General features: G+C 70.1%; 47 protein-coding genes and 1 tRNA gene (2 of these 48 only partly in view). 25 read left to right on the top strand and 23 right to left on the bottom strand.

Features of this window, described 5'->3' with window-relative positions; all coding sequences use genetic code 11:
* Nucleotides 1-629 carry the 5' portion of a rhomboid family intramembrane serine protease gene (locus AC1G9L_RS09485; RefSeq protein WP_010343836.1) on the bottom strand. Its footprint begins 7 nt before the window's first position, so 629 of the gene's 636 nt are visible here — the first part of the coding sequence; the start codon lies at nt 627-629; its stop codon lies off the left edge, out of view.
* An 8-nt stretch (nt 630-637) separates the two neighbouring features.
* Complete coding sequence (locus tag AC1G9L_RS09480; protein ID WP_019802553.1) at nt 638-2,194, bottom strand: POT-type proton-dependent oligopeptide transporter; 1,557 nt, start codon at nt 2,192-2,194, stop codon at nt 638-640.
* Nucleotides 2,195-2,362: 168 nt separating this feature from the next.
* Here AC1G9L_RS09480 and AC1G9L_RS09475 point away from each other — a divergent pair, with 168 nt between their 5' ends.
* From AC1G9L_RS09475 to AC1G9L_RS09465, 3 genes are all read left to right on the top strand, one after another.
* On the top strand, nt 2,363-4,135 hold the full coding sequence (locus AC1G9L_RS09475) for a M14 family metallopeptidase (RefSeq protein ID WP_481070840.1): 1,773 nt from the start codon (nt 2,363-2,365) through the stop codon (nt 4,133-4,135).
* A gap of 76 nt (nt 4,136-4,211) precedes the next feature.
* Complete coding sequence (locus tag AC1G9L_RS09470) at nt 4,212-6,464, top strand: beta-glucosidase family protein (RefSeq protein WP_481070838.1); 2,253 nt, start codon at nt 4,212-4,214, stop codon at nt 6,462-6,464.
* 172 nt (nt 6,465-6,636) lie between these two features.
* Nucleotides 6,637-7,524 carry an endonuclease/exonuclease/phosphatase family protein gene (locus AC1G9L_RS09465; RefSeq protein ID WP_481070836.1) on the top strand — a complete coding sequence of 296 codons (888 nt, stop codon included), beginning with the start codon at nt 6,637-6,639 and terminating at the stop codon, nt 7,522-7,524.
* A gap of 399 nt (nt 7,525-7,923) precedes the next feature.
* Here AC1G9L_RS09465 and AC1G9L_RS09460 read toward each other — a convergent pair whose 3' ends face one another.
* Nucleotides 7,924-8,535: a superoxide dismutase gene (locus tag AC1G9L_RS09460; protein WP_019801885.1), complete on the bottom strand. Its 612-nt coding sequence runs from the start codon at nt 8,533-8,535 to the stop codon at nt 7,924-7,926.
* 294 nt (nt 8,536-8,829) lie between these two features.
* Here AC1G9L_RS09460 and AC1G9L_RS09455 point away from each other — a divergent pair, with 294 nt between their 5' ends.
* The gene (locus AC1G9L_RS09455; protein WP_481070834.1) at nt 8,830-9,300 is read left to right on the top strand and encodes a guanyl-specific ribonuclease; all 471 of its coding nucleotides are present in this window, start codon (nt 8,830-8,832) and stop codon (nt 9,298-9,300) included.
* Complete coding sequence (locus AC1G9L_RS09450; RefSeq protein ID WP_481070832.1) at nt 9,297-9,740, top strand: barstar family protein; 444 nt, start codon at nt 9,297-9,299, stop codon at nt 9,738-9,740. Before AC1G9L_RS09455 ends, AC1G9L_RS09450 begins: the two co-directional genes overlap by 4 nt.
* 183 nt (nt 9,741-9,923) lie before the next feature.
* On the opposite strand, the gene AC1G9L_RS09445 is transcribed toward AC1G9L_RS09450, so the two are convergent.
* A complete protein-coding gene (locus AC1G9L_RS09445) occupies nt 9,924-11,822 on the bottom strand; it encodes an ATP-binding cassette domain-containing protein (protein ID WP_019802426.1) in 1,899 nt (632 codons plus the stop codon).
* Between the two features lie 314 nt (nt 11,823-12,136).
* On the opposite strand from AC1G9L_RS09445, the gene dbpA reads away from it, so the two are divergent.
* Both dbpA and AC1G9L_RS09435 read left to right on the top strand, forming a co-directional pair.
* Entirely contained in the window at nt 12,137-13,513 is a 1,377-nt protein-coding gene (dbpA, locus tag AC1G9L_RS09440; RefSeq protein WP_481070830.1) for an ATP-dependent RNA helicase DbpA, read from the top strand.
* Nucleotides 13,510-14,028: a DUF6985 domain-containing protein gene (locus AC1G9L_RS09435; protein WP_019801833.1), complete on the top strand. Its 519-nt coding sequence runs from the start codon at nt 13,510-13,512 to the stop codon at nt 14,026-14,028. The genes dbpA and AC1G9L_RS09435 overlap by 4 nt, the downstream gene beginning before the upstream one ends.
* 48 nt (nt 14,029-14,076) lie before the next feature.
* Here AC1G9L_RS09435 and AC1G9L_RS09430 read toward each other — a convergent pair whose 3' ends face one another.
* The 3 genes from AC1G9L_RS09430 to AC1G9L_RS09420 all read right to left on the bottom strand — a co-directional run bounded on the left by AC1G9L_RS09430 (nt 14,077) and on the right by AC1G9L_RS09420 (nt 19,007).
* Nucleotides 14,077-14,634: an adenine phosphoribosyltransferase gene (locus AC1G9L_RS09430; RefSeq protein ID WP_481070828.1), complete on the bottom strand. Its 558-nt coding sequence runs from the start codon at nt 14,632-14,634 to the stop codon at nt 14,077-14,079.
* A gap of 83 nt (nt 14,635-14,717) precedes the next feature.
* Nucleotides 14,718-17,840: an efflux RND transporter permease subunit gene (locus AC1G9L_RS09425; protein ID WP_019800072.1), complete on the bottom strand. Its 3,123-nt coding sequence runs from the start codon at nt 17,838-17,840 to the stop codon at nt 14,718-14,720.
* A 6-nt stretch (nt 17,841-17,846) separates the two neighbouring features.
* Entirely contained in the window at nt 17,847-19,007 is a 1,161-nt protein-coding gene (locus AC1G9L_RS09420) for an efflux RND transporter periplasmic adaptor subunit (protein ID WP_481070826.1), read from the bottom strand.
* A gap of 62 nt (nt 19,008-19,069) precedes the next feature.
* On the opposite strand from AC1G9L_RS09420, the gene AC1G9L_RS09415 reads away from it, so the two are divergent.
* Entirely contained in the window at nt 19,070-19,774 is a 705-nt protein-coding gene (locus tag AC1G9L_RS09415) for a TetR/AcrR family transcriptional regulator (RefSeq protein ID WP_481070824.1), read from the top strand.
* Between the two features lie 19 nt (nt 19,775-19,793).
* Here the strand turns inward: AC1G9L_RS09415 and AC1G9L_RS09410 are convergent, their stop codons facing one another.
* Complete coding sequence (locus AC1G9L_RS09410) at nt 19,794-21,365, bottom strand: protein adenylyltransferase SelO family protein (RefSeq protein WP_019801699.1); 1,572 nt, start codon at nt 21,363-21,365, stop codon at nt 19,794-19,796.
* Nucleotides 21,366-21,630: 265 nt separating this feature from the next.
* Between AC1G9L_RS09410 and AC1G9L_RS09405 the strand changes: the two genes are divergently transcribed.
* Complete coding sequence (locus AC1G9L_RS09405) at nt 21,631-22,524, top strand: alpha/beta hydrolase (protein WP_481070822.1); 894 nt, start codon at nt 21,631-21,633, stop codon at nt 22,522-22,524.
* 33 nt (nt 22,525-22,557) lie between these two features.
* Here the strand turns inward: AC1G9L_RS09405 and AC1G9L_RS09400 are convergent, their stop codons facing one another.
* Both AC1G9L_RS09400 and AC1G9L_RS09395 read right to left on the bottom strand, forming a co-directional pair.
* The gene (locus tag AC1G9L_RS09400) at nt 22,558-23,250 is read right to left on the bottom strand and encodes a glutathione S-transferase N-terminal domain-containing protein (protein WP_019801701.1); all 693 of its coding nucleotides are present in this window, start codon (nt 23,248-23,250) and stop codon (nt 22,558-22,560) included.
* Between the two features lie 206 nt (nt 23,251-23,456).
* Complete coding sequence (locus tag AC1G9L_RS09395; RefSeq protein ID WP_006451993.1) at nt 23,457-23,666, bottom strand: cold-shock protein; 210 nt, start codon at nt 23,664-23,666, stop codon at nt 23,457-23,459.
* A gap of 482 nt (nt 23,667-24,148) precedes the next feature.
* Between AC1G9L_RS09395 and AC1G9L_RS09390 the strand changes: the two genes are divergently transcribed.
* The 3 genes from AC1G9L_RS09390 (at nt 24,149) to AC1G9L_RS09380 (ending at nt 28,148) form a co-directional block, all read left to right on the top strand.
* Entirely contained in the window at nt 24,149-24,694 is a 546-nt protein-coding gene (locus AC1G9L_RS09390; RefSeq protein WP_019801702.1) for a YaeQ family protein, read from the top strand.
* The gene (locus AC1G9L_RS09385) at nt 24,691-25,887 is read left to right on the top strand and encodes an aminoacetone oxidase family FAD-binding enzyme (RefSeq protein WP_019801703.1); all 1,197 of its coding nucleotides are present in this window, start codon (nt 24,691-24,693) and stop codon (nt 25,885-25,887) included. The genes AC1G9L_RS09390 and AC1G9L_RS09385 overlap by 4 nt, the downstream gene beginning before the upstream one ends.
* A 188-nt stretch (nt 25,888-26,075) precedes the next feature.
* On the top strand, nt 26,076-28,148 hold the full coding sequence (locus AC1G9L_RS09380) for an EAL domain-containing protein (RefSeq protein WP_019801704.1): 2,073 nt from the start codon (nt 26,076-26,078) through the stop codon (nt 28,146-28,148).
* A gap of 84 nt (nt 28,149-28,232) precedes the next feature.
* Here AC1G9L_RS09380 and htpX read toward each other — a convergent pair whose 3' ends face one another.
* Nucleotides 28,233-29,117 (bottom strand): protease HtpX, encoded by an 885-nt coding sequence (gene htpX / locus AC1G9L_RS09375; RefSeq protein ID WP_010342979.1) that lies wholly within the window; start codon nt 29,115-29,117, stop codon nt 28,233-28,235.
* A gap of 104 nt (nt 29,118-29,221) precedes the next feature.
* Here htpX and gluQRS point away from each other — a divergent pair, with 104 nt between their 5' ends.
* The 3 genes from gluQRS (at nt 29,222) to phaR (ending at nt 31,669) form a co-directional block, all read left to right on the top strand.
* Complete coding sequence (gene gluQRS, locus AC1G9L_RS09370; RefSeq protein ID WP_481070815.1) at nt 29,222-30,148, top strand: tRNA glutamyl-Q(34) synthetase GluQRS; 927 nt, start codon at nt 29,222-29,224, stop codon at nt 30,146-30,148.
* 60 nt (nt 30,149-30,208) lie between these two features.
* Complete coding sequence (gene phbB, locus AC1G9L_RS09365; protein WP_019800309.1) at nt 30,209-30,949, top strand: acetoacetyl-CoA reductase; 741 nt, start codon at nt 30,209-30,211, stop codon at nt 30,947-30,949.
* A gap of 207 nt (nt 30,950-31,156) precedes the next feature.
* Nucleotides 31,157-31,669, top strand: coding sequence for a polyhydroxyalkanoate synthesis repressor PhaR (gene phaR, locus AC1G9L_RS09360; protein ID WP_019800308.1), 513 nt, complete (start codon nt 31,157-31,159; stop codon nt 31,667-31,669).
* Between the two features lie 161 nt (nt 31,670-31,830).
* Here phaR and AC1G9L_RS09355 read toward each other — a convergent pair whose 3' ends face one another.
* The 6 genes from AC1G9L_RS09355 to AC1G9L_RS09330 form a co-directional block, all read right to left on the bottom strand.
* On the bottom strand, nt 31,831-32,796 hold the full coding sequence (locus tag AC1G9L_RS09355) for a TraB/GumN family protein (RefSeq protein WP_481070813.1): 966 nt from the start codon (nt 32,794-32,796) through the stop codon (nt 31,831-31,833).
* A 13-nt stretch (nt 32,797-32,809) separates the two neighbouring features.
* Entirely contained in the window at nt 32,810-33,739 is a 930-nt protein-coding gene (locus AC1G9L_RS09350) for a DUF1684 domain-containing protein (protein ID WP_019802281.1), read from the bottom strand.
* Nucleotides 33,739-35,619 carry a DNA mismatch repair endonuclease MutL gene (gene mutL / locus AC1G9L_RS09345; RefSeq protein WP_481070811.1) on the bottom strand — a complete coding sequence of 627 codons (1,881 nt, stop codon included), beginning with the start codon at nt 35,617-35,619 and terminating at the stop codon, nt 33,739-33,741. The genes AC1G9L_RS09350 and mutL overlap by 1 nt, the downstream gene beginning before the upstream one ends.
* A 134-nt stretch (nt 35,620-35,753) precedes the next feature.
* Complete coding sequence (locus AC1G9L_RS09340; protein ID WP_481070809.1) at nt 35,754-37,325, bottom strand: N-acetylmuramoyl-L-alanine amidase; 1,572 nt, start codon at nt 37,323-37,325, stop codon at nt 35,754-35,756.
* A gap of 80 nt (nt 37,326-37,405) precedes the next feature.
* Entirely contained in the window at nt 37,406-37,891 is a 486-nt protein-coding gene (gene tsaE / locus AC1G9L_RS09335; protein ID WP_481071082.1) for a tRNA (adenosine(37)-N6)-threonylcarbamoyltransferase complex ATPase subunit type 1 TsaE, read from the bottom strand.
* On the bottom strand, nt 37,885-39,372 hold the full coding sequence (locus AC1G9L_RS09330) for an NAD(P)H-hydrate dehydratase (protein WP_481070808.1): 1,488 nt from the start codon (nt 39,370-39,372) through the stop codon (nt 37,885-37,887). The genes tsaE and AC1G9L_RS09330 overlap by 7 nt, the downstream gene beginning before the upstream one ends.
* Nucleotides 39,373-39,395: 23 nt before the next feature.
* Between AC1G9L_RS09330 and queG the strand changes: the two genes are divergently transcribed.
* Genes queG through AC1G9L_RS09315 form a run of 3 tightly spaced genes read left to right on the top strand, consistent with a single transcriptional unit; the run spans nt 39,396 to nt 42,284 of the window.
* A complete protein-coding gene (queG, locus tag AC1G9L_RS09325; protein ID WP_019801634.1) occupies nt 39,396-40,502 on the top strand; it encodes a tRNA epoxyqueuosine(34) reductase QueG in 1,107 nt (368 codons plus the stop codon).
* 26 nt (nt 40,503-40,528) lie between these two features.
* Nucleotides 40,529-41,869, top strand: a complete 1,341-nt coding sequence (xseA, locus tag AC1G9L_RS09320; RefSeq protein ID WP_481070807.1) for an exodeoxyribonuclease VII large subunit — start codon at nt 40,529-40,531, stop codon at nt 41,867-41,869.
* A 28-nt stretch (nt 41,870-41,897) separates the two neighbouring features.
* Nucleotides 41,898-42,284 carry a hypothetical protein gene (locus tag AC1G9L_RS09315; protein ID WP_019799683.1) on the top strand — a complete coding sequence of 129 codons (387 nt, stop codon included), beginning with the start codon at nt 41,898-41,900 and terminating at the stop codon, nt 42,282-42,284.
* Between the two features lie 82 nt (nt 42,285-42,366).
* Here AC1G9L_RS09315 and AC1G9L_RS09310 read toward each other — a convergent pair whose 3' ends face one another.
* The 3 genes from AC1G9L_RS09310 to AC1G9L_RS09300 all read right to left on the bottom strand — a co-directional run bounded on the left by AC1G9L_RS09310 (nt 42,367) and on the right by AC1G9L_RS09300 (nt 43,677).
* Entirely contained in the window at nt 42,367-42,912 is a 546-nt protein-coding gene (locus AC1G9L_RS09310) for a lipocalin family protein (protein ID WP_019799682.1), read from the bottom strand.
* Between the two features lie 96 nt (nt 42,913-43,008).
* Nucleotides 43,009-43,221, bottom strand: coding sequence for a hypothetical protein (locus tag AC1G9L_RS09305; protein ID WP_244667186.1), 213 nt, complete (start codon nt 43,219-43,221; stop codon nt 43,009-43,011).
* Nucleotides 43,222-43,601: 380 nt separating this feature from the next.
* Nucleotides 43,602-43,677, bottom strand: a tRNA-Phe gene (locus AC1G9L_RS09300).
* Nucleotides 43,678-44,004: 327 nt separating this feature from the next.
* On the opposite strand from AC1G9L_RS09300, the gene AC1G9L_RS09295 reads away from it, so the two are divergent.
* The 5 genes from AC1G9L_RS09295 (at nt 44,005) to AC1G9L_RS09275 (ending at nt 48,627) form a co-directional block, all read left to right on the top strand.
* Nucleotides 44,005-44,481, top strand: coding sequence for an LEA/WHy family protein (locus AC1G9L_RS09295; protein ID WP_481070805.1), 477 nt, complete (start codon nt 44,005-44,007; stop codon nt 44,479-44,481).
* Between the two features lie 280 nt (nt 44,482-44,761).
* Complete coding sequence (locus AC1G9L_RS09290) at nt 44,762-45,259, top strand: MarR family winged helix-turn-helix transcriptional regulator (RefSeq protein ID WP_019799679.1); 498 nt, start codon at nt 44,762-44,764, stop codon at nt 45,257-45,259.
* Nucleotides 45,256-47,430: an FUSC family protein gene (locus tag AC1G9L_RS09285; RefSeq protein ID WP_481070803.1), complete on the top strand. Its 2,175-nt coding sequence runs from the start codon at nt 45,256-45,258 to the stop codon at nt 47,428-47,430. The genes AC1G9L_RS09290 and AC1G9L_RS09285 overlap by 4 nt, the downstream gene beginning before the upstream one ends.
* The gene (locus AC1G9L_RS09280; protein ID WP_017916033.1) at nt 47,414-47,620 is read left to right on the top strand and encodes a DUF1656 domain-containing protein; all 207 of its coding nucleotides are present in this window, start codon (nt 47,414-47,416) and stop codon (nt 47,618-47,620) included. Before AC1G9L_RS09285 ends, AC1G9L_RS09280 begins: the two co-directional genes overlap by 17 nt.
* Before the next feature lie 8 nt (nt 47,621-47,628).
* On the top strand, nt 47,629-48,627 hold the full coding sequence (locus tag AC1G9L_RS09275; RefSeq protein WP_420009568.1) for an HlyD family secretion protein: 999 nt from the start codon (nt 47,629-47,631) through the stop codon (nt 48,625-48,627).
* A 214-nt stretch (nt 48,628-48,841) separates the two neighbouring features.
* On the opposite strand, the gene AC1G9L_RS09270 is transcribed toward AC1G9L_RS09275, so the two are convergent.
* The 3 genes from AC1G9L_RS09270 to AC1G9L_RS09260 all read right to left on the bottom strand — a co-directional run bounded on the left by AC1G9L_RS09270 (nt 48,842) and on the right by AC1G9L_RS09260 (nt 54,555).
* Nucleotides 48,842-51,322, bottom strand: a complete 2,481-nt coding sequence (locus AC1G9L_RS09270; protein ID WP_019799622.1) for a S8 family serine peptidase — start codon at nt 51,320-51,322, stop codon at nt 48,842-48,844.
* 615 nt (nt 51,323-51,937) lie between these two features.
* Nucleotides 51,938-52,960: an IS5 family transposase gene (locus AC1G9L_RS09265; RefSeq protein ID WP_019798968.1), complete on the bottom strand. Its 1,023-nt coding sequence runs from the start codon at nt 52,958-52,960 to the stop codon at nt 51,938-51,940.
* A 191-nt stretch (nt 52,961-53,151) separates the two neighbouring features.
* Nucleotides 53,152-54,555, bottom strand: a complete 1,404-nt coding sequence (locus AC1G9L_RS09260; protein WP_019802223.1) for a S8 family serine peptidase — start codon at nt 54,553-54,555, stop codon at nt 53,152-53,154.
* A 241-nt stretch (nt 54,556-54,796) separates the two neighbouring features.
* On the opposite strand from AC1G9L_RS09260, the gene AC1G9L_RS09255 reads away from it, so the two are divergent.
* Together AC1G9L_RS09255 and AC1G9L_RS09250 are read left to right on the top strand one after the other, a co-directional pair.
* Nucleotides 54,797-55,624 carry a DUF6689 family protein gene (locus AC1G9L_RS09255; protein WP_481070801.1) on the top strand — a complete coding sequence of 276 codons (828 nt, stop codon included), beginning with the start codon at nt 54,797-54,799 and terminating at the stop codon, nt 55,622-55,624.
* Nucleotides 55,625-55,670: 46 nt separating this feature from the next.
* Nucleotides 55,671-56,128: the 5' portion of an FHA domain-containing protein gene (locus AC1G9L_RS09250; RefSeq protein ID WP_481070800.1), read on the top strand. Its footprint extends 388 nt past the window's final position; 458 of the gene's 846 nt are visible here — the first part of the coding sequence; its start codon is at nt 55,671-55,673; its stop codon lies beyond the right edge, outside the window.

Below are 56,128 nucleotides of genomic sequence, written 5' to 3'. Positions count from 1 at the left end.
CGGCCGAAGCGTGGGTTGGCCAGCTCGTCGAGGAAGTGCTGCAGCACCGACGGCTCCATGATCAGCAGGAACATCACGCCGAACGCCGCGCCGGCCAGGTGCGCGCTGTGGTTGACGTTGTCGCCGCCGCGGCGGTCCATCCAGATGCTGTAGCCGACATAGAACACGGCATACAGGATGGCCGGGATCGGAATCGGGATGAAGAAGAAGAAGATCCCGGTCCACGGCGCCATCAGGATGAAGGCGAACAGCACCGCCGACACCGCGCCGGACGCGCCCAGGCTCATGTAGTTGGGGTTCTTCTGGTTCTTCAGGTAGCTGGGCAGGATCGAGACCACCAGCGCCGACAGGTAGAACAGCGGATACACCAGCATGTTGCCGGTGTGCCGCTCCATCAGCACCTCGATCGGGCCGCCGAAGAAATACAGCGTGACCATGTTGAACAGCAGGTGCGGGAAATCGGCGTGGATGAAGCCGTAGGTCACCAGCCGGTCGTACTGCTTGTGGCGGTCGATCGCCGGTGGCCACAGGATCAGCCGGTCGAGCAGCCGGCGGTTGTTGAACGCCGCCCACGACACCAGCACGGTGAGGACGATCAGGATCAGGTTGACGGGGGTGACGGAGGGCATGCGGGGTCTCAGGCGGGGCGGTAGTGGTCGACCATGCGGTAGCGGCGCGCGTACAGCCCGAACAGCAGTGCGGCGATGCAGGCGAAGGCGGCGAAGAAGAACATCAGGAAGGCGGTCTCGCTGAGTCCGGTGCTGCCGATGTGCGCAGTGACGCGGTCATTGCGCACCGCGGCGTTGGACAGCAGCACCCACAGGTTGCCGACGGTGGTGGTGAGATTCCAGAAACTCATCACCACGCCCTTCATCGACTGCGGCGCCTGGCTGTAGGCGAACTCCAGGCCGGTCGCCGAGACCAGCACTTCGCCGAAGGTCAGCAGCGCGTACGGCAGGATCTGCCAGGCGATGGACAGCGCGTCGCCGCCATCCATCATCACCTGCAGCGTCCCGACCACGATCCAGGCCAGGCCGCTGAAGGCGATGCCGGCGGTCATCCGCCGCAACGCGGTCGGCTCGTAGCCGCGCCGGCGCAGCAGCGGGTACAGCACCAGGTTGTTGAACGGGATCAGCAGCATCACCAGCGCCGGATTCAGCGCCTGCATCTGCGAGGCGCTGAACCAGTCCGGCATCTGCATCTGCTGGCCCTGCAGCACCCAGGTCGAGGCCTTCTGATCGAACAGCGAGAAGAACGGGGTGACCAGTGCGAACACCACCAGCACCCGCAGCACCGCGCGCACGCCGTCCACCGCCGCATCCGGATGTACCGCGCGGGCGCGTTCCAGTTGCCACCAGGTGCCGCCGCCGATGCCGGCCAGCAGCAGCACCAGCGCCAGGCACAGGCAGATCACCAGGCCCAGCGTCGGCACCAGCGCGAAGGTGGCCAGCGCCAGCAGCACCGCCACGCCGGCCAGGGCCAGCCCGGGGCGCCCCTGCCCCGGCGCCTGCCGCAGCAATGCGGTGCGCACCACCTGGCCGAAACCGTGCGGATCCTTGGGCGGCAGCGGCACGCGCACGTAGCGGTGGCGCCCGGCCCAGAACACCAGGGTGGCCACCAGCATCAGGATGCCGGGAATACCGAACGCCCACGCCGGGCCCAGGTTCTTCAACGCCAGCGGGATCAGCAGCGAGGCGAACAGCGAGCCGAAGTTGATGATCCAGTAGAAGGCGTCGAACACCACCTTGGCCAGGTGCTTGTTGCCCTGGTCGAACTGGTCGCCCATGAACGAGGCCACCAGCGGCTTGATCCCGCCCGCGCCCAGCGCGATCAGGCCCAGGCCGAGGAAGAAGCCGGTGCGATGGCCCTCGAACAGCGCCAGGCACAGGTGCCCGGCGCAATAGACCAGGCTGAACCAGAGGATGGTGCTGTACTTGCCGAAGAAGCGGTCGGCCAGCCAGCCGCCGAGCAGCGGGAAGAAGTACACGCCGATCATGAAGCTGTGCATGATGTGCTTGGCCTCGGCCTCGCGGCCGGGCGCGGTCACTTCCTGCAGCAGCAACGAGGTGATCAGGAACTGCACCAGGATGTTGCGCATCCCGTAGAAGCTGAAGCGCTCGCAGGCCTCGTTGCCGATGATGTACGGAATCTGCCGCGGCATCCGCGCTGCGGCGCGCTGCTGCGCCGCGCTCATGCGGCGTGTCTCGTGGTGGCTTGGCTGCTCACGGGCCCTCGTCCAGGCAAAATTTTCAGAAGGTTACCCGATCGTTCCGGCGAATCGAACCGCTAGGGCACGCCCTAGGTGCTTTCGCAATCGGCGCGCTGCCCGCATCATGGTGGCCTGTCCCGAGACGGTGCCGAGATGATCCGACCCTGGCTGGCCACCCTGCTGTTGCCGATGCTGCTGTGCAGCATGCCGTCGCTGGCCAGCGAGACGGGCCTGTCCACCGAAGCCGAGCGCAGCGGGTTCGCGCGCACCGGCCGCTACGCCGAAACCATCGCCCTGTGCGATGCGTTCGCGCAGCGCTATCCGCAGGCGGTGCGCTGCTTCGACTTCGGCATCACGCCGGAAGGCCGGCCGATGAAGGCGCTGGCGGTGTCCACCTCGGGCGCGCTGGATCCAGCGGCCGCGCAGGCGCGCAGGCTGCCGGTGGTGCTGATCCAGGGTGGCATCCACGCCGGCGAGATCGACGGCAAGGACGCCGGTTTCCTGGCGCTGCGCCAGTTGCTCGACGGCCAGGCCGCGCGCGGCGCGCTGGACAGGCAGGTGTGGCTGTTCGTGCCGGTGTTCAACGTCGATGGGCACGAGCGCTTCGGCGCCTGGAACCGGCCCAACCAGCGCGGCCCGGAGCAGATGGGCTGGCGCACCACCGCGCAGAACCTCAACCTCAACCGCGACTACGTCAAGGCCGATGCGCCGGAGATGCAGGCGATGCTGCGCCTGGTCGAGCAGTGGGATCCGCTGCTGTACGTGGACCTGCACGTGACCGATGGCGCGCAGTTCGAGCACGACGTGTCGATCCAGGTGGAACCGCTGCACGCCGGCGACACCGCGCTGCGCGGCGACGGCCTGCGCCTGCGCGACGCCGTGCTGGCCGACCTGAAGCGGCAGGGCTCGCTGCCGCTGCCCTACTACCCCTCGTTCGTGGTCAACGACGACCCGGCCTCCGGCTTCGAGGACGGCGTGCCGACGCCGCGCTTCTCGCACGGCTATTTCCAGCTGCGCAACCGCTTCGGCATGCTGGTGGAAACGCACTCGTGGAAGCGCTACCCAGAGCGCGTGCGCATCACCCGCAACACCATCGTCTCGGTGCTGCAGCAGGTGGCGCGCCATGGTGCGCAGTGGCGCGCCGACGCGCTGGCCGCCGACGCCCGCGCGCAAGCGCTGGGCGGCAAGACCGTGGCGCTGGACTACCGCACCACCGACGCCTCGCACCTGGTGGATTTCCGCGGCTATGCCTACACCCGCACGCCCTCGCCGGTGTCCGGCGCGCTGATGACCCGCTACGACGAGCGCACCCCGCAACTCTGGCGGGTGCCGCTGCGCGACCAGGTCGTGCCCAGCGTGGAAGTCGCCGCGCCGCGCGCCGGCTACCTGGTGCCGGCGGCGCAGGCCGCCCTGGTCGGTGCCAAGCTGCGCCAGCACGGCATCGCCTTCCGCATTCTGGACCACGACGCCACCCTGCCGGTGCAGACCTTCCGCGCCGACACCGCCAGCTTCGCCGCCCGCTCGTCCGAAGGCCACCAGCGGCTCAGCGTCACCGGCGCCTGGAAAGCGGAGACCCGCGCGGTCGGCGCCGGCGCGCTGTTCGTGCCCATCGCCCAGCCCAAGGCACGCCTGCTGATGACGCTGCTGGAACCGCAGGCGCCGGACTCGCTGCTGCAATGGGGCGAGTTCAACAGCGCGTTCGAGCGCGCCGAATACATGGAAGACTACGTCGCCGAGGACGTGGCGCGGCAGATGCTGGCCAGCGACCCGGCGCTCAAGGCCGAGTTCGAGGACAAGCTCGAACACGACGCGGACTTCGCCAAGGATCCGCAGGCGCGGCTGGAGTTCTTCTACCGCCGCCACAGTTCCTGGGACGAGCGCTACCGCCTGTACCCGGTCATGCGCAGCGACGAAGCCCCGTCCTGACGCGCAGTTCCGCCCTCCCCCCGACTCCCCCCGATGCGCCTTCCCTTTATCTGCTGAAGAGGCTGTACGCCCCGATATGAAAACGTTTACAGGATCCCTTTGCCTGACCCTGGCGCTGGCCGCGCCCGCCACTGCCGCACCGCCGGCGACGGCCGGGAGCGCAGCCTCCGTGCCGAATGCCAGCGCCGCCGCGCAGCGCCCCTGGAACGACCGTAGCCTGTCGCCGGACCGGCGCGCCGCGCTGCTGGTACAGGCGATGACCCCGGACGAGAAGTTCCAGATGCTGCACAGCTACTTCGGCCTGGGCAAGGACGGCGGCCCGCGGCCGGCTGGCGCGCTCGGCTCGGCCGGCTACGTGCCGGCGATCGAACGCCTGGGCATCCCATCGCAGCAACTGGCCGATGCCGGTCTCGGCGTGACCAATCCCGGCAACATCCGCCCCGGCGACCACGCCACCGCGATGCCCTCCGGCCCGGCCACCGCCGCCACCTGGAACCGCGCACTGGCCTTCGCTGGCGGCGCGACCATGGGCCGCGAGTCCTGGCAGCAGGGCTTCAACGTGCTGCTGGCCGGCAGCGTCAACCTGCAGCGCGACCCGCGCAACGGCCGCAACTTCGAGTACGCCGGCGAGGATCCGCTGCTGGCCGGCACGATGGTCGGCGAATCGATCCGCGGCGTGCAGAGCCAGCACGTGGTCTCGACCATGAAGCACTTCGCGATGAACGACCTGGAGACCGGGCGCAACACCCACAGCGCCGACATCGGCGAGCAGGCCATGCACGAGTCGGACCTGCTGGCCTTCGAGCTGGCGCTGAAGATCGGCCAGCCCGGCTCGGTGATGTGCTCCTACAACCGCATCAACGGCGTGTACGGCTGCGAGAACGACTACCTGCTCAACCAGGTGCTGAAGCAGGAATGGAAGTTCCCCGGCTACGTGATGTCCGACTGGGGCGGCGTGCACAGCGGCTCCAAGGCCGCGCTGGCCGGCCTGGACCAGCAGTCGGCCGGCGAAGTGTTCGACAAGGCGGTGTACTTCGACCAGCCGCTGCGCATGGCGGTGGCCGCCGGCACCGTGCCGCAGGCGCGCCTGGACGACATGGTCAAGCGCATCCTGCGCGCGTTCTTCGCCACCGGCAGCTTCGACAACCCGCCGCAGCACCAGCCGATCGACGACGCGGCCGGCGGCCTGGCCGCGCAGCGCGTGGTCGAGGAAGGCACGGTGCTGTTGCGCAACGAGGGCAAGCTGCTGCCGCTGTCGCACACCGTGCGCCGCATCGCGGTGATTGGCGGCCATGCCGACAAGGGCGTGATCGGCGGCGGTGGTTCGTCGATGGTCGGCGTCACCGTCAACGGCGGCAACGCCGTGCCCGGCATTGCCCCGACCACCTGGCCCGGCCCGGTGATGTTCCATCCGTCCTCGCCGCTGCAGGCGCTGCGCAAGGCCCTGCCCGACGCGCAGATCGACTACGCCAGCGGCGACGACCCGGCGGCGGCGGCCAAGCTCGCGCGCGAGGCCGACGTGGCCATCGTGTTCGCCACGCAGTGGTCGGCCGAGTCGGTGGACCTGCCGGACATCGCCCTGCCAGACAGGCAGGACGCGCTGATCGCCGGCGTGGCCAAGGCCAATCCGAAGACGGTGGTGGTGCTGGAGACCAACGGTCCGGTCGCCATGCCGTGGCTGCAGCAGGTGCCGGCGGTGCTGGAAGCCTGGTACCCGGGCATCCGCGGTGGCGAAGGCCTGGCGCGGCTGCTGCTGGGCGAGGTCAACCCGTCCGGCCGCCTGCCGGTGACCTGGCTGCGCGACGTGTCGCAACTGCCGCGGCCGTCGATTCCCGGCCTGGGCTTCAAGCCGGCGCAACCGGCCGGCAGCAACGTCGACTACAGCATCGAAGGCGCCAACGTCGGCTATCGCTGGTTCGCCGCGCGCGGCCTGGAGCCGGTGTATCCGTTCGGCTACGGCCTGTCCTACACCACGTTCGCCTACAGCAACTTCAAGGTGCAGGCCGACGGTCGCCATGTCGTCGCCAGCTTCGACGTGCGCAACACCGGCGACAGCGAAGGCGCCGACGTGCCGCAGCTGTACCTGCGCCTGCCGCAGGGCCACCACACCCCGATCCGCCTGGTCGGCTGGGACAAGCTGATGCTCAAGCCGGGCGAGAGCCGCCACGTCAGCATCGTCGCCGAGCCCAAGACCCTGGCCGATTACGATCCGAAGAAGCGCCACTGGCACATCGCCGCCGGCGACTACGAGCTGCTGCTGGGCCGTTCGGCGACGCAGGTGGAGGCGCGCGCGCCGTTGCACCTGAAGGACGGCGTGCTGCAGCCCTGAGCGAGGGCCGCGGCGTGCGCGCCGCGGCCCAGCCCCGCCTCCGCGCCCGTATGCGTTGGAGGCGGGGCGATGGTCGCCGTTGTCACCTGCGCAACATCGATTGTGTGGCGGACGCCGCAGCGCCGCCGACTGTATACGCCCCTCTGAGGCCCCGCGCCGTAGCATCGTCCGCATGAACATGCGCGTCTTCCGATGGCATCGCACCGGCTGGCTGTTGCTGGCCGTGACGGCATTGGCACATGCGCAGGCGATGCCGGACGCGATGCCGACGATCGCGGCGCCCGCGGACAGCCCGCTCACCATGGTCACCCTCACGCTGGCCGGCGATCCGCACGCGTCGCAGGACGGCGACGACTGGAGCGCGCGCCGCGAGCGTATCGTCGCAGCCCTGCAACGCCTGCATCCCGATGCCATCGCGCTGCAGGAGGTGCTGCAGACGCCGGAGATCCCGAACCAGGCGCAATGGCTGGCCGCGCGCCTGGGCTACCACTGCCATTTCATCAGCCCCGATCCGCCGAGCCGGCCGCAACGCCGCGGCAACGCGCTGCTGACCCGCCTGCCGGTGCTGGAGGAAGCCGAGACCCTGCTGCATCCGCTGGAGGACTACAGCGTGGCCGGCCTGGTGCGGGTGGATCTGCACGGGCAGCCGGTGAACCTGTACTTCACCCGCCTGCACGCCGCGCGCGACGGTGGCGCCAGCCGCCGCGAACAGGCCGAGGACCTGATGGCATGGATCGACGCCACCGCCGAGGGCGTGCCTTCGCTGCTGGCGGGTGGCTTCTTCGCCGCGGCGCGTGCGCCCGAGTTGGCGCCGTTGGCGACGCGCTTCGAGGACGGCAGCGTGCGCGGCGAATCGGCGCGCAACCGGATCGACGTGCGCGCGACCGGCACCGCGGCCGCGGCCGACCACGTGTTCTTCGAACGCGGCCACTTCCGCCCGCTGCACGGCGCACGCCTGTTCGCACCGGCGCGGGAACTGCCCGCGGCGGGCGCACGCGGCCTGCTGATGGCGCTGCAGCCGCTCGACCCGACGCCGGATCCGCTTCCGCCGGTGCAGTAGGACACGACGGCGTGCGCGTGCGTGCGTGCGTGAACCGTGCAATCGATGCCGCCTGGGGATGGGGCGGCATCGGCCCGGGACGACCGGGCAGCGCTCCTTCCCCGATTCGTCACGCATCACCCATCTCGTAAGAGCGGCTTCAGCCGCGACCGGCGTTCCCGGGAATGCCGTCGCGGCTGAAGCCGCTCCTACGCATGCACCGCCGGGCTGTAACGCAGCGGCGCAAGTGGTGGCTCATGCGGCACAGGCCGGCATCGCCGCGCAGCACGCGACTCACGCGGCTCACGCGCACGAACATACGTTGGCCCCACCACCTGCACCAACAGCGCTTTCGTATGGCACGCCCACAAAAAAAGGCCGGGCGAACCCGGCCTTCTCTGCTGCGGCGCTGGCGCGCGATCAGCCGATCGCGGCGTGGTAGCGGCGCTCCACTTCCTTCCAGTCGACCACGTTGAAGAACGCGCCGATGTAGTCCGGACGGCGGTTCTGATACTTCAGGTAGTAGGCGTGCTCCCACACGTCCAGGCCCAGGATCGGGGTGTTGCCCTCGAACAGCGGGCTGTCCTGGTTGGCGGTGCTCTCGACCACCAGCTTCTTGTCCGGGGTGACGCTCAGCCAGGCCCAGCCGCTGCCGAAACGGGTCAGCGCGGCCTTGGTGAACGCGTCCTTGAACTTGTCGAAGCCGCCCAGTTCGGCGTCGATCGCCTTGCCGACGTCGCCACCGGGGGTGCCGCCGGCATTGGGCGCCATCACCGTCCAGAACAGCGAGTGGTTGGCATGGCCACCACCGTTGTTGCGCACCGGACCCTGCAGGTTCTCCGGCAGCGACTTCAGCTTGGACACCAGCGCCTCGATCGGCAGGTCGGCGTACTCGGTGCCTTCCAGCGCGGCGTTGACGTTGTTGATGTAGGTCTGGTGATGCTTGGTGTGATGGATCTCCATCGTCTGCGCATCGATGTGCGGTTCCAGCGCGTCGTAGGCGTAGGGCAACTTGGGGAGGGTGTAGGCCATGCGGTTCTCCTGGACTTTCGCCGTCGAAAGGACGAGCGTTGCGTGAGCAATGGTAGGGACGGTCGGCGACCTTACCAAGGGCGCGGCTGGGGAAACATCGTCCCATCCCGCGGCGGCGGTGCCGGCCGGCCTGCGAATCGGCGCCTACCATGCCCCACGCCCCGGTTAGTCGCGTGTGAATCGCCTGGGTCACCGGCGTGACCGGCGACGTTTAGAGCGGGAACAGGCAGGCAGGCCCATACTGTGCGCGAGGGCGCCTCGCCGCGCGCCGCCGCCGTTCCTGCAGGAGAGTCCATGCGCAAGCCCGTGCTGTTGATCGCCGCCATCGTGTTGCTGGTGGGCGGGCTGTGGGGCATCCGCGGGCTGCAGCATCCGCCGCACCAGCAGTTCGCGCCCTCGCTCGACGCGGCCGCGCAGGCGCCTTACACCGCGCCCGGCAAGGCAACGCCCGCCGCCGACGCGGCAACGCCGGACCTTCCCGCGTTCCTGCCGCCCGAAGCGCGCGCCACGGTGGCGCTGATCCTGCGCGGCGGCCCGTTCCCGCACCGCCAGGACGGCAGCGTGTTCGGCAACCGCGAGAACCGGCTGCCGGCACAGCCGCGCGGCTACTACCGCGAATACACCGTCGATACCCCAGGCCTGTCGCATCGCGGCGCGCGCCGCATCATCACCGGCGGCACGCCGCCGCAGGTCTGGTATTACAGCGACGACCACTACGACAGTTTCCGCAGCTTCCAGGTCGGCGCGCCGAGGCCGACGCCATGAGCGGCTTCCCGTTCGCGCTGAACCTGGCCGAGCCGGCCGCCTCCGGCGTCTACCGCGTCGCCAACCGCGACCTGGACAGCGTCGCCGCCCTGGCCCGCGACGCCGGCCTGCGGCTGTGCCGGATCGACCTGCACGGCTGCACCGGCAAGGCCATGCTGCTGATGCGCCTGGCCGCGCAACTGGACTTCCCGCCCGGCTTCGGCCGCAACTGGGACGCGCTGACCGACGGCCTGCGCGACCTGTCCTGGCTGCCCTCGCCGCGCGGCTATGCGCTGCTGCTGGAGGACGCCGGGCAGTTGCAGGCGGTGGCGCAGCCGGCCTTCGACGTGCTGCTGGAGATCCTCGACGACGTCGCCCGCGAGTGGGCGCAGGACGGCGTCAGCTTCGTCGCGTTCGTGGGCGGCAGCGAGGAACCGGAAGCGGCCGCCGAGCAGGATTGACCTGACTGCGTTGCGTCGAACCGCTTGCACAACAGGCCCGCCGCACGTACCCCTTGTGGGAGGGGCTTCAGCCCCGACGCGATACGCCCCAACGCCCACGCATCCGGTCTTCGATCTTGGTAAAGCGGCCGCCGTGGTCGTTATCGCTGCAGGCCCAGGGTGTTTGTCCCGAGCCCCGGCTCTTCAACCGTCCAGTTCGCTCCACCGCGCATACGCCGCATCCAGGTCGGCCTGTGCCTGGCTCAAGGCCTGGGTGTGCGCGTTCACCGCGGCCGCGTCGCGCTGGTAGAACGCCGGATCGGTCATCGCCTCGGTCAGCGCCGCGACCTGCTGTTCCAGTGCTTCGATCCGCGCCGGCAACTGCTCCAGTTCGCGCGCATCCTTGTAGCTGAGCTTGCGCTTGGCCGGCGCCGGCGCAGGGGCCGCTGCAGTCGCCGCCACCGACGTGGTCGCCGCCGCAGTGGCCGAGGCCTTGGCCACCGCCATCGCGCTGGCCGGCGCCGCCGGACGCTGGCGCACCCAATCGCTGTAGCCGCCGACGTATTCGCCGATGCGGCCGTCGCCTTCCATGACCATGGTCGAGGTGACCACGTTGTCGATGAAGTCGCGGTCGTGGCTGACCAGCAACAGCGTGCCGCTGTAGTCGCCGAGCAGTTCTTCCAGCAGCTCCAGGGTTTCCACGTCCAGGTCGTTGGTCGGTTCGTCCATCACCAGCAGGTTGGACGGCTGCGCGAACAGGCGCGCCAGCAGCAGGCGGTTGCGCTCGCCGCCGGACAGGCGGGTGATCGGCGCGCGCGCTCGCTCGGGGGTGAACAGGAAGTCCTGCAGGTAGGCATGCACGTGCTTGCGCTTGCCGTTGATCTCGATGAAGTCGCGGCCCTCGGCCACGTTCTCGATCGCGCTCCAGTCCTCGCGCAGGGTGGCGCGGTACTGGTCGAAATACGCCACCTGCAGGTTGGTGCCGGCACGCACTTCGCCGCCATCCGGAGGCAGTTCGCCCAGCAGCAGCTTCAGCAGCGTGGTCTTGCCGCTGCCGTTGGGGCCGATCAGGCCGATGCGGTCGCCGCGCAGGATGGTGGTGGAGAAATCGCGCACCATGCCGCGCGCGCCGAAGGCGAAGCTCAGGTCCTTGGCCTCGATCACCTTCTTGCCAGAGGACTCGCCCTGCGCGGCCTCCATGCGCACATTGCCGCCGAGTTCGCGGCGCTGGGTGCGCTCGCGGCGCATCGCTTCCAGCCGCCGCACCCGGCCCTCGTCGCGGGTGCGCCGGGCCTTGATGCCCTGGCGGATCCACACTTCTTCCTGCGCCAGCAGCTTGTCGAAGCGCGCGTTCTCCTGCGCCTGCGCATTGAGCCGCTCCTCGCGGCGGCGCTCGTAGTTGGCCCAGTCGCCCGGCCAACTGCTGACCTGGCCGCGGTCGATCTCGACGATGCGCGTGGCCAGGGCACGCAGGAAACGCCGGTCGTGGGTCACGAACACCACGCTGCCGTTCCAGCCCTTGAGGAAGCCTTCCAGCCAGTCGATGGCCTCGATGTCGAGATGGTTGGTGGGCTCGTCCAGCAACAGCAGGTCCGGCGCCGACACCAGCGCGCGCGCCAGCAGCACGCGGCGCTTCATGCCGCCGGACAGCCGCGCGAATTCGGCGTCGCCGTCCAGCTCCAGTCGGGTCAGGGTCTCGTTGACCCGCTGGTCCAGCGCCCAGCCATTGGCGCCATCGATCTTGGACTGCACCGCGCCCAGCGCATCGCCGTCGAACTCGGCGGCATGGCTGAGCCGATGGAACTCGGCCAGCCAATGGCCGAGTTCGCCCAGGCCATCGGCGACCACGTCGAACACGCTGCCGGCGGCGCCGTGCGGCACCTCCTGCTCCAGCCGGGCGATGCGCACGCCCTGCTGCACGCGCACCTCGCCGTCGTCGGGCTTGAGCTCGCCTGCGATGAGTTTCATCAGGGTGGATTTGCCGGCGCCGTTGCGGCCGATCAGCGCGATCCGTTCGCCCGGCTCGATCGACAGGTCGGTCTTTTCCAGCAACAAGGGACCGCCGACGCTGTAGTCGAGGTTCTGCAGAGTGATAAGAGGCATCGCGCTATTGTACGTGGATGTGCCCTGCGCCGACGCCGACTGCCGTGCCCACCCCTGCGCAGCGGTCATCGCCGCCGAATCGCGCGCATCACGGTGGAGCGGCTCCCGGTGCGGTTGGTGCCGACGCCTGCTATGCGCCGGTCGAGCCTCTATAAACGCGCGTCGCGCCACAATCGCGACAGGCTCAGCCAAGCATGCTTGTCGAGGCCGAAGACGCGCAACGGGCATGGCGCGATGCTCGGCGCTTGCAGAGACCCTACCCAATCCCGAATCCCCACTCCCGAATCCCCGCCTTCAACCGGCTAAAATGCCGCATGACCGATTTCGCCACCCTCTCCCTCTCCCCGGCGCTCGCGCCCGGCATCGATGCTCTCGGCTACACCCGCATGACCCCGGTGCAGGCGCAGAGCCTGCCGCCGATCCTGGCCGGCCAGGACGTCATCGTGCAGGCGCCTACCGGCAGCGGCAAGACCGCGGCGTTCGGCCTGGGCCTGCTGCACAAGCTGGATCCGGCGCTGAGCCGCGCGCAGGCGCTGGTGCTGTGCCCGACCCGCGAACTGGCCGACCAGGTCGGCAAGCAGTTGCGCAAGCTGGCCACCGGCATTCCCAACATGAAACTGGTGGTGCTGACCGGCGGCATGCCGCTGCCGCCGCAACTGGCCTCGCTGGAGGCGCACGACCCGCAGGTGGTGGTCGGCACGCCCGGCCGCATCCAGGAACTGGCACGCAAGCGCGCACTGCACCTGGGCGGGGTGCGCACGCTGGTGCTGGACGAGGCCGACCGCATGCTCGACATGGGCTTCGAGGAGCCGATCCGCGAGATCGCCAGCCGTTGCGACAAGCACCGGCAGAGCCTGCTGTTCTCGGCCACCTTCCCCGAGGAAATCCGCGCGTTGGCGCGCGACCTGCTCAAGGAACCGGCGGAAATCACCGTCGAAGGCGCCGATAGCGCGCCGGAGATCGACCAGCAGTTCTTCGAGGTCGACCCGACCTACCGGCAGAAGGCGGTGGCCGGCCTGCTGCTGCGCTTCACGCCCGAGTCCAGCGTGGTGTTCTGCAACACCCGCAAGGAGGTCGACGAGGTCGCCGGATCGCTGCAGCAGTTCGGCTTCTCCGCGCTGGCGCTGCATGGCGACATGGAACAGCGCGACCGCGACGAGGTGCTGGTGCGCTTCGTCAACCGCAGCTGCAACGTACTGGTCGCCAGCGACGTGGCCGCGCGCGGGCTGGACGTGGAAGACCTGGCGGCGGTGATCAACTACGAACTGCCGACCGACACCGAGACCTACCGCCACCGCATCGGCCGCACCGCGCGCGCCGGCAAGCATGGCCTGGCCCTGAGCCTGGTGGCGCCGCGCGAGACTGCGCGCGCGCAGGCGCTGGAAACCGAACAGGGCCAGCCGCTGCGCTGGTCGCGCGCGCCGCTGGCCACCGCACGGCCGGCGCAGTTGCCGCAGGCGGCGATGGTCACCCTGCGCATCGACGGCGGCAAGACCGACAAGCTGCGTCCGGGCGACATCCTCGGCGCGCTGACCGGCGATGCCGGGCTGTCCGGCGCGGCGATCGGTAAGATCGCCATCTACCCCACCCGCTCCTACGTCGCCATCGCCCGCGCCCATGCCGGTAAGGCGCTGGCGCAGCTGCAGGCCGGCAAGATCAAGGGCCGCCGCTTCCGGGTCGCCAAGCTGTGAGCGCGGCGGCGCAGGTCCTGGCGTCGCTGCAGCCGGACGAGGACGGCGACCTGTGGAGCGAGGCGGTGCCGGTCCCGTGGATGCGCGGCAGTTGCTGCTTCGTGCTGGTGGGCTGCGAGGCTGACGACGTTCCGGCCGACGCAGCGCCCGCAATCGAGACCTTCCTGCAACTCGATGCCGCGGTCTTCGCCGCGGCAGCGCCACATGTGTTCGCCTACTACCGGCACACGCAGGCGCTGTGCGCCAAATACGGATGGCCTTCGCCGGACATCGCCGGCCCCGCCGAGGTGTGGGCGCACGTGCAGTTCGGCAGCGAGGCGTATGTCGACCGCCATCGCGACGACCGCCTGCGCATCAGCCTGGAATGCAACTGCGACTGGGAAACGGAACACGGACTGCAGCTGGTGTTCGCCGACGACGGGCGCATCTGCAAGGTCGGTCCGTTTGATGGCCAGCTGAGCCACGCCGCCGCGCATGCCGATCCGGCGCTGGAGGACGTGGTCTACCCGCATTGAGCCGCCCGTCGCGGGCGTGGCCGATACCCGCTTCGCCCACGCGCGGCGTCAGTAACGCAGCGGCGCGGTGAGCGGAATGTCCGCCGGCCAGCGCGCCCGCGCGCCCAGCCCGGCCAGTTCCACCAGCACCGTCGCCGCGACCACCTCCGCGCCCATCCGCTGCGCCAGCGCCAGCGCCGCCAGCAGGGTGCCGCCGGTGGCCAGCACGTCGTCGACCAGCAGCACGCGCATGCCCGGCTGCAGCGCATCGGCATGGATCTCGATGCGGTCGCGGCCGTACTCCAGGCCGTAGTCCTGGGCCAGGGTCTGCGCCGGCAGCTTGCCGGGCTTGCGCACCGGCACGAACCCGGTGCGCAGTTCGTGCGCCAGCGGCGCGCCGAGGATGAAGCCGCGCGCCTCGATGCCCAGCACCGCGTCCAGCGGGGTGCCGCGCCAGGGCTGGGCCAGCGCATCCACGGCGGAGGCGAAATCCGGGCCGTCGGCCAGCAGCGGGGTGACGTCCTTGAACACGATGCCCGGCTTCGGGAAATCGGCGATATCGCGGATGCGGTCGGACCAGTGGGCCGGTGCGTCGCTGGGCGCGCCGCAACAGGAAGAATCGTTCATCGCGCGGTCGTATGGCGTGGGGAACCGCAAAGTCTAGTCGCAAGGCGGCACCACGTCGCGGGGCCGCCTCGTCGGTCTACGGCTTACGCCGCCGCAGCGCTCGCGTCCTGCCGCGCCGAACCGTGAAACAGACGGCGCACCAATACGAAGAACAGCGGCACCAGCAGCACCGCCAGCGCGGTGCCGGTGACCATGCCGCCGATCACGCACACGCCGATCTCGCGGCGGCTGGAGGCGCCGGCGCCGGTCGACAGCGCCAGCGGCAGCACGCCGGCCACGAACGCCAGCGAGGTCATCACGATCGGCCGCAGGCGCAGCCGCGCACCTTCCAGCGTCGCCTCCAGCAAGGGCATGCCCGCGCGCTGCCGCGCCTCGGCGAACTCGACGATCAGGATCGCGTTCTTTGCCGACAGACCGATCGTGGTCAGCAGGCCGACCTGGAAATAGATGTCGTTGACGAACCCGGCCAGCGTGGTCGCCAGCACCGTGCCGACCACGCCCAGCGGGATCACCAGCAGCACCGCCACCGGGATCGACCAGCTCTCGTACAGCGCCGCCAGGCACAGGAAAATGAACAGGATCGAGGCCGTGTACAGCCACAGCGTCTGGTTGCTGGACAACTGCTCCTGGTAGGACAGCCCGCTCCACTGCAGGTCGAAGCCGTCCTGCTTGGCCACGATCGCCTGCATCCGCTGCATCGCCTCGCCGGAACTGCTGCCGGCCGCCGCGCCGCCCTGGATCTGCGATGCCGGCAGGCCGTTGAAGCGCTGCTGCAGCTGCGGGCCGCGGGTCCAGTGGGTGCTGGCGAAACTGGCGAACGGCGCCATCTGTCCGCCGCTGCCGCGCACGTACCACTGCGCGATGTCCTCCGGCAGCGCGCGGTACGGCGCATCGCCCTGCACGTACACGCGCTTGACCCGGCCGCGGTCGATGAAATCGTTGACGTAGCTGCCGCCCCAGGCGGTGGCCAGGGTCGCGTTGATGTCGCTCTGCGCCAGGCCCAGCGCGCTGGCCTGGGCGTGGTCGATGTCCACCTGCAACTGTGCCTTGTCGCCCAGGCCGTTGAGCCGCACCGCGGTCAGTTGCGGATCGTCGCCGGCCTCCTTGAGCACCTGCTGCTGCGCCTTCAGCAGCGCCGCGCGGCCGGCGCCGTCGCTGTCGCGGATCCACAGCTCGAAGCCGCTGGACTGGCCCAGGCCGCGCACCGCCGGCGGCGACAGCACGCTGATCTTGGCGTCGCTGACCCCGCGGAAATGCGCGTTGGCGCGGTCGATGATGGCCTGCGCGGTGTTGTCGCGGTTGCGCTCGCCCCACGGCGTGAGCGCCACGAAGGCCTGGCCGGCGTTCTGCCCGGTGCCGGCGTTGTTGCGGCCCACCACCATGAAGATCGCGGTGAGATTGGCCTTCTCGTGGGTCATGAAGTAGTCGCTGATGCGCTCACCCAGGGCCTGGGTCTTGGCCAGCGGCGTGCCTTCCGGCGTGGTGAACTGGATCTGCACCTGGCCCTGGTCCTCCACCGGCAGGAAGCCGGTGGGCATGCGCATGTACAGCACCACCATCGCCAGCGCCACCAGCGCATACAGCGCCAGCCAGCGCCGCGGCCGCTGCAGCACGCCGCCGAGGCGACGCTGGTAGGCCTGCTGGCCGCGCTCGACGCTGCGGTTGAACCACTGGAAGAAGCGGCCGAGCTTGCGCTCCTGTTCCACCGGCTTGAGCAGGGTCGCGCAAAGCGCCGGGGTCAGGGTCAGCGCGACCAGCGCCGACAGCACCATCGCCGAGGCGATGGTGATCGAGAACTGCCGGTAGATGATGCCGGTGGAGCCGCCGAAGAACGCCATCGGCAGGAACACCGCGCCCAGCACCACGGTGATGCCGATCAGCGCCCCGGTGATCTCGCCCATCGAGCGCTCGGTGGCCTCGCGCGGCGGCAGGTGCTCCTCGTGCATGATCCGCTCGACGTTCTCCACCACCACGATGGCGTCGTCGACCAGCAGGCCGATCGCCAGCACCATCGCGAACAGGGTCAGCGTGTTGATGGTGAAACCTGCCGCGGCGAGGATGCCGAAGGTGCCCAGCAGCACCACCGGCACGGTGATCGCCGGGATCAGCGTGGCGCGCCAGTTCTGCAGGAACAGGAACATCACCACCACCACCAGCACGATCGCCTCGGCCAGGGTGTGCACCACGTTCTCGATCGAGATCCGCACGAACGGCGTGCTGTCGCGCGGATAGGCCACGTCCAGGCCCGGCGGGAAGGTCGGCTTGAGCCGTTCGATGGTGGCGTGGATCGCATCGGAGGTGGCGATCGCATTGGCGCCGGCCGACAGCGTCACCGAGAAGCCCGACGCCGGGTGGCCGTTGAGGGTGGCGTTGTTCTGGTAGTTCTCCGCACCGATCTCCACCCGCGCCACATCGCCCAGGCGCACGCTGGAACCGTCCGCGCGCGTGGCCAGGATGATCTGCCGGAACTGCTCGGGGGTCTGCAGCCGCGACTGCGCGGTGACCGTGGCGTTGAGTTCCTGCTCGGCGCCGGTGGGCAGCGCACCGAGTTCGCCGGCGGTGACCTGGGTGTTCTGCGCCAGGATCGCGCTGCGCACGTCACCCGGCATCAGTTGGTAGGCATTGAGCTTGTGCGGGTCCAGCCACACCCGCATCGCGTACTGCGCGCCGAACACGTTGATCTCGCCGACGCCGTTGATGCGGCTGATCGGGTCCTGCAGGGTGCTGACCAGGTAGTCGGAGATGTCGACGTTGTCCATGCGGTCGGTGCGGTCGTAGATCGCCACCGCCATCAGGCTGTCGCCCTGCGACTTGGCCACGGTCACGCCCTGCTGCTGCACTTCCTGCGGCAGGCGGTTGAGCGCCTGGTTGACCCCGTTCTGCACCTGCACCTGGGCGATGTCCGGGTTGGCCGCCTGGTCGAAGGTGATGCTGATCCGCGCCTGCCCGGACGAGGAACTGGTTGAGGAAAAGTACAGCAGGTGGTCGATGCCCTTGATCTGCTGTTCGATCACCTGGGTGACGCTGTCCTCCACGGTCTGCGCCGAGGCGCCGTTGTAGGTGGCGGTGACGTTGACCGACGGCGGCGCGATGTCCGGGTACTGCTCGATCGGCAGGGTGAACACGGCGATGGCGCCGGCGGCCATGATGCAGATCGCCAGGACCCAGGCGAAGATCGGGCGGTGGATGAAGAAACGCGGCAGCATGCCGGCTCAGCCCTGGCTGGCGGCAGGCGCGGCGGCGGCGGCGGCCTTCACCGTCACCTTGGCGCCGTCGCTGAGGCCTTGCCGGCCCGCCACCACCACCCGCTCGCCGGGCTTGAGGCCATCGCCGACCAGCCAGCGGTCGCCGACCGCGCGCAGCGTGGTGAATTCGCGCTGGCGCACCACGTTGTCGGCGCCCACCACCCAGGCCACCGCCTCGCCGCGCGGGGTGCGGTCCACCGCCGACTGCGGCACCAGCAGGGCCTGCTGGCGCACGCCCTGCCCGACCAGCGCGCGCACGTACATGCCGGGCAGCAGTTGCGCATCGGGATTGGGGAAGCGCGCGCGCAGGGTCACCGCACCGGTGGTCTCCTCCACGTCGATGTCGGCGAACTCCAGCGTGCCGGGCAGCGGATACTCGGTGCCGTCGGACAGGGTCAGCCGTACCTGCGTGCTGGCCGGCTGCACGCCGCCAGCGGCGATCGCGCGGCGCAACGCCAGGAACTGATTGCCCGACTGGGTGATGTCCACGTTCATTGGATCCAGTTGCTGGATCTTGGCGATGGCGTCGGTCTGGTTGGCAGTGACCAGCGCACCCGGGGTCACCCGCGCGCGGCCGATGCGCCCGCCGATCGGCGCCAGCACCGTGGCGAAGCGCAGCTGCGTGCGCGCGGTGTCCAGCGCCGCGCGTTGCGCGTCGCGGCTGGCCAGCGCCTGCTTGTAGGCGGCCTGCGCATCGTCCACGTCCTGCTGCGCGGCCAGTTGGGTCTTACCCAGGGTACGGTAGCGCTCGGCACGCAACGTGGCGGCGGCGAGCGTGGCCTCGGCGGTGGCCAGGTTGGCCTGCGCCTGGTTGGCCGCGGCCTGGTACAGGGTCGGCTCGATCTGGAACAACGGCTGCCCGGCCCGCACCACGGCACCCTCCTCGAACAGCCGCTGGCGCAGGATGCCGCTGACCTGCGGCCGCACCTCCGATTCCTCCGACGCGACGGTGCGCCCGGCCAGCTCCACGCTCAACGGCACGCTCTGCGGCTGCAGGGTCACCACCTCCACCGTCTTCGCTGCCGGCGCCGGCGCCTTGCCTCCGCCCTTGCAGCCGGCGAACCCAAGCACCACGACGGACAGCAGCAACGGCAGCGCGCGGCGGCGCTGGACGAGAGGCGCGGGCATGCGCTTGATCCTGGGGACGACGAGGAGGATCATTTAATTTACTCAAAGACAAAAAAACATTCATGAAGGGAAGCACAACCCTTCGCCAGTCGGGTGCGCAAGCAACGACTGCGACACCCGAGGCAGCGGCTGCGGGCGCGCCCGCCCGGCCGCGCGGCCGGCCGGCGCTGGCCCGCCCGCGCCTGCTGGCGGCAGCGCGTACGCTGCTGCTGGAGCATGGGCTGGACGTGTCGCTGGAACAGATCGCCAGCCAGGCCGGGCTGACCCGGCAGAGCCTGTACAACCACTTTTCCAGCAAGGCCGAGCTGCTGATGCAGGTGTTCGAGGCCCTGGGCGAGGAATTGCAGACCCGCCTGGAGAACATCAGCAGCGCCACCGCGCAGGACCTGCCGGCGACCCTGCGGCAGATCGCGGTGACCGTGCCGGCGCACCTGTACGCGCCCGACGCCCTGCGCCTGCATCGCCTGCTGGTGCAGGCCAGCGCGCAGATGCCGGATCTGCTGCAATCGCTGCACCAGCGCCGCGCCGGCCGCCTGCGCGAGCGCCTGAGCGCCCTGCTGCAGACCCTGCACGCGCGTGGCGACGTGCAGGTCGAGGCGCCCTTCCTCGCCGCCACCGCCTTCATCGGCGCGACCTTCGGCTACGCCTATCCCAGCGCCATGCTCAACGGACAGGCGCCGGACGCGGCCGCCCAGCAGGCGCTGGCGGAAGAAGTGGTGGCGACCTTCCTGGCCGCCTGGCGCTACCGTGGCGCGACCGCGTCCTGAGCGCACGCGCCGCCCCCGCTCAGGAACTGCACGACAGCATCGAACAGCCGGCCCGGGCTCGCGCCCAGTCCGGACGCTTCGCCGCGAAGGCCTCGCGCCCCGGCTGCTCGTCGTAGGGACGCCGCATCACCTCCAGCAGTTCATCGATGCCGCCGGTATCGCCCTGCTCGGCGCGGTCGATCGCTTGCTGCGCCAGGTAGTTGCGCAGCACGTAGCGCGGGTTGGCCGCACGCATCTGCTCCGCACGCACGGCGGCGGGCAGCGGATCCTGCTGCAGGCGCTGCGCATAGCGGGCCAGCCAGGCCTCGAACGCCGGCGCCTGCGCCGCCAGTTTGTCCGGGTCGTAAAACGCGTCGGCCAGTGCCGCCAGGGCCTGCGCCGGCGTCCACGGCTGCAGCGGCAATGCGCTCAAGCCGCGGAACCACAGGGTCATGTCGACCTCGCCCTGCTGCAGCAGGTCCAGCACGTCGCGCATCAGCGCCACATCGTCATCGCCGCACTGTTGCAGGCCGAGCTTGGCCGCGATGTTGTCGCGCTCGGCCTGCGCATAGTCGGAACGGAACCGTTCGAGGCCGTCGTGCAGCGGTGTCACGTCGTCGAACAGCGGGGCCAGCGCCTGCGCCAGCCGACCCAGGTTCCAGTACGCGACCTGCGGCTGCGTGCCGAACCGGTAGCGGCGCCCCTGCGCATCGGTGGTGTTGGGCGTCCACTCCGGGTCGTAGTCGTCGACCCAGCCATACGGGCCGTAGTCGATGGTCAGCCCCAGGATCGACATGTTGTCGGTGTTCATCACCCCGTGCACGAAGCCGACCTGCATCCAGTGCGCCACCATGCGCGCAGTGCGCGCACAGATCTCGGCGAACCAGGCCGCGTCGCGCGCGCCGCCGGTTCCCGGCAATTCCGGGAAATCGCGCGCGATCACCAGATCGGCCAGGCGCCGCAGCAATGCGATGTCGCCGCGCGCGGCCGGCAGCTCGAAACTGCCGAAGCGCACGAACGAAGGCGCCACCCGGCACACCACCGCGCCCGGTTCGGCGCGCGGGTGACCGTCGTAGAACATGTCGCGCACCACCGTCTCGCCGGTGCCGACCAGGCTCAGCGCGCGCGTGGTCGGCACGCCCAGGTGATGCATGGCCTCGCTGCACAGGAACTCACGGATCGAGGAGCGCAGCACCGCGCGGCCGTCGGCGCCGCGCGAATACGGCGTGGGCCCGGCACCCTTGAGTTGCAGCTCCCAGCGCCGCCCGTCCACACCCAGGGCCTCGCCCAGCGAGATCGCGCGGCCGTCGCCCAGTTGCCCGGCCCAATGCCCGAACTGGTGGCCGCCGTAGTTCGCCGCGTAGGGCTGCATGCCCGCATAGAGCGCATTGCCGGCGAACACCGCGGCGAACTGCGGCGCCTCCACTTCCTGCTCGGACAGCCCGAGCAAGGCCGCCACCTCCGGCGAGTACGCCAGCAGCCGCGGCGCCGCCACCGGCGTCGGCTCGACCGGCGACCACAGCGCCCCCAGCACCTCGCGGCGCCGCGGCCCGGTTTCCGGGTCGCCAGGCAACTCGGCGACGAAACGATTGTCGAAACGCAAGGAGGACATGGGAGACAGCGTAGAAGTCGCAGGCTTCATTGGAAAGTCCGCAAGGTGAGCATCCAGTGCACGCTTCGTGGCGCGCAGGCATGCCAAGCCCCTCTCCCCCCGGGAGAGGGGTTGGGGTGAGGGTCCGACCACCGCGAAATCAAGGCGCAAGCGCAAAGCCGCGCTTTTGCGAATCCCGACTCCCCACTCCCAAGTCCTCGCCCCACCTCCACTCGCCGCCGACACCCGCATCCGGCATGCTCCGCGCTCCTCTCCGGGATCGCCCATGTCCGACCGTCCGTCTCGCCCCCGCTGGCCCCGCAACGCCCTGATCGCCCTGTCCTCGCTGCTGGTCTCGGCCTGCAGCAGCCTGTTCTTCGGCGGCCTCAACGCCGGCTCCTCGCGGCATGGCCTCAGCGAGCAGCGCGGCATCGTCTACGACGCCGCGCACGGCCTGGCGCTGGACGTGTACCGCCCGGCCGGGGTGCAGCACGCGCCGGTGGTGGTGTTCTTCCACGGGGGCACCTGGAAGACCGGCACCCGCCAAAACTACCGCTGGGCCGGCGAAGCGCTGGCGCGGCACGGCGTGGTCGCGATCGTGCCGGACTACCGCAAGTATCCGCAGGTGACCCTGGACGGCTTCATGCGCGACGCCGCCGCCGCGGTGGCCTGGAGCCAGCGCCATGCCGTCGAGTACGGCGGCGATCCGCAGCGACTGGTGCTGATGGGCCACTCCGCCGGCGCGCACATCGCCGCACTGCTGGCCACCGACGGCCACTGGCTGCAGGCGCAGGGCCTGTCGCCGCGGCAGCTGTGCGGCCTGGTCGGGCTGGCCGGCCCCTACGATTTCCTGCCGCTGACCGATCCGGACCTGATCGGCATGTTCGGCCAGGACCCGGCGCAGCAGCGGCGTTCGCAGCCGGTGAACTTCGTCGACGGCGACGAGCCGCCGGCGCTGCTGCTGCACGGCGATGCCGACACCGTGGTGGAGCCGCACAACAGCCAATCGCTGCAGGCCGCGCTTCAGCGTGTCGGCGTGCCGGCGGAACTGAAGACCTATCCCGGCATAGGCCACATGCGCCTGGTGCTGGCGCTGCGCAAGGACGACTCGGCGCTCCCGGTCATGGCCGACAGCATCGCCTTCATACGCGCCTGCCCGGCCCGCCCCGCCGTCCGCTGACCGCGCGGGAGGCGCGGCCCGCGCGCGACAGGCTCAGTCGTTCGCGCCGCCGAGCAGTTCGAACGGACCGCCCTGCTGCAGCGCCCGCTGGTAGGCGGGGCGCTGCTCGATCCGCTGCACGAACCCGGCCAGGTTCGGATGCGCCTGCAGGCCGATGCGTGCCGCCGCGGCCTGCACCGGGAAGCTCATCTGCACGTCCGCGGCAGTGAAGCGGTCGCCGGCGAACCAGCCGGTGGCCGCCAGCTCGCGCTCCATCCAGTCCAGGTGCAGGCGCACCTGCGGCCCGACGAAGCTGCGCATCGCCTTTTCGACGATGCCCTTGGCGATCGGCCGGGCGAAGAACGGCATCTTCGCCGAGCGGATCCGCCCGAACACCAGGCTCATCAGCAGCGGCGGCATCGCCGAGCCCTCTGCGTAGTGCATCCAGTAGCGGTAGCGCAGGCGCTCGGGCGAATCCAGCGGCTGCGGCGCCGGCGACAGCGTGCAGCCGGTATCGTAACGGTCCACCAGATAGTCGAGGATGGCGCCGGACTCGGCCAGCACGTGGCCGTCGTCCACCAGCACCGGCGACTTGCCCAGCGGATGGATCGCGCGCAGCTCCGCCGGCGCCAGCATGGTCTTGGGGTCGCGCTGGTACTTGATCACCTGGTACGGCAGCGCCAGTTCCTCCAGCAACCACAGCACGCGCTGCGACCGGGACTGGTTGAGGTGATGCACGGTGATCATGGCGGCGGCTCCGGCGACTGGGGGCCGCCATCGTAGCCGGATGCGGGTGTGAACCGGCGTGTGCACGGGCATCGCCGCAGCGCTCGGCGCTGCGCCGCGAACGGCCACCGCTGGCGCGAACGCGCGCCCGACGCCAGCATCGCCCAAAACAAAAACGCCGGAAGCTTGCGCTTCCGGCGTTCGGCACCTTGCGGTGGCGGGCGTCCTTAGACGGCCTGCACCTGGTCAGCCTGCATACCCTTCTGGCCCTGCACGGCGACGAAGGTCACCTTCTGGCCTTCCTGCAGCGACTTGAAGCCGGTGCCCTGGATCGCGCGGAAGTGCACGAACAGGTCCGGGCCGCTTTCCGGGGTGATGAAGCCGAAGCCCTTGGCATCGTTGAACCACTTCACGGTACCGCTCTGACGATCAGACATTTGCTAACTCCTGAAACATTGAATTGAAGAAATCGCAGCCATCGGAGATCGAGGCCGAGACTGAGTTGCAGGCGTTAGTAAAGCGAGCGGAACGATGAAGTGGATCGCGAGATCTACTGCACCAAGCCACGATTCACGGTGACTCTAGCAAACACAGTGGAGCCACCATACGCGGGTCGCGATCAAAAAGCGACATCTTTGTGTAGACAAACCGGGATCCACCACAAGGAAGCTGAACCTCACCCTAAAGTTAGTGCCGGCGCGGCCGATCCTGCTGCCGATCCGCGAAAACTGCGCAAATCTGCCGCCTGCCGGGCAACGGCGACTGAGGCGCTGAGCGCCACACACACCGCCGCATCCACCCAGCGCTCCCCTCGCCTCTGCCATCCCACCCGGCATCGATCCTCGGGCCCCACCCGCGGCACGGGTCGGCGGCGGCTCCGCACACCGTATCCTATTGCGCCCTCGATCCCGGTAGCCGCATGGCCCTCACCGCCACCCTCCGCAAGGCGGAGCTGCAGATTTCCGACATGGACCGCGGCTACTACGCCGCCCACTCCCTGACCCTGGCGCAACATCCGTCCGAGACCGACCAGCGGCTGATGGCGCGCCTGCTGACCTTCGCGCTGTACGCCGAGGAGCGCCTGCTGTTTGGCAAGGGCCTGAGCAGCGACGACGAGCCCGACCTGTGGCGGATGGACTACACCGGCGCGATCGAACAATGGATCGAGGTCGGCCAGCCCGACGAATCGCGGGTGCGCAAGGCCTGCGGGCGGGCACGTTCGGTGGTGGTGGCCAACTACGGCGGCCGCGCCGCGGACATCTGGTGGGACAAGAACGCCTCGGCGCTGGGCAAGCTCAAGCAGGTGCAGGTGATCGACCTGCCGGCCGAGGCCGTGGCCGCGGCGGCCGAGCTGATCCAGCGCAGCATGCGCTTCGACGTGGTGATCCAGGACGGCGAGGTGCAGTGGCTGGGCGACAGCGGCAGCTTCGCCTTCACCCCAACGGTGCGCAAAGCCGCGGCATGAGCGCCGGGACAGCCCCCCTCCGCACCGACGTCGTGGTGATCGGCGCCGGCGCCGCCGGGCTGATGTGCGCGATCGCCGCCGGCCAGCGCGGGCGCCGGGTGCGGGTGATCGACCACGCCAACAAGGTCGGCAAGAAGATCCTGATGTCCGGCGGCGGCCGCTGCAATTTCACCAATACCGGTACCGGCCCGGGCAACTTCCTGTCGGCCAACCCGCACTTCTGCAAGTCGGCGCTGGCCCGCTACCGCCCCACCGACTTCATCGACCTGGTCGAGCGCCACGGCATCGCCTATCACGAGAAGGAACTGGGGCAGTTGTTCTGCGACATCTCCTCCAAGCAGATCGTGCGCATGCTGATGGACGAGTGCGCCGCAGCCGGCGTCACCGTGCGCACCGACTGCAGCGTGCGCGCGGTGGAACGCGGCAGCGAGGGCTTCCGCCTGGACACCGACGACGGCCCGGTGCAGGCGGATTCGCTGGTGGTGGCGACCGGCGGGCTGTCCATCCCCAGCCTCGGCGCCAGCGGCTTCGGCTACGACCTGGCGCGGCAGTTCGGCCACGCCGTGCTGCCGACCCGCGCCGGCCTGGTGCCGCTGACCCTGAGCGGCAAGCACCAGGAACGCCTGCACGACCTGTCCGGCCTGGCCTTGCCGGTGGAGGCCCGTTGCAATGGCACAAGCTTCCGCAACTTCATGCTGATCACCCACCGCGGGGTCAGCGGCCCGGCGATCCTGCAGATCTCCTCCTATTGGCAGCCGGGCGACGACCTGCGCCTGGACCTGCTGCCGGGGCAGGACGCGGCGACCTGGCTGCGCGAACACAAGCGCCTGCGCGGCGCCAGCGAACTGCGTACGGTGCTGGGCGAGGCGCTGCCGCGCCGCTTCGCACAACGCCTGTGCGAGGTGTGGCTGCCGGACAAACCGGTGCGCCAACTTGACGAGCCGCAGCTGCGCGCGGCCGCCGAGCTGCTCGGCGCCTGGCCGCTGGTGGCCAGCGGCACCGAGGGCTACCGCACCGCCGAAGTCACCCTGGGCGGCGTGGACACCGACCAGGTGTCGTCCTCGACCATGGAATCGCGACGCGTACCCGGCCTGTACTTCGTCGGCGAAGTGCTCGACGTCACCGGCTGGCTGGGCGGCTACAACTTCCAGTGGGCCTGGGCCTCGGGCCATGCGGCGGGCTTGGCGGCCTAGCGGCAGGGAATGGGGAATCGGGAATGGGGAATCGAAACACCGCTCGTTGCGAGCGCGTCCCGGTCCGCCCGCGAACGTTCAGACACAATAGCCCGCTCTTGCGACTCCCCATTCCCGATTCCCCATTCCCGAACAACATGGACGCGACAGCGGCCATCGTGTATTAAACCCCGTCCCCGGGAGGCTTCATGCACACAGGCAAAGACATCACCCTCCGCCTGATGATCGTCGACGACAGCGGCGAAGACGCCGAGGCGATCGTCAGCAGCCTGCGCAACAGCGGCATCGCGGTGCGCCCGTCGCGGCCGCAGCACGCCGAGGAGTTGTCGGCGATGCTGGCCGCGCAGCCGATCGACCTGGTGCTCAGCGCACAGGCCCAGTCGATCCCCCTGCCGCAGGTGCTGCAGCGGGTCGCGGCCAGCGGCAAGGACATCCCGGTCATCGTGCTGGCCGAGCGCATCGACGAGAACGAATGGCTGGAGGCCGTGGCCGGCGGCGCGCGCGCGATCGCGCTGCGGCAGCGCCCCGAGCACCTGCTGGCGGTGGTGCGCACCACCTGGGCCGATCTGCAGGCGCGGCGCGGGCTGCGCCGGATCGAGGCGCAGATGCGCGAGACCGAGCGCCGCTGCGATGCGTTGATCGCCTCCTCGCGCGATCCGATCGCCTACATCCACGAAGGCATGCACATCCGCGCCAACGACGCCTACCTGGAGATGTTCGGGTTCGCGTCGTTCGACGACGTCGAAGGCGTGTCGCTGCTGGACATGGTCGCGCCGCAGCACGTGGAAGGCTTCAAGCAGGTGCTGAAGTCGCTGAGCAAGGGCGAGCCGCCGCCGGCGCAGTACCAGGTGGACGCACGCACCCTGGAAGGCGACAGTTTCCCGGCGACCATGGAATTCGCCACCGCCAGCTACGAGGGCGAGGCCTGCGTGCAGGTGGTGTTCCGCCGCCGCGAGGAGTTCGACCCGGAACTGGCGCGCGAGGTCGAGGACCTGCGCCAGCGCGACCAGGTCACCGGCCTGCTCAACCGCCCCACCTTGATGCTGGCGCTGGAAACCGCCGTGGCCCAGGTCGGCCGCGGCGAGGGCCAGTACGGCTTCTTGCTGGTCGAGCCGGATCATTACGCGCGGCTGCTGGCCGACATCGGCCTGGATTCGGCCGACGCGCTGGTCGCAGCATTGGGCCAGCACCTGGCCGCGGCCATCGACGGCGACGTGCAGGCGGCGCGCTTCGGCGAGCACAACTTCGCGCTGCTGCTGGAAGGCGACTACGCGCGCACCGCGGCACTGGCCGAGCGCCTGCTGCAGGCCTACGCCAGCCATGTGTTCAGCGTCGGCGAGCGCTCGGCCACGGTCACCGTCAGCATCGGCGGCGTGCAGATCGGCGAGAAGATCGCCAGCGTCGGCCAGGTCCTGGCGCGCGCCAGCGAGAACGTGCAGGCGACCGTGGAGCTGGGCGGCAACGCCTGCAAGATCTTCGACCCGGGCGCGGCCGATCGCCTCGAGGAGGAGCGCGTGCAGCGCTGGGTGCAGCACCTGCGCGAGGCCCTGGCTGGCGACGGCTTCCTGCTGCACTACCAGCCGGTGCTGAACCTGCAGGGCGACCAGCACGAACTGTACGAGGCCTACCTGCGCCTGGAGCGCAACGACGAGCTGATCGGCCCGTCGACCTTCCTCGGCATCGCCGCCGAGCATGGCCTGACTGCCGAGATCGACCGCTGGGTGGTCTCTCGTGCGATCGCCGTGATCGGCGAACGCCAGCGCGCCGGCCATGCCACCAGCCTGCTGGTCAAGGTCAGCCCGGAGGCCTTCGCCGACACGCAGATGGTCGACCTGATCCGGCGCGAACTGGCGACGCACGGCGTGCCCGGCGACCGCCTGTGGTTGCAGACACCGGAAGCCAAGGTGTTCACCCATCTGCGCAATGCCCAGCAATTCCTGGCCGACGCCACCGCCCTGGACTGCAAGGTCGGGCTGGAACAGTTCGGCTCCGGCCTGGATTCGTTCCAGTTGCTGGCGCACTTCCAGCCCTCGTTCCTGAAGCTGGACCGCGGCTTCACCCAGGACCTGACCCAGACCCGCGAACACCAGGACAAGATCCGCGAGATCACTGGGCGCGCGCAGTCTGCCGGCATCCGCACCATCGCCGAGTTCGTCTCCGACGCCACCTCGATGAGCCTGCTGTTCAGTGCCGGCGTCGATTACGTACAGGGCGAGTTCGTCGGCCTGGCGGCGCCGGGGATGAACTTCGATTTTGCCTGAGAGGCCGGGATTGGGGATTCGGGATTGGGGATTGGCAAAAGCCGCTACAGGCGCAGGCATTTGCTGCGCCTGTAGCGGTCGACCTCAGCTCACTGTCGCGTTGACGTGCGAGGCGCGCAGGGTGGCGATGCGCTCGGCCAGCGGCGGGTGGCTCATGAACAACTTGCGCAGGCCCTGGCCCAGGCCGCCGGCGATGCCGAACGCCTGCACCTGCGACGGCAGCGTGCTCTGGCCATGGTTGAGCTCCAGGCGCTGCAGCGCCGCGATCATCTTGGCGCGGCCGGCCAGGCTGGCGCCGCCGGCGTCGGCGCGGAACTCGCGGTAGCGCGAGAACCACATCGCGATCATCGTCGCGAACAGGCCGAACACCAGTTCCAGCACCATCACGATCGCGTAGTAGGCCAGGCCGCGACGGCCGTCGCGGTTGCCCGACAGGTAGCTGTCGACCACGCCGCCGACCACGCGCGCCAGCACGATCACGAAGGTGTTGAGCACGCCCTGCAGCAGCGCCATGGTCACCATGTCGCCGTTGGCGATGTGGCTGATCTCATGGCCCAGCACCGCCTCGGCCTCGTCCTCGGTCATGTTCTGCAGCAGGCCGGTGGAGACCGCGACCAGCGCGTTGTTGCGGTTGGCGCCGGTGGCGAAGGCGTTGATTTCCGGACCGTCGTACACGGCGACCTCGGGCATGCCGATGCCCGCGGCCTGCGCCTGGCGCTGCACGGTCTGCAGCAGCCAGCGCTCGGTGTGGTTGCGCGGCTCGGTGATGACCTGCGCGCCGGTGGCGCGCTTGGCCATGAACTTGGACAGCAGCAGCGACACCAGCGAGCCGCCGAAGCCGAAGATCGCGGCCATCACCAGCAGGCCGCCCATCTGGTTGGGGTTGACCCCAAACACGGACATGACAATGCCGGCCAGGACCAGCACCGCCAGGTTGGTGATGAGGAACAGGACGATGCGATTGAACATGTGAGCGTGGGCTCCGCACGGATTAAATGGTAGGGATTGGCTCGAATCTGCGGTGTCGGCCGCTTGAATTCAAGCGCGTACCTGACCGAGGATTCAGCTTATCCATGTCCCCGCCCCCCTACCGCGGCCGCTTTGCGCCCTCGCCCACCGGCCCGCTGCACCTGGGATCCCTGCTCGCCGCCTTCGGCAGCTGGCTGTTGGCGCGCCACGCCGGCGGCGAATGGCTGCTGCGCATCGAGGACGTGGACCGTCCGCGCAGCGTGCCCGGCGCCGCCGAGCGGCAACTGGCCAGCCTGCGCGCCTGCGGCCTGGAGGCCGACGGGCCGGTGCTGCGGCAGAGCGAGCGCGACCCGGTATACCGCGACGCAGCGCAGCGACTGCTGCAGGCCGACCTGGCCTTTCCCTGCAGTTGCAGCCGCAGCGACCTGGCGGCGCAAGGCGGCGTGCACCATGCCTGCGTGGCGACCCAGGTCCGCGCGCACCCGGCGCTGCGCCTGCGCGTGCCGCCCGGCGCGGCCAGCGTGGTCGCCTTCGACGACGGCGTCCGCGGCCGGCTGCGCCAGGACGTCTACAGCGAGGTCGGCGATGTGGTGCTGCTGCGCGCCGACGGCTGCTGGGCCTACCAACTGGCGGTGGTGGTCGACGATGCTGCACAAGGCATCACCGACGTGGTGCGCGGCGCCGACCTGCTCGATTCCACGCCGCGGCAGATCCTGCTGCAGCGCGCGCTGGGCCTGCCGACGCCGCGCTACCTGCACCTGCCGCTGCTGCTCGGCCCCGACGGCCGCAAGCTGTCCAAATCGCATGCCGCGCTGCCGCTGGACGACGCCGACCCGCTGCCGGCGCTGCGCCTGGCCTGGGCGACGTTGGGCCAGCCGCCGGCCGCGCTGGCAGGCGCCGGATCGGTGAGGACGCTGCTGGACTGCGCGCTGCGCAGCTTCGACCCGGCACGGCTGCCGGCGCAGGACCGACGCGTGGACGCCGCAGCACCGGCCGCGCCCGCTATCCCCAGCGACATCAAGGCTGACTAGAATCGCACCCTGGGCCGCGCCGCGGCCGCCCTCCTTCTTTCTCTATCCGGAGCGACATCCATGACATCACGCGTTGCGCTGGTCACCGGCGGCACCGGCGGCATCGGAACCGCGATCTGCGAGCGGCTGGCCGCACAGGGCCACCGCGTGGCCAGCAACTACCGCGACGAGGCCAAGGCCCTGGCCTGGCAGCAGCGCATGCGCGAGCGTGGTCACGAGGTCGCCATCGTCCCCGGCGACGTCGCCTCGCCCGAACACGCGCAGCGCCTCATCCGCGAGGTCGAACGCCAGCTCGGCCCGGTCGAGATCCTGGTCAACAACGCCGGCATCACCCGCGACACCACCTTCCACAAGATGACCGCCGAGCAATGGCACGAGGTCATCAACACCAACCTCAACTCGGTGTTCAACGTCACCCGCCCGGTGATCGAGGGCATGCGCCAGAAGCGCTGGGGGCGGGTCATCCAGATCAGCTCGATCAACGGCCTCAAGGGCCAGTACGGCCAGGCCAACTACGCCGCGGCCAAGGCCGGCATGCATGGCTTCACCATTTCCCTGGCGCGCGAGAACGCCAGCTACGGCATCACCGTCAACACGGTCTCGCCCGGCTACGTCGCCACCGACATGGTGATGGCGGTGCCGGAGGAAGTGCGCGCCAAGATCGCCGCCGACATTCCCACCGGGCGTCTCGGCAAGCCGGAGGAGATCGCCTACGCCGTGGCGTTCCTGGTGGCCGAGGAAGCGGCGTGGATCACCGGTTCGAACCTGGACATCAACGGCGGCCACCACATGGGGTGGTGAGCGGCTGAATCGCTCAGGCGGCGGCTTTCGCGCGAGGTAACGCTATCCCGCATTGGCCGCCACGGCGGCCTGCGGACGTTCGCTGCGCTGCGAATGCTGCGCAGCATGATTTTTTTGCTGCACCCGCGTGTTCAGGTACTTTCGGCGGTTGCAAGCCCTGCTGCGCTGCGCCATGCTGCGCGCCTACCGTCACAGAGCGATCGCTTCATGGCTGAGATTCGCATCATCAAGAAGTATCCCAATCGCCGCCTCTACGACACCGAGATCTCCAGTTACATCACCATCGAAGACGTCCGCCAGTTGATCATCGACGGCGAGGAATTCGAAGTCCGCGACGCCAAGACCGGCGAAGACCTCAGCCGCGCAGTGCTGCTGCAGATCATCGCCGACCAGGAACAGGACGGCGAACCGATGCTGTCCACGCAGTTGCTCAGCCAGATCATCCGCTTCTACGGCGACTCGCTGCAGGGCTTCATGGGCAACTATCTGGAGCGCAGCATGCAGGTGTTCCTCGACCAGCAGCAGCAGTTCCGCCAGCAGATGGGCAACCTGCTGGGACAGACTCCGTGGACCATGATGAACCAGCTCACCGAGCGCAACCTGGAACTGTGGCACGAGTTCCAGCGCAACCTCGGCGCCGGCTTCGGCCGCCCGGCCGCCGGCACCGGCAAGCCCGGCGAACCGCCGGCGGGTGCCTCGCCGAAGTCGCGTTCGCGCTGAGAGGATTGCGACCGGGTGGGTTCGGCAGGGCGCTGCGCGCCCCTACCCTCACCCCAACCCCTCTCCCGGTGGGAGAGGGGCTCTGGCTTCTCCTTCTCCCGCCGGGAGAAGGTGCCCCGCAGGGGCGGATGAGGGTACGGCCGAAGCCTCGCAGGCGTGGGTCAGCGCGACTTTGCCGGCTTGCAATTCCCGCAGATCCGCTGGACCTTGTAGCCGCGCGCACGCAGGCCGTCGACCACGCCGTCCGGCCCGAGCAGATGCAGCGCACCGACCACCACCAGGGTGTCGCCGCCACCGTCCTTCAGGCGCTGCTCCAGGCGCGGCAACCAGGCCTGGTTGCGCTCCACGTCAATGCGCTGGTACAGCCGCGGATAATCGCGCTTCATCTGCGCGCCGATCTCCTGCCATAGCTGGCGCTCGTCGCCGCGACGCCAGGCGTCGTGCAGGCGCAGGGTCTGCGCCGCGCCCTGCTCGGCGTCGTCGAGCGCCTCGGTCAGCATCTGCTTCTGCTCCACCGGGTCCATGCCGTCGAGCAGGTCGATCTGCGCCTGCGCGGTCTCCAGGCCCTCGGCGGTCTTGCCGTCCTGCTGGGCCAGGCGCATGAAGTGACGGTCCAGCCCGGCATCGGCCTGCAGGCCCTGCGTCTGCATGTCGGCGATGCTGATGCTGAGGCCGACGAACCACGGCTCGAAGCCGCTCATCTGCGCCAGCGGCAGGCCGTGGCCGGCGGCATAGCGACGCAGCCGTTCCCAGATGGCCGGGTCCAGGTCGTCCTGCAGCCGCTTGCCGTCGTGGCGCTGCGCCGCCTGCAGCATCTGCGCGCCCAGTTGCGGCGCGTCCACGTCCTTCGGAGCCAGTTCGAACAGCAACCGCGGCGACGCCGCATAGGCCGCATCGACCTCGCGGGCCAGCGGATAGTCGTCGGCCTTGAGCATGTGGAACGAGCCCAGCAGGTACAGCGTGCCGCGCGTCCCGCTGACCTTCCACAACAGCGGCGTCGGCGGCGCCACCGCGGGCGCGGCGGCAGGAGCGACCGGCGGCGGCGGCGTGCGGGCCAGTGCCGGCAGGGCCAGGCACAGCGAAAGCCCCAGCAGCAGGCGGCGCAACGGGCGCGGGAACGGGGTCATCGGCATCCTCGGGTCAATGGGCAGCGGCGTAGGTCTTCTCGCCGGCATCCACCACCAGGTCGAGGCGGTTCTCCGGCGGCGGCAGCGGGCACGTGGCGAAGGGCGTGAATGCGCACGGTGGGTCGTAGGCGCGGTTGAAATCCAGCACCACGCTGCCGTCGGCCGCAGGGGCGTCCACGTCCAGGAAGCGTCCGGCCGGGTAGCTGCCGCGGCCGCTGGTGCGGTCGGCGAACACCACGAACAGCGGCTGGCCGGGTTCGCCGATCGCCTGCAGGCGGTAGCGCTTGCCGCCGCGTTCGAACTCCAGCGCGCCGGGATTGGGCGATGGCGTGGTGACGCCGATGATGTCGACGATGGGCAGGGTCGTGCCCGGCGGATTGGGCACGAAACGCCCGCGCACGCGCCAGGATTCGGCCAGCGGCCAGTACGGCACGCCAGCGAAACCGAGCCGGGTCGGCGCATCGGCGTGCTTGACCCGCAGCGCGTAGCGGCCGCCGCGTTCGATCAGGCTGAGCTTGCCCTTGCCGTCGTCGAAGTCGATCACCGTCGGCTGCGGGTCATGATCGCTGTACAGGCGGATGCGCCCCTGCACCGGCGCACCGGCGACGCTGAGGGCGGCGCCGCGTTCGGGCGTCAGGTACACCTCGCGCTGCACCTGCGACACCAGGGCCATTCGCGCCGGCCCGACCGCCAGGCGGATGCCGCTGTCCGGGCCGCTGCCGACGTAGTGCTCCTTCAGTTCCAGCCAGTGCAGGCCGACCAGGCTGGTCCAGCCATCCGGCGCCTGCAGTTCGCGCTGGCGCTGCGCGCGCCAGGCCTGTTCGTCGGCCACGAAGCGCGCGTCCATCGCCTTCGGCGCGGCCGGCGCCGGCGCCTGTTTGCCGCATCCGCCCAAGGCGACGAGCGCTACCAGCAGCGCCGTCGTCCACACTTGCTTGTCCATCACCGCCCCCGCAGGAACCAACGATCGATCTCGCCCAGGGTGAACCGCGCCCAGGTCGGACGCCCATGATTGCATTGTCCGGAGCGCTCGGTGGCCTCCATGTCGCGCAGCAAGGCGTTCATTTCCGGCACGGTGAGGCGACGGTTGGCGCGCACCGCGCCGTGGCAGGCCATGGTCGACAGCAACGCGTCGCGCGCGCCGGCGATGCGGCCGCTGTGGCCGTGTTCGCGCAGGTCGGTGAGCACGTCGCGCAGCAAGGCCTCCGGCTCGGCCTGCGCCAGCAGCGCCGGGATGCTGCGCACTTGCAGCGACTGCGGCCCGCTGCGGGTGATCTCGAACCCGAGCGCGGCCAGCGTCTCGGCCTCGCGTTCGGCGGTATCGGCATCGCGTTCGCCGACCGCCAGGGTGATCGGCACCAGCAGCGGCTGCGCGTGCAGGCCGATGCCGTCGTGTGCGGTCTTCAGGCGCTCGTAGCCGATGCGTTCGTGCGCGGCGTGCATGTCGACCACGATCAGGCCATCGGCGTTCTCGGCCAGGATGTAGATGCCGTGCAACTGCGCGATGGCATAGCCGAGCGGCGGCACGCCGCTGTCGGCGGCGGTCGGCGGCAGGCCGCCGGCCGGGTCCTGGGTCTGCCGCGGCAGGCTGGCGGCACTGCCCGCTTCCGCGGCAGGCGCGTACAGCGCCGCATAGGCGGCCGGCGCCTCTTCCACGCGCAAGCCCAGCGGCGATTGCGCCGGGCGCCACTGCGCGCCGTAACCGTAGCCCTGCCCGCCGCCACCACCCGTACCGCCGCCGTTCGGCGCGCCTGCACCCGCCCAGGCCGCAGCGCCCGCGGCTGGCGGCGGCAGCGCCGCGTCGGCGCCGATCACGCCGGGCAGGCTGCCGGCGCGGGTCTGCGCCAGCGCGTCCTGCAGCGTGCGATAGACGAAGTCGTGGATCAGCCGCGCGTCGCGGAAGCGCACCTCGTGCTTGGCCGGATGCACGTTGACGTCGACCCGCGCCGGCTCCAGTTCCAGGAACAGCACATAGGCCGGCTGCCGGCCATGGAACAGCACGTCGCCGTAGGCCATCTTCACCGCATGGGCGACGCTGCGGTCGCGCACCGAGCGACCATTGACGTAGAGGTACTGCTGGTCGGCACTGGCGCGCGAGTAATGCGGCTGCGCGATCCAGCCATGCAGGCGCAGGCCGGCACCGCTGTGGTCCACGCGCAGCGCCTGCTTTGCGAAGTCCTCGCCCAGGGTCTCGCCCAGGCGCGCATCCGAGTACAGGTCGCCCGGCTTGTAGCGCCGCGATGGCTTGCCGTTGTGCGAGACGCGCAGCTCCACGTCCGGGCGCGCCAGCGCCAGCGAACGCAGCCACTCCTCGATGTGGCCCAGTTCGGTGCGCTCGGCACGCAGAAACTTGCGCCGGGCCGGCACGTTGTAGAACAGCTCGCGAACCTCGACCAGCGTGCCAGGCGGCAGCGCGCGCGGCTGCACCTCGCCGACCTTGCCGCCTTCGACCTGCAGGGCAGCGCCGTGTTCGTCGCCGGCACGGCGCGAGGCCAGGGTGAAGCGGCTGACCGAGGCGATCGACGGCAGCGCCTCGCCGCGGAACCCCAGCGTGCCCACCGATTCCAGGTCGTCCAGCGAGGCGATCTTGCTGGTCGCGTGCCGCGAGATGGCCAGCGGCAGTTCCTCCGGCGCGATGCCGCCGCCGTCGTCGCGGATGCGGATCAGGCGCACACCACCTTCTTCCAGATCGATGTCGACGCGGTGCGCGCCGGCGTCCAGCGCGTTCTCCACCAGTTCCTTGACCACCGAGGCCGGCCGCTCGACCACTTCGCCGGCAGCGATCTGGTTGATCAGGATCTCGGGCAGCTGCCGGATACTCATGCCGTCTTCGCTCCATGCACGCGCAGACGCGCACGGGGCTTGGCGACTGGAGGGAAACGACAGCATGCAAAGAACATCGGCACGGCTCGCGGCGCGGACGCCGTCATCGAGGATCAGCCGTTAATGATAGCGCCTCAGCGGCTGCCGCCGGCCACGGTGCTGGCCGCTTCGGCCTCGGCCTGCGCGCGCGCGGCGAACAGCGTGCCCGGCGGCGGCTGTCGGGTGAAGAAGGTGCTGACGCCGTCGAGCACGGCGCCGGCGATGCGCCGCTGGTAGGCCGGATCGGTCAGCCGGCGCTCTTCGTCCGGGTTGGAGATGAAGGCGGTCTCGACCAGCATCGCCGGCATGTCCGACGTGCGCAGCACCGCGAAGTTGGCGCGCTCGATCTCGGGCTTGTGGTTGTTGCCGATCCGCTTCAGCCCGCCCAGCACGTGCCCGGCCGCGTCTTCGGAGGCCTTCATGTGCCCGCTCTGGGCCAGGTCCAGCAACACGTTGGCCAGGGTGCTGTCGGTCTTCTGCAGGCGCACGCCGCCGATCAGGTCGGCGGCGTTTTCCTTGTCCGCCAGCCAGCGCGCGCGCTGCGAGGACGCGCCCTTGGTCGACAGCACGTAGACCGAGGAGCCGGTGGCGCTGCGGTTCTCGGCGGCGTCGGCGTGGATCGAGATGAAGATGTCGGCCTTGGCCGCACGCGCCTTCTGCGCGCGCATCGGCAGGGGAATGAACACGTCTGTGGTGCGGGTCATGTACGCCTTCATGCCCGGCGTGGCGTTGATCTGGCGGGCAAGCTCGCGACCGATCGCCAGGGTGACGTCCTTTTCGTGCTTGCCGCTCGGGCCGCTGGCACCCGGGTCCTGCCCGCCGTGGCCGGGATCGATGGCCACGATCAGCGGGCGCATGCCCGGCGCCATCTTCACTCGCGCCGCGGCGCTCGGCATCACCGGGCGCGCTTCGGCGGCCGCGGCCACCGCCGCGTCGTCGTCCGCGTCGTCACGCTCGGAGGGCGCGTTCGCCGGCGGCGCGACTGGCGCGGGCGCAGGCGACGGCACGCTGCCAGGCGCAGGATGGCCGGGCGCCGCCGCAACGCTCGGCGCAGATGCAACGACGGTGGGCGCAGGCGTGGGCGCGGCCGGCGGCACCGGGGTCGGCGCCGGCTGGCTGGCACGCTGCACCACCGACGAGGTCAGCGCCGCGGTCGCGCGTGCCGCTTCGGCGCGCGCATCCACTGGCTTGGGCGCCGGCATCGGCGCGGCCTGGGGCAGCGGGGTGGCGGCTGTCGGCGCGTCGACGGCGACCGCCTTGCCTGCTGGCGCTTCACCCGGCCATTCGATCACCAGCACCGAACTGCCGCCGATGGTCTGCATCTGCGGCTTGAACGCCACCACCTGGCTGCTCAGGTCGAAGACGATGCGCAAGGTGCCCGGCACCGGGTGCCCGGTCCGCACCGCGCTCACCACGCCGCCGCCGGCCGGCAGCTTCAGGCCCTTGGCAGCGGAGGAATCGGGAAGATCGACGACCAAGCGGTTGGGGTTGGCCAGCGACAGCGTGCTGAAGCCACCGCTGCCCTGCAGACGGATCTCGGCGCGGGTGCCGGTGGCGCCGTTGTCGAGCGAGACCGACTGCACCTGTCCGGCAAACGCCGTCTGCGCCGCCAGGCACCAGCCTGCGGCAGCGGCGAAACTGGCGAAAAAACGGGTCCCCGGGCGCATACCGCGATTCAAACATCGCCGGGAGTCAAAGGCAAGCGGTTTTCCCTTAATAATCCATAACCTGCCTTCACTTTCTAGCGTCAGCCGGCAAAAAGTCCCTGCAAGTCGGCCTGTCTACCCACCCGGGCCAGCCAAGCGATGCCCGCCTCGGTGCGCGCCTGCAGGGCGACGCTGCGCCCATCGCCACGCACTGCCAGGCGTACGTCCAGATCGGCCGGGGCCAGCACGTCGCCGCCGCGTTCGGGCCATTCCACCAGCCACAGCGTGGCCCCGCCCTCGTCCAACCCCAGGAAATCCAGCTCGCCGGCCGCGCCGATGCGGTACAGATCCAGATGCCAGGCTTCGCCATCGGCCAGCGGGTAGCGCTCCACCAAGGTATAGGTGGGGCTGCGGATCGCGCCCTGCACGCCGAGCGCGCGCAGCAGCGCCCGCGCCAGAGTCGATTTGCCGGCGCCCAGATCCCCGTGCAGATGCACCGAGGCCTGCGTCGGGCGGGTCGCGGCCAGCGCGCGACCGAGACGTTCGGTGGCGTCGCTGTCGGGCAGGAACAACATGAGGCTCATGATTCGGATTCCGGATTGGACAGGCGCCGCAACGCCGGCAACAGATCGGTCGGCAGCAGCCCGCGCTGGCCCGCGGCAGCCGCGCGATCGCCGGCGCCGGCATGCAGCAGTGCGCCGACGCCGGCCGCCTCGAACGCCGACAGGCCCTGCGCGCGCAGCGCCGCGACCACCCCGGTCAACAGATCGCCCATGCCGCCAACCGCCATGCCAGGATTGCCGGCGGCGATCACCCGTGGCGCCTGCCCCGGCGCGGCGACCAGGCTGCCGGCGCCCTTCAGCACCACCGCTGCCTGATAGCGCTCGGCCAAGGCCGCGGCGGCCGCGAAGCGATCGCGCTGCACCTCTGACGTTGCAATGCCGAGCAGGCGCCCGGCCTCACCCGGATGCGGGGTCAGTACCGCCTGAGGGACGGGCCGCGACGCCTGTGCAAGCAGGTTCAGTGCATCGGCGTCCAGGATCAGCGCGCGGTCCGAATCGGCCAGGACCGTCTGCCACAGCGCCTGCGCCCAATCGTCCTGGCCCAGTCCGGGGCCGAGCGCGACCACACTGGCCTTGTGCAGCAACGGCGCCAGTGTCCCTGCATCGTCGATCGCATGCACCATCGCCTCCGGACAGCGCGCCAGCAGCGGCGCCACGTGCGCGCCACGGGTGGCGACGCTGACCAGACCGGCGCCGCTGCGCAGGGCCGACTCGGCGCTCAGCATCACCGCCCCGCCGCTGCCGAGGTTGCCGCCGACGCACAGCACGTGGCCGGAATCGCCCTTGTGGCTGTCCTGCCGGCGCGGCGCCAGACGGCTGCGCAAGGCGCCGACGGTCCAGGCCTGTGCGCGCGGCGCGCAACCGGCGAACGCAGCCGGCGGCACCTCCAGCGTCGCCAGTGCGCGCTCGCCGACATGGTTCAAGGCCGCACCGGTATGCAGGCCGGCATGGGCGACGATGAACTGCAACGTCAGCGACGCCGGCAACACCGCGCCGGGCACGCTGCCGGTTTCGGCGTCCACGCCGCTGGGCACATCGAGCGCCAGTACCGGCGCGCCAAGTCCGCCCAGCGCGCCGAGCAGCGCCGCCAGTTCGGCGTCCGGCGCGCGATTGAGGCCGATGCCGAGCAACGCATCGACCACCACGTCGGCCTGCGCCAGTGCCGCGTCGAACTCCTCGATGCGACCGCCGACGCCGATGTAGTCGGTGCAGGCGCGCTGCGCCAGCGGCGACTGCGGACCGCGCCCGGGCAACTGCAGCACGCGCACCTGGCGCCCGGCGCGATGCGCCAGCCGCGCCAGCACGTAGCCATCGCCACCGTTGTTGCCGCTGCCGCAGGCCACCAGGATGCGCTGCGCCTGCGGCCAGCGCTGCAGCAGCGTCTGCCAGGCGGCCTGGCCGGCGCGCTGCATCAGCGTGTAGCCGTCGCCGCCCAGCAGCGCGGTGGCCTGCGCATCGATGCGGCGCGCGTCCGCGGTGGCATAGAGATCGAAGCAGTCGTACATGCACGGGATTCTATACTTGCGCGATGTCCGCCCGTCTCGACATCGCCGATCCCCACGCTGCGGCCGCGCGCATCCGCGCGCTGGCGCGCACGTTCGGCTTCCAGCGCTGCGGCATCGCCGGGATCGAACTGCAGCAGGACGAGGCGCATTTGCGCGACTGGCTGCAACAGGGCCTGTACGGCACGATGCACTGGATGGCCCAGCACGGCGACAAGCGCTCGCGCCCGGCGGAGCTGATCCCCGGCACGTTGCGGGTGATCTCGGTGGGCCTGGACTACGGCCGCAACGATGACGATTCGGCCTGGGACACGCTGCGCGACGGCGAGCGCGCCTATGTCGCACGCTATGCGCTGGGACGCGATTACCACAAGCTGATGCGCAACCGCCTGCAGAAGCTGGCCGAGCGCATCCAGGACGAGATCGGCCCGTTCGGCCACCGCGTGTTCGTCGATTCGGCGCCGGTGCTCGAACGCGCCCTGGCGCGCGACGCCGGCCTGGGCTGGATCGGCAAGCACACCTGCCTGATCGACCGCAACGGCGGTTCCTGGTTCTTCCTCGGCGAGATCTACGTCGACCTGCCGCTGCCGATCGACCCGCCGGCCAGCGCCCACTGCGGTACCTGCACGCGCTGCATCGACGTCTGCCCGACCCAGGCGATCGTCGCGCCGTACCGGCTCGATGCGCGCCGCTGCATCGCCTACCTCACGATCGAGCACGACGGCGCGATTCCCGAGGAACTGCGCCCGGCGATCGGCAACCGCATCTTCGGCTGCGACGACTGCCAGCTGATCTGCCCCTGGAACAAGTTCGCCAAGCGCAGCGACGAGCCGGACTTCCGCGCGCGCAACGACCTGGACAAGGCGTCGCTGGCGCAGTTGTTCGCCTGGGAGGAAGACGAGTTCCTGCGCCGCACCGAAGGCAGCGCGATCCGCCGCAGCGGCCACGAACGCTGGCTGCGCAATATCGCCGTAGCGCTGGGCAACGCGCCGACCACGCCGCAGGTGCTGGCCGCGCTCGGCGCGCGCGCGCAGCATCCTTCGCCGCTGGTGCGCGAGCACGTGCAGTGGGCGCTGGCCCGGCACGCAGCCAAGTCGACGCAGCCAGCCGCAGCTGCCGACGTGCGAGGATAGGCGTCCGTACGCCCTGCACTGCCCGCATGTCCGATCGCGCCGACCAGATCCTCAGCCCCAGCCAGCTCAACACGCTGGCCCGCGACCTGCTGGAGAGCGCCTTCCCGCTGGCCTGGGTGGAGGGCGAACTGGGCAATGTCACCCGGCCCTCGTCCGGCCACCTGTACTTCACCCTGAAGGACGCGCGCGCGCAGGTGCGCTGCGCGATGTTCAAGCCCAAGAGCCAATGGCTGCGGTTCGTGCCGCGCGAAGGCCTGCGGGTGCTGGCGCGCGGGCGCCTGACCCTGTACGAAGCGCGCGGCGACTACCAACTGGTGCTGGACCATCTGGAGGAAGCCGGCGAAGGCGCGCTGCGCCGCGCGTTCGAGGAGCTCAAGGCGCGGCTCGCCGCCGAGGGCCTGTTCGCCAGCGAGCGCAAGCGCGCCCTGCCCGGCTTCGTGCGGCGCCTGGCGGTCGTCACCTCGCCCAGCGGCGCCGCCGTGCGCGATGTGCTGAGCGTGCTCGGACGGCGCATGCCGCTGCTGCAGGTGGACATCCTGCCGAGCCTGGTCCAGGGCGACAGCGCCGCGACGCAGATCGCCACGTTGTTGCGCCAGGCCGACGCCAGCGGCCGCTACGACGCGATCCTGCTGACCCGCGGCGGCGGCTCGCTGGAGGACCTGTGGGCGTTCAACGACGAACACCTGGCACGCACGATCGCTGCCGCGGTCACGCCGGTGGTGTCGGCGGTCGGCCACGAGACCGACGTGACCCTGGCCGATTTCGCCGCCGACCTGCGCGCGCCCACCCCGTCGGTCGCCGCCGAATTGCTGGTGCCCGACCAGCGCGATCTCGGCGCGCGCCTGCGTGCCCAGCACGCCGCGCTGCTGCGCTGGCAGCAGCACCGGCTGCGGCAAGCGCAGCAACGCGCCGACCGCGCCTTGCTGCGCCTGCAGGCGCAGAGTCCACAAATGCGCCTGCAACTGCTGCAGCGCCGCCAGCACGAGATCGGACGGCGGCTGGCGGCGGTGTGGCGGCAGCAACAGGAGCGCCGCCATGCGCAGTTGCGCCATGCCGCCGCGGTGCTGCGCGCCGCACAGCCGCAACGGCGGCTGGCGATGCTGCGGGTGCGGCTGCTGGCGCTGGGGCGGCGTCCGCAGGCGGCGATGACGCGGCAACTGCAGGCCGATGCGCAGCGCCTGCGCGCGCTGGCGCGCGCCCTGGAGACGGTCAGCCCGCTGGCCACCGTCGCGCGCGGCTACAGCATCCTGACCCGCGTCGACGACGGCAGCGTGGTGCGCTCGGCCGCCCAGGTGGCGCCCGGCGATCGGCTGCGCGCGCGCCTGGCAGACGGCGAACTGCAACTGCGTGCCGAGCGCGAAGAATGATGCCGCTGCCCACCTGGCCCCCACGCGCATGACCGACAGCCTCCACGACGACAGGATCAAGGCGATCCTGCACGGCATGCGCCGCGCCGAACGACGTCGGGCCGGGCAACGCGCCGGCAACAGCGACCTGTTGTCGCTGATCGACGGCGCTGCCTATGGCGCCCCGGAGGATGCGCAACGGGCACTCGCCTGGCTGGCGCATGACGGCACCCTGGAGCATCTGAACCACGCCGACCTGCACAATGTCGGCGACACCATCTGCGTGGCCTGGAACGGCTGCGGCAGCGGTCTGGCGACGCTGTCGCAGTGGTTGCGGGAGATGCGCCTGGCCGACGGCCGCGGCGCCCTGCAGGCGCTGCGCGACGGCGACAGCGCGACACTGCTGGCCACCGCATTGGCGGCGTTTCCCGGCTGAGGCCGATCGCCCCAGGCGTCCGTCGCCCCTGCCCCAGAACGTACTGGCCCCAGTTGCGCGATGCGCCACCGATCAGCGCCGCTCACTCCAACGGCGCGACCACCAGCAGCGGGTCGAGGTCGTAGCCCATCGCCACCGCCTTGGCCTTGATCGCCTCGAACACGCTGCGCTGCATGCGCGGCGAGCGCGACAGCACCCACAGGTACTTGCGTCCCGGTTCGCCGATCAGCGCCCACTGATAATCCGGATCGAGCGCGATCACCCAGTAGTCGGCCCACACCATCGGCAGCCAGGACAGCCAATCCGGCGCGAAGCGCACCTGCAGCCGCCCGGGATGGCCCTCCACCCGACGTGCCACGCCCTCGGCTGCGAGGGTGGAGCCGTCGGCGGTGCGACACGCGTTGCGCACGCCGACCTGGCCGTCGTCGCGCAGTACATAGGCCGCGGTGACGTCGCCGACGCATTTCTTCTGGAAGGAGACCGGCAAGTGCGCGATCTCGTGCCACTGCCCGGCATAGCGGCCGAGATCGAACGCGGCGACCGAACTGACCGGCTGCGCGGCACGCAGCGGCGGTGCGAGGCACAACAGGCACGCCAGCAACAGCAGCGCGATCGGCGAAAGACGCATGCGCAGGTTCCGATGGACGGGAAACAGCAGCTTATGCAGGAGCTGCGCAGCGAAGTAAAGCGCGGCGCGGAACGCCGGCGGCGAAGGCGTGAACGGTCAGTGGCTCAGATCGGCCATGCCGCGCTGGTCAGGCTGGCCGGCACATTGCACCGGCTCGCGCAGCACCACGCGCTCGACCACGCCGTCGTGCCGCTGCACATAGGTGTTGACCATGACGCACTCGGAGCCGACCTGCTCGATGTAAGGCGCATCGGCGCCGGGACCGCCCTGCTCGCCCGCATGCTCCCCCTGCTCGGCGGGGGCCGCCATGGCCGCGCCAGCCAGCACCCACAGCAGCGCCGCGCCGCTCCATCTCCGTCCGAATCCGCTGGTCACTGGCAGTCCCCCCCCGATCGCCCGTGCCTATGATTACGACAGGCAGCGTCATTGATTGAGCGGAAGATCCCGAAAAACCGTGAGCTGGGTATGTTTGTCTACAAGCGTGGACACGCCTTCTTCACGCGGAATCGGTCCTTTACGCCCTCGGGCAGGCATCACGAATGCGGAAATCTGCATAGCGCGGAGGTCGGTACCTGCCCGAGACGAGGCGCTGCAGACACCATGCGCCGGCGCGCCACGCGGCATGCTCCAGAACCGGCGCAAGCCCGAAAAAAGAAAGGCCCTACATCGCTGTAGAGCCTTGATATGAATGGTGGCCGAGGACGGAATCGAACCGCCGACACGGGGATTTTCAATCCCCTGCTCTACCAACTGAGCTACTCGGCCACTGCGCAACGCGGCAGGACCGGTGCGAGGACGCGCATCATAGCGAGGCGATCGGAATTGGGCAAGCGCAATGTTGCAGAATTTTCCTACCCATCGTCGCGGCGCGCACCGACGGCGCCCGAATCCTGCACCGGCGATGCTGAGCGCGTCCTCGGCATCCGGCTGGCGCACGGCAGGGACGCACGGTGATGGCCGCCAGCCGGATCGCCGAGGACCGCTCAGGGGGCAGGCGCCCTGCGGCACTCCGGGCCTGCCATCGCTGCGCCACCATCGCATACCGGGGCGTGGTGTAGTCTTCGCCGGTCTTCCCCTCCATGGATTGCGCTCATGCGTCACCCGCTCCGCCTCGGCTTGCTTGTGTTGTGCACCGCGTTGCTCGGCGCCTGCAGCGACGGCATGGTGCGGCGGGTGTCCGACCCGGCCGCCAGCGTGCAGCAACTGACGGTCAACATGGACGGCAGCTGGAAGGTGGACCTGCGCCTGCAGAACTACAGCAGCATCCCGATGCGCTACGACAGCCTGCGCCTGGACCTGGGGGTGGGCGGCGAAGCGGCCGGCACCCTGCAGGCGGCTCCCGGCATCTCGATCGGCCCGGAGACGGCGGATGTGGTGAGCGTCGCGCTTCGCCCCAGTTCCAGCGCGCGCATGGCCATCGCCGATGCCCTGGCCGGCCGCCGCAGCCTGGAGTACACCCTCAAGGGCAGCATCGCCGCCACGCCCGAGGACAAGAAGCAGCGCAGCTTCGACATCGACGCCCGCAACATGCTCTCGCCGGCGCCCGGCCTGGACGGCGTGCTGCGTTGACCACACGGTGGCGCTGAGGCGCCACCCGGCCCCACCTGTCTCGAACGCGCCGCCCCCCGGCTTCGGGGGCACAGCACGCCTGCGCGTCGACCTGGGCTTCACCTTATCCAGGCGCGTCCTCGACCTTTTCTTTGGCACGCTGGCGCACGGCCACGTCGGTGCCCGCCCGCGCGTGCGCGTTTCCCATCCCCTGTCTTGCACCCACCTCGTTCAGCCGGGATTACCGCAAAATTAATACATAAATGTATTATCTACATATGTATAAGATCCCGAGCCGGCCATGAGTCGCTTTGCCGCCACCGAGCAGCGCCTGGACGTGACCGCGCGCAAGCATCCGCCCTTCCCGCGTGAAGCCGCGCTGCTGCTGCGGCTGATCAAGCTGCTGCACAAGCTGAGCCTGGACCAGAGCAACGAGGTGTTGCGGCCCTACGGCCTGAGCTATGCCGAATACAACGTCCTGATGATGATCGACGCCAGCCCGGACGGGACCTTGAACCCGTCCCAGCTCGGCGACGCGGCCGGCGAGAAGTCCGCCAACATCACCCGCCTCACCACGCAACTGGTCGACAAGGGCCTGATCCAGCGCACGCCCAGTGCCGAGGACCGGCGCATGCTGCTGCTGCGCCTGACCGACGCCGGCGAGCGCCTGATCGACGCGTTGATCCCGGCCCTGTGCGCCCAGCTCGACGCCTATGTGCGACACCTGGATCCGGCGGCGATGGCGCAGTTGCAGACGCTGCTGAAGGCCTTGTTGCGCGGCGTCGAGGACGCGGCATGAGCATGCCGCAGCCCAACGCGACCGCCGCTGCCGACGCCGCACCCGGCCTGCGCACGCTGCTGGCCGACGCCTTGCGCGGCGAAGGCGAGGCCTGGCTGTTCGTGCTGCGCACCCTGCTGTCGATCTATCTGGCCGGCTGGATCGCGCTGCGCCTGGACCTGGCGTCGCCGATGACCGCGATGATCACGGTGGTGGTGGTGATGCACCGGCAGACCGGCATGGTCTTCGCCAAGGGCTTCTACCGGATACTGGGCACGCTGATCGGCAGCGTCGCCGCGCTGACGATGGTGGCGCTGTTCCCGCAGGAGCCGGTGCTGTTCGTGCTGGTGCTGTCGCTGTGGATCGGCGCCTGCACCGGTGGGGCGCTGCTGTACCGCAACTTCAAGGCCTACGCCTTCGTGCTGTCCGGCTACACGGTGGCGCTGATCGCGCTGCCGGCGGTGAACCAGCCGCAGAACGTGTTCAACCTGGTGGTGGCGCGGGTGACCGAAGTGGTGCTGGGCCTGCTGGTGACCGGCATCGTCAGCGACGTGGTGTTCCCCAGCCGGCTGCGCCAGACCCTGCGCGACACCGTGCGCCGCGCCTCCGACGGCTTTCTGGACTTCGTCCGCGACGCCACCGGCGGCCAGTTGCCGCGCGAGGCGATGGAGCAGGCGCACCTGCGCTTCGTGCGCGACGCGGTGACCATCGAGGACCTGCGCAGCTCGGTGGTGTTCGAGGATCCGGAGGCGCGGGCGCGCAGCGGCCGCCTGCGCCTGCTCAACCAGCGCTTCATGGCGGTGTCGACCAGCTTCCAGGCGTTGCACCACTACATCAACCGGCTGCTGCGCAGCGGCGATGGCAACGTGGCCGAGGCCCTGATCGGCCTTTACCGGCCGCTCAAGGCCGCGCTCAGCGACCGCGGCGGACGCGAGGGCGCCGCCGCGACCGCGCGCAAGCTGGCCGCGTGCCGCGATGCGCTGGCGACGCGGGCGGCCGCGGCGCGTGCAGCGATGCCCGCCGCGCAGCACGAAGGCTTCGACACCGGCGTGTCGCTGCTGCAGCGGTTCTTCGCCGACCTGCGCGACTACGTGGCCACCGAGGCGACCCTGGTCGCGCCGCAGCAGTGGCGCACGCCGCAGGACGGCAGTGGCGATACCGCGGTGTTCGTGCGCGGCAACGACTACGCTGCGGCGGCGCTGACCGCGCTGCGCAGCGCGCTGCTGGTGGCGACGATGTGCTGGCTGTGGATCCAGGCCGGCTGGATCAGCGGCGCCACGGCGGTGTTCCAGGCGGTGGCGCTGAGCGCGATCCTGTCGTCCAGCGCCAATGCACCGGCCGCCGCGCGCTCGCTGTTCAATGGGTTCGTGTTCGGCATCGCGCTGGGCGTGGTCTGCCAGTTGCTGGTGCTGCCGCAGATGGACGGCTACGGCCTGTTCGTCGCCGGCACCTTGCCGTTCCTGCTGGTGACCCTGTACCTGGCCTCGAAACCGGCGCTGTACGGCTTCGCCACCGGCGCCAACCTGGCCTTCGTGTCGATCCTGGCGGTCCAGCCCACGCCCACCTTCAACGCCGCAGCCACCTTCAACAGCGTGGTGCCGCTGCTGCTGGGAACGCTGGCGGTGAGCGCGACGTTCGTGTTCGTACCGCCGGTGATCGGCACCCGCTGGCAGCGCCGGCGCCTGCTGGAGCGGCTGCGGCGGCAGACCACGCTGGCCGCGCGTGCGCCGCTGCCGGGGCTGGCGCTGCGCCTGGAGAGCGTCAACCGCGACCTGTTCCAGCAGATCGTGGCGCACACCCCGCCGGGCAGCGACGAACTGCGCGACCTGCTCGGCTGGGCGCTGTCGGTGCACGAAACCGGGCGCACCCTGGTCGAACTGCGCCGCGACGCCGCCGAAGGCACGCTGTCGCCGGCACTGGCCACCGCGGTGGACGCCGCCGTGCAGGCGCTGGCCGACCTGTATCTCGACCCCGGCCCGCAACGGCACCGCCAGGCCCTGCAGCGGGTGGAGGCCGCGCTGGTCGCCAGCCAGGTGGAGGGCGCGGTGCCGCTGCGCTGGAAGCCCACCCGCGAGCACCTGTTGCTGCTGCGCGGCGCGCTGCTCGACGCCGATTCCGTTCTCGCCGCGCTGGCCGATACGCCTGCGCCGACCACCACCACGCCAGGAGCCGACGATGCTGCTGCCCGCTGAACTCTCGATCGCCGGGGTGTACGTGCCCGGCCTGCTGGTGCTGGGCCTGGCCCTGCTGCTGGTCGCCTGGGCGCTGGACGCGGTCGCCGGCCGCGCCGGCCTGTACCGCTACGCCTGGCACCCCTCCCTGTTCCGTCTGGCCATCTACGTCGGCGCGTTCGCCGCGCTCGGCCTGCTCCTTTTGCCCTGAGTCCCGCCATGAAGACCCCTGCCCTGATCCGTTTCGCCCTGACCGCCATCGTGGTGCTGGTCGCCGCCCTGCTGGCGCATGCGCTGTGGCGCCATTACATGCTCTCGCCCTGGACCCGCGACGGCCGCGTGCGCGCGGAAGTCGTGCGCATCGCACCCGACGTCTCCGGCCTGGTCGATGGCGTGGCGGTACGCGACAACCAGCACGTCAAGCGCGGCGACCTGTTGTTCAGCGTGGACCGCAAGCGCTATGAGCTGGCCCTGGAAAAGGCCCGCGCCAACCTCGCGGTCGCGCAGGCGCAGGCGCGTGCGGCCGGCGCCAGCCTGTCGGCGGCGGCGGCCACCCAGGCGGCCAGCGAAGCCGAGTTCCAGATGCGCCGCGCCCAGGCCGAACGGCGCGCGCGCGCCGCTGCGGTGATCTCCGCCGAGGCGCGCTCGGATGCCGAAGCCACCGCGCGTTCGGCACAGGCCGACGTGCACCGCAGCGCGGCGCTGCGCGGCCAGGCCACCGCGGCGCAGGCGCAGGCCGTCGCCTCGGTGGAACAGGCGCAGGCCGCGCTCGATCTGGCCGAGCTGGATCTGCAGCGCACCCAGGTCCGCGCCACCGCCGACGGCTACATCACCAACCTGGAAGTCCGCGTGGGCGACTACGCCCAGGCCGGCGGTGCACGCCTGGCGCTGGTGCGCGACGATGCGATGTGGGTCTACGGCTATTTCGAGGAAACCAAGCTGCCGCGGGTGCACGTCGGCGATCGCGCCGACATCCGCCTGATGAGCGGCGGGCTGATGCTGCACGGCCAGGTAGAGGGCATCGCCCGCGGCATCGCCGACAGCGACAACCCGACCGGCACCTCGCTGCTGGCCGACGTCAGCCCCACTTTCAACTGGATCCGCCTGGCGCAGCGCGTGCCGGTGCGCATCCGCATCGATCCGGCCAGCGTGCCGCAGGGCACCCTGCTCGCTGCGGGCATGACCGCCACGGTCAGCGTGCATCCGCGGCAGGAGTGATGCGGCGTCTGCAGGAGCGGCTTCAGCCGCGACGGGCTTGCTCGGCAACGCCCATCGCGGCTGAAGCCGCCCCTACCGCTGCAACGATGGATCCCGCGAAGCGGTGGCGGCAACGCGTTACCAGGATGCCGACACCGAGGATCCGCAGCAACGGCACCAAGGCACGGCGCAGGCCTTGCACCTGCGCGCGTGCCGTCGTTGCAGCGACCTGCCCTCAGTCCTGGGCCTGCCGATTGACGCCGAGGAAGCGTCCCGCGATCACCGCGTAGCCGCTGCGCGACACCGTGCTGCCCGGATCGAAGTAGGCATGCAGGGTCGGCTGCAGGTCCTGCGGCCCCTGGGTCACCGCGAAGCGCGCGTTGAGGATGCCGGCATCCAGCGCCAGCTGCACGTAGCCGCGCAGGTTGCTCGGGATCGCCGCCACGTCCTCGATCGGCAGGCGCTGGTTGTTGTAACTCACCGACAGCGTGCCGTCGAAGGCCAGCGCCTGCGTCTGCAGGCCCAGCGTCTGCACCAGCGAATACGCCAACTGCAGTTTGCTGACCGCGTCGTTGGGGCGGAAATCGCCGGCGACCAGCCCCAGCACCGCTGCCTGGTTCTGCTGCAGGTCGCGCAGCGCCCCGCCCTTGCCCACCGCCGCCTCGGCGAACGGATAGGCCGGGTCGTTGCGGCCAAGCCCGCTGAAACTGGGCGCGGCCGGCAGCGCCTGACGCACGCCGGCGCCCATCACCAGATAGCGCGCCAACTCCGCGCGCTTGAGCGGATTCTGCGGACGGAACAACCCATCGGCATAGCCATCCATCAAGCGGTTGGCGACCGCGTACTCCACCGCGCCGCGATCGCGGTCGCCGCTGGCGACGTCGTTGAGGCCGGTGTAGCCGCCGCTGAGCAGGAAATCCAGGGTGCCGCGCACCGTGCCCGGGGCTGCCAGGCCATTGCTGCCCTTCGGAGCAACCGGGACACCACTGATCGAGCCGATGCCGCGCACGCTGATGGTCCAGGTGCCCGGCTTGCCCGGCGCGCCGACGCTGACCGTGCTGCCCAGCAACGGCAGCGCCACCGGCGAGCCGTGGCTGACGCCGTCCGGATCGGTCAGCACCAATGCCTGGGTGTTGGCGTCGATGGTGGCCTTGGCGCTGACCCAGGCGACGTCCTTGCCGACGGTGAACGACTGGGTCTGCGGCGTGCCCACCGGCGAGAACGCCACCTCGAACGGCCGGCTGCCGCCGGGCAGCACCAGCGCGTTGCTGTAGAACGGATGCAGGGAATTGACCGTCTTGCCGAAGCCGCTGCGCTGCTTGCTCGCTTCCAGCAGCGCGGCATAAGCGTTCACGTAACCGGCACCCGCCTCCCAGTACGTGCGCCCGGGGATGTTGGTGGCGGTGCGTTCGAGCAGATCCTTGACCTGGTCCGGGGTCAGGTCCGGGTTGGCCTCCAGCAGCAGCGCGACGATGCCGGCCACGTGCGGGGTGGCCATCGAGGTGCCGCTCATGGTGGTGTAGAACGGCAGTTGCGCCGGCGCGATCAGCTTGCTGTCCTTGTCCGCAGCCAGCGGCGGCAGCGCGCCGGTGGAATCGCGGGTGGACACGATATCCACGCCGGGCGCGGTGATCGTCGGCTCGTTGAGATAGGTCCAGGTCTTGCCGTCGGCCATGGTGAAGCTGCCGCCCTCGCCGCGCTTGCCGCGCGAGGAGAAGTCGGCCAGCGTGCCGTCCTTCTCGCCAGCGGCCACCGAGATCACCCACGGCGCCTGCGCGTACGGATTGTGCGTGTCCTCGTTGGGGCCGTCGTTGCCGGCGGCGAACACGCTGACGATGCCGCGCTTGTACAGTTCATAGGTGGCGACGTTGACCGGGTTCTGCGGATCGAACTTGCCCGACGAGCCCCAGGAATTGCTGGTGACGCGGATCGGATCCTTGAAGCTGAACTGGTGCGTGGCGGCATAGTCCAGGCCGCCGACCGCGTCCAGGATCAGCAGCACCGCGCCGGATCCGTAGCCGACCAGGCTGGCGCCGGTCGCCACGCCACGGTAGGCGCCGTTGGACTGCGCACCGGTGCCGCCGACGGTGCCGGCGCAATGGGTGCCATGGCCGGAGCCGAGGTCGGTGTTGGGCACGCCTTCCGCATAGGTGATCGGTAGCATCGCGTCGACGTTGGCCAGGTTGGTGGTGCCCAGCACGTTCTGCACGACGCGGGTACCGTAGGCGAGATCGCGATGGGTGGCATCGATGCCGGAGTCGTTGATCATCACCCCGACGCCGCGGCCGCTGTACGGCAGCGCGCGGCCGAAATCGCCGGGATTGCCCTGCGCGCGGTCCACGCCGGTCAGTTCGCGCGCTTCCTTGTTGAAGTAGCGCAGCGGCGCGTTGTAGTAGATCGAGGCGACGTCGTCGCGCTGCGCCAGCGCACGGATCTCGGCCGGCGTGGCCAGCGCGCCGGCGATCGGCAGCGTGCGCATGGTGATCCCGCGGGTGATGCCCAGCGCATGCAGCGCGGTGAGCTGCGAGGCCGACACCGGCCCGGTCTGATCGTAGGTGATCACGATCTGCAGCTCGTCTGCCGCAGGCGCCGCGGCGAGCTTGGCCTCCAGCAACTGGTCGAGATGCGCGGCGGCCACGGCGTCGCCACCGACGAAGGTGCCGCCGGCAAGGACGGCGCAGATACCGATGGCAAGAACGGGACGGCGAATGGACATTGCGGAGTCTCCGGATCGTCGAAGCCCGGAACGGGCGGTCGCCGCAGCGTGCGGGGCGCGCCGAGGCGCGGCCAATCCGGTATCGCACCCAGGCCGGCCGGGTGGAAACACTCAGCCGCGACGCATGCAACTACCACGGAATGAAGGTGCGCTCCCCTGTCGCCGCGCGCGACAGTCGGCGCCGGGGCGTGCCGCTCGATCCAGCGAACACCGCGGCTGGAACGGCAACAGAGTGCATTGCAGGCAGAAGGCGCCGACATGCGGCAACGACAGGGTGCGGCAGCGGCAGCGGCGCGCCCGATCCGGCGCATTCGGCGCGCGGTGCGGCCGAACGGGATGCGGGACGTGCGGGGCCCGTTCCGATTCCCGGACGCCATTCCGGGGAGCGGTGGAACCCCGCACGTCCAGCACGGGGGATCGCGGTGGCTGCCGACCACGCCGCCGAACGGCGACGGCGTGATCGAAGGCAACCGCGAAAACGTCAACGACATCAGGGCACCTCGAACAACCTGCCACGACCTGGAGCCAGGGGCAGCATCTGTCGCAACGGCACCAGAGCGGCGCCTGATCGTGGTGGTTGGGAGGCTGAGGTGGCCGCTCGGCCACCTCAGCCGATCACGCCGGCACCATGGCCCGCTCCTGTAGCCGTGCCAGCCGCATCACGTTATGGCTGGCGACCTTCAGCCCGATCACCACCTTTGCCCGCGCCAAGCCGATGCAGCGTACGAACTTGCCGCCTTGTTGGGCCAAGCGCGCAAACGGGTGCTCGCCGAACACCCGATCCTTGGCAATGCGACGGTTCCGGCGCTTTGCTGCCTCGCTCAAGGGCTTGCGTGCCTGCCCTTGATGTTGGATCGCGGGGCGGTAACCACGCTTTTTCAGGTCTGCTTCTCGCGCTGCATCGGCATACCCGCTATCGGCCCATACCGTGCGGCCGGTGTTGTCCGGGTCCAGCACCTGCTCGAAGTGGCGGCTGTCGTGCACGTTGGCCGCGCTCACGTCGTAGCGGCGGATGAAACCCCAGCGGCGGTCCGTGCTGGCGTGCAGCTTGTAGCCGTAGAACGTCACCCCATGCTTCCTGGTCCAGCGTGCCTGCACGTCTTTCTGCGCACGCTTGGCATCACTCCAGTCCTGGCCGACGTCATCGCCCTGCTTGATCTGCGCGTTCTCCTCGCGCGTGTTGCGCTGGATCGGAGCGCTGACGATGCTGGCGTCGATGATCTGACCGCCGCGGGCAATGAACCCAGCACGTTGCAATTGCTCACCGATCGCCGTGCTGATGTCGCCCATCAGATCCTTGGTCTTGAGCCGTTCGCGCCACACCCAGATCGTCTTGGCGTCGGGCACCTTGCCGCTGTGTTCCAGTCCAAGGAATTGCTGGAAGCTGCGCCGATCCAGCACCTGATACTCCAGCGCATCGTCGGAGAGGTTGTACAACTGCTGCAACAGCAGCAGCTTGATCATCATCTGCGTCGGCCAAGCCGGACGGCCGCCGCGCTTGCCGGTACCCAAGGACAGCTTCGCGTCTACGGCGTGAGCAATCCCGGCAAAGTCGATATGCCGTGACAGCAGAGCCAGAGGATCGCCGATCTGCTGCCGCTTGGCTTCGCGTTCGTGGCCGGCAAACAGGCTGATCATCGTGGCGTCCTCGGCGTGTTCTCCAGACCAATGATGCCAAAGGTGGGGTTTTTAGAGGTGCCCATCAGTCGATCGGACGGCGCTTCATTTCGTCGAAGAACGGCGGCGTCCGGACTGCATCGCAAGCACCGACACGGCGGTCGACTGCGCTTGCGGCGGATCGGGCGGACGCTGGCGTCCACCCGATCCGGTCACTTCTTGCTGGCCTCGCGCAGCGCCGAGTAGGCGTTGAGGTAGCCGGCGCCAACTTCCCAGGAGGCGCGCCCCGCCATCGGCGTGGCCGTGCGCTCGATCAGGTCCTTGACCTGGTCCGGGGTCAGGTTCGGATTGGCCTCCAGCACCAGCGCCACCACACCCGCCACATGCGGCGTGGCCATCGAGGTGCCGCTCATGGTGGTGTAGAACGGCAGCTGCGCCGGCGCGATCAGCTTCTCGTCCTTCTGTGCCGCCAGCGGCGGCAGCAGGCCGGTGGAGGCGCGGGTGGAGATGATGTCCACGCCCGGCGCGGTGATGCTGGGCTCGTTGATGTGGGTCCAGCTCTTGCCGTCGGCGGTGGTGAAGGTATCGCGCTCGCCGGCCTTGCCGCGCGAGGAGAAGTCGGCCAGCGTGCCGTCGACGTTGCCGGCGGCGACCGAGATCACCCAAGGCGCCTGTGCGTACGGGTTGTGGGTGTCTTCCTTGGGACCGTCGTTGCCGGCAGCGAACACGCTGACGATGCCGCGCTTGTACAGCTCGTAGGTGGCCACGTTGACCGGATCGGCCGGATCGAACTTGCCGGACGTGCCCCAGGAGTTGCTGACGACGCGGATCGGATCCTTGAAGCTGTTCTGGTGCGAGGCCGCGTAGTCCAGGCCGCCCACCGCGTCCAGCACCAGCAGCACGCCGCTGGAGCCGTAACCGACCAGGCTGGCGCCGGTCGCCACGCCGCGGTACTTGCCGCCGGACTGCGCGCCGCTGCCGCCGACCGTGCCGGCGCAGTGGGTGCCATGGCCGGAGCCGGCGTCGGTGTTCGGCACGCCTTCCACGTAGGTGACCGGCAGCATCGAATTCAGATTGTGCAGGTTGGTGTTGGCCAGCACGTTCTGCACCACGCGGTCGCCGTAGGCCAGGTCGCGATGGGTGGCGTCAATGCCCGAGTCGTTGATCAGCACGCCGACGCCGCGACCGGTGTACGGCACGGTGCGCCCGAAATCGCCCGGATTGCTCTGCGCGCGGTCGACGCCGGTCGCCTCGCGCGCGTCCTGGTTGAAGTAGCGCAGCGGCGCGTTGTAGTAGATCGAGGCGACGTCGTCGCGCTCGGCCAGCGCCAGGATCTCTTCGGGCGTGGCCAGCGCGCCGGCGATCGGCAGGGTCTGCATGCTGACGCCGCGGGTGATGCCCAGCGCCTTCAGCGCGGTCAGCTGCGCCGCCGACACCGGCTTGGATTGCTTGTAGGTGATGACGATCTGCAGCTCATCGGTCAGCGGCGCATTAGCCAGCTTGGACTCCAGCAGGCTGTCCAGATGCGCGGCGGCTTCGGCCTTGCCGCCGGCCAGGATACCGCTGGCGAGGACGGCGCAAATGCCGATGGCGAGAGCGGGACGACGGATGGGCATCTGGAATCTCCGGTGAGTGGGCCCGGGACGGGCCGGTGACTGCAGCCTGACGCGACGGCCCGGCGGCGCCTATCCGGGATCGCCCCTAGCCGTCGTGAGTGGAAACACCCAGGGCCGCGTGCATCGCCCGTACGGATCGGTATGATCCAGGCGTAGGCCGCTGCCTCGCCGCGTCGCCGGGCGGAACGCGGGTGCGGTGCGCGGTGCCGGCACATGCAACAGGGGGTTTCAGATGCACACGATGTTCGCAAGGGTTTGCCTGCTGTTTTGCGCCGTGGCGGCGCCCGGCGGGCTCGCCGCGCAACCGCTGCCGGTGCAGGTGGAGGTGAGCGGCAATGTGGCGACGGCGGCGATCGGCGCCGGTCCGCACCCGCTGGCCGAGGTGACGCTGGAATTCGACAGCGCCAGCGATCTCAACCCGGGTAGCCTGGGCCTGAGCGCAGAGTTGCTGACCCCGGCACAGGTCACTGCCTTGCTGCCGCGACTGCCCAGCACGCAAGCCGGCCAGGTGCCATCGCAGTTGCCGCTGCTGATCACGGTGACGCCGCCGCCGAGCGGCGGCCTGTCGTTCCGCCGGGTCGTGCATGTGGAACTGCATACGCATGCGCTGGCCTACACCGCCGACAGCACCCTGCGCCTGGTCAAGGCACCGCTGGGAGGCGATTTCCGCGACATCACCGACGAGATCGCGCCCGGCAGCGTGCGCGCCCGCGGCACCACTGGCGGCTTCTCGCAGTTCATCGTGATCCACGACCTGCGCCCGACCGCCGCGGTGGTGGCCGCCAAATTGAACCGCCTGCAGGCGCTGGTGGCGCAGTTGCCCGCCAATGAGGCGGCGCCGCTGGCGAGCATGCTGAACAGCGTGCAGAGCGCCCTGGCCAACGCCGACTACACCGCCGCCACGGTGGCGCTGGACGGGTTCCGCGAGCAGGTGTCGGCGCGCGCCGGCCAGGGCATCGCGCAGACCTGGTACGCCGGCATGAGCGAGGGCAACCCCGCCGGTGAACTGCTGGCCGGCGCGGCGACCCTGCGCTTCTCCATCGACTACCAACGCCTCTACGCGCCTTGAGCGCTGCGGGACCGGTCACGCACGCCGCCACGAAGGACATCCCGCGATGCCCGCGCGCCTGACCGCCTACCTGCCCGACGCGCCGGCGCCGACGCTGCTGCTCGCCGCCGGGCAGACGCTGGCGATCGGCCGCGCGGCGGACAACGCGCTGGCGCTGGAACATCCCTCCGTGTCGCGCTGGCATGCGCGGCTGCAGCCGCAGGCCGACGGCCACTGGCAGTTGCACGACCTGGGCAGCAAGAACGGCAGCTTCCGCGACGGCGTGCGCGTGGCCGCACCGATCGCGCTGGAGACGGCGACCTGGTTGCGCTTCGGCGACATCTACGCCGAGTTCGCCCCGCTCAGCGCGGCCGATGCGGAACTGGCCGAACGCCGCCAGCGCGCCCGCTGCGATCGCGCCACCGCGCTCACCCAGGGGCTGGCCCAGGTCGGTGGACTCGACGACCTGCTCGGCGCCAGCCTGGACGCGGTGGTCGAACTGGCCCAGGCCGAACGCGGCGTGCT

It is taken from the genome of Xanthomonas sp. NCPPB 1132, from assembly GCF_056629235.1.
Note: the sequence above shows the minus strand (reverse complement) of the source record. Positions and strands in the feature narration are given on the sequence as shown.

Bases quoted from the DNA above. Each gene is read 5' to 3' on its own strand.
- phaR (WP_019800308.1), top strand. From the start codon at position 31,157: ATGGCTGAGATTCGCATCATCAAGAAGTATCCCAATCGCCGCCTCTAC.
- AC1G9L_RS09315 (WP_019799683.1), top strand. From the start codon at position 41,898: ATGACCGACAGCCTCCACGACGACAGGATCAAGGCGATCCTGCACGGC.
- AC1G9L_RS09350 (WP_019802281.1), bottom strand. From the start codon at position 33,739: ATGGACAAGCAAGTGTGGACGACGGCGCTGCTGGTAGCGCTCGTCGCC.
- AC1G9L_RS09450 (WP_481070832.1), top strand. From the start codon at position 9,297: ATGAGCGGCTTCCCGTTCGCGCTGAACCTGGCCGAGCCGGCCGCCTCC.
- AC1G9L_RS09310 (WP_019799682.1), bottom strand. From the start codon at position 42,912: ATGCGTCTTTCGCCGATCGCGCTGCTGTTGCTGGCGTGCCTGTTGTGC.
- AC1G9L_RS09355 (WP_481070813.1), bottom strand. From the start codon at position 32,796: ATGACCCCGTTCCCGCGCCCGTTGCGCCGCCTGCTGCTGGGGCTTTCG.
- AC1G9L_RS09290 (WP_019799679.1), top strand. From the start codon at position 44,762: ATGAGTCGCTTTGCCGCCACCGAGCAGCGCCTGGACGTGACCGCGCGC.
- AC1G9L_RS09260 (WP_019802223.1), bottom strand. From the start codon at position 54,555: ATGCCCATCCGTCGTCCCGCTCTCGCCATCGGCATTTGCGCCGTCCTC.
- AC1G9L_RS09285 (WP_481070803.1), top strand. From the start codon at position 45,256: ATGAGCATGCCGCAGCCCAACGCGACCGCCGCTGCCGACGCCGCACCC.
- AC1G9L_RS09410 (WP_019801699.1), bottom strand. From the start codon at position 21,365: ATGTCCTCCTTGCGTTTCGACAATCGTTTCGTCGCCGAGTTGCCTGGC.
- AC1G9L_RS09420 (WP_481070826.1), bottom strand. From the start codon at position 19,007: ATGCCCGCGCCTCTCGTCCAGCGCCGCCGCGCGCTGCCGTTGCTGCTG.
- gluQRS (WP_481070815.1), top strand. From the start codon at position 29,222: ATGTCCCCGCCCCCCTACCGCGGCCGCTTTGCGCCCTCGCCCACCGGC.
- AC1G9L_RS09385 (WP_019801703.1), top strand. From the start codon at position 24,691: ATGAGCGCCGGGACAGCCCCCCTCCGCACCGACGTCGTGGTGATCGGC.
- AC1G9L_RS09295 (WP_481070805.1), top strand. From the start codon at position 44,005: ATGCGTCACCCGCTCCGCCTCGGCTTGCTTGTGTTGTGCACCGCGTTG.
- AC1G9L_RS09400 (WP_019801701.1), bottom strand. From the start codon at position 23,250: ATGATCACCGTGCATCACCTCAACCAGTCCCGGTCGCAGCGCGTGCTG.
- AC1G9L_RS09380 (WP_019801704.1), top strand. From the start codon at position 26,076: ATGCACACAGGCAAAGACATCACCCTCCGCCTGATGATCGTCGACGAC.
- AC1G9L_RS09470 (WP_481070838.1), top strand. From the start codon at position 4,212: ATGAAAACGTTTACAGGATCCCTTTGCCTGACCCTGGCGCTGGCCGCG.
- htpX (WP_010342979.1), bottom strand. From the start codon at position 29,117: ATGTTCAATCGCATCGTCCTGTTCCTCATCACCAACCTGGCGGTGCTG.
- AC1G9L_RS09330 (WP_481070808.1), bottom strand. From the start codon at position 39,372: ATGTACGACTGCTTCGATCTCTATGCCACCGCGGACGCGCGCCGCATC.
- phbB (WP_019800309.1), top strand. From the start codon at position 30,209: ATGACATCACGCGTTGCGCTGGTCACCGGCGGCACCGGCGGCATCGGA.
- queG (WP_019801634.1), top strand. From the start codon at position 39,396: ATGTCCGCCCGTCTCGACATCGCCGATCCCCACGCTGCGGCCGCGCGC.
- AC1G9L_RS09430 (WP_481070828.1), bottom strand. From the start codon at position 14,634: ATGAACGATTCTTCCTGTTGCGGCGCGCCCAGCGACGCACCGGCCCAC.
- AC1G9L_RS09280 (WP_017916033.1), top strand. From the start codon at position 47,414: ATGCTGCTGCCCGCTGAACTCTCGATCGCCGGGGTGTACGTGCCCGGC.
- AC1G9L_RS09305 (WP_244667186.1), bottom strand. From the start codon at position 43,221: ATGGCGGCCCCCGCCGAGCAGGGGGAGCATGCGGGCGAGCAGGGCGGT.
- AC1G9L_RS09480 (WP_019802553.1), bottom strand. From the start codon at position 2,194: ATGAGCGCGGCGCAGCAGCGCGCCGCAGCGCGGATGCCGCGGCAGATT.
- AC1G9L_RS09340 (WP_481070809.1), bottom strand. From the start codon at position 37,325: ATGCGCCCGGGGACCCGTTTTTTCGCCAGTTTCGCCGCTGCCGCAGGC.
- mutL (WP_481070811.1), bottom strand. From the start codon at position 35,619: ATGAGTATCCGGCAGCTGCCCGAGATCCTGATCAACCAGATCGCTGCC.
- AC1G9L_RS09475 (WP_481070840.1), top strand. From the start codon at position 2,363: ATGATCCGACCCTGGCTGGCCACCCTGCTGTTGCCGATGCTGCTGTGC.
- AC1G9L_RS09455 (WP_481070834.1), top strand. From the start codon at position 8,830: ATGCGCAAGCCCGTGCTGTTGATCGCCGCCATCGTGTTGCTGGTGGGC.
- AC1G9L_RS09265 (WP_019798968.1), bottom strand. From the start codon at position 52,960: ATGATCAGCCTGTTTGCCGGCCACGAACGCGAAGCCAAGCGGCAGCAG.
- xseA (WP_481070807.1), top strand. From the start codon at position 40,529: ATGTCCGATCGCGCCGACCAGATCCTCAGCCCCAGCCAGCTCAACACG.
- AC1G9L_RS09270 (WP_019799622.1), bottom strand. From the start codon at position 51,322: ATGTCCATTCGCCGTCCCGTTCTTGCCATCGGTATCTGCGCCGTCCTT.
- AC1G9L_RS09425 (WP_019800072.1), bottom strand. From the start codon at position 17,840: ATGCTGCCGCGTTTCTTCATCCACCGCCCGATCTTCGCCTGGGTCCTG.
- AC1G9L_RS09390 (WP_019801702.1), top strand. From the start codon at position 24,149: ATGGCCCTCACCGCCACCCTCCGCAAGGCGGAGCTGCAGATTTCCGAC.
- AC1G9L_RS09445 (WP_019802426.1), bottom strand. From the start codon at position 11,822: ATGCCTCTTATCACTCTGCAGAACCTCGACTACAGCGTCGGCGGTCCC.
- AC1G9L_RS09460 (WP_019801885.1), bottom strand. From the start codon at position 8,535: ATGGCCTACACCCTCCCCAAGTTGCCCTACGCCTACGACGCGCTGGAA.
- AC1G9L_RS09415 (WP_481070824.1), top strand. From the start codon at position 19,070: ATGAAGGGAAGCACAACCCTTCGCCAGTCGGGTGCGCAAGCAACGACT.
- AC1G9L_RS09275 (WP_420009568.1), top strand. From the start codon at position 47,629: ATGAAGACCCCTGCCCTGATCCGTTTCGCCCTGACCGCCATCGTGGTG.
- AC1G9L_RS09255 (WP_481070801.1), top strand. From the start codon at position 54,797: ATGTTCGCAAGGGTTTGCCTGCTGTTTTGCGCCGTGGCGGCGCCCGGC.
- dbpA (WP_481070830.1), top strand. From the start codon at position 12,137: ATGACCGATTTCGCCACCCTCTCCCTCTCCCCGGCGCTCGCGCCCGGC.
- AC1G9L_RS09395 (WP_006451993.1), bottom strand. From the start codon at position 23,666: ATGTCTGATCGTCAGAGCGGTACCGTGAAGTGGTTCAACGATGCCAAG.
- AC1G9L_RS09405 (WP_481070822.1), top strand. From the start codon at position 21,631: ATGTCCGACCGTCCGTCTCGCCCCCGCTGGCCCCGCAACGCCCTGATC.
- AC1G9L_RS09465 (WP_481070836.1), top strand. From the start codon at position 6,637: ATGAACATGCGCGTCTTCCGATGGCATCGCACCGGCTGGCTGTTGCTG.